At 69.8% G+C, this 57,039-nt stretch carries 48 protein-coding genes and 2 pseudogenes; 20 read left to right on the top strand and 30 right to left on the bottom strand.

Annotation, left to right across the window (positions count from 1 at the left end; genetic code table 11):
* Positions 1–22: 22 nt before the first annotated feature.
* The 3 genes from ACFE7K_RS02590 to ACFE7K_RS02580 all read right to left on the bottom strand — a co-directional run bounded on the left by ACFE7K_RS02590 (position 23) and on the right by ACFE7K_RS02580 (position 3,066).
* Positions 23–1,822 (bottom strand): flavin-containing monooxygenase, encoded by a 1,800-nt coding sequence (locus tag ACFE7K_RS02590; protein WP_375396597.1) that lies wholly within the window; start codon positions 1,820–1,822, stop codon positions 23–25.
* Positions 1,823–1,978: 156 nt separating this feature from the next.
* Entirely contained in the window at positions 1,979–2,725 is a 747-nt protein-coding gene (locus tag ACFE7K_RS02585; RefSeq protein WP_375396596.1) for an SDR family NAD(P)-dependent oxidoreductase, read from the bottom strand.
* A gap of 5 nt (positions 2,726–2,730) precedes the next feature.
* On the bottom strand, positions 2,731–3,066 hold the full coding sequence (locus ACFE7K_RS02580; protein WP_375396595.1) for a hypothetical protein: 336 nt from the start codon (positions 3,064–3,066) through the stop codon (positions 2,731–2,733).
* 58 nt (positions 3,067–3,124) lie between these two features.
* Between ACFE7K_RS02580 and ACFE7K_RS02575 the strand changes: the two genes are divergently transcribed.
* A complete protein-coding gene (locus ACFE7K_RS02575) occupies positions 3,125–4,078 on the top strand; it encodes an NAD(P)-dependent oxidoreductase (protein WP_375396594.1) in 954 nt (317 codons plus the stop codon).
* 23 nt (positions 4,079–4,101) lie between these two features.
* Here the strand turns inward: ACFE7K_RS02575 and ACFE7K_RS02570 are convergent, their stop codons facing one another.
* Positions 4,102–4,863 carry an SDR family NAD(P)-dependent oxidoreductase gene (locus tag ACFE7K_RS02570; RefSeq protein ID WP_375396593.1) on the bottom strand — a complete coding sequence of 254 codons (762 nt, stop codon included), beginning with the start codon at positions 4,861–4,863 and terminating at the stop codon, positions 4,102–4,104.
* A 273-nt stretch (positions 4,864–5,136) separates the two neighbouring features.
* Here ACFE7K_RS02570 and ACFE7K_RS02565 point away from each other — a divergent pair, with 273 nt between their 5' ends.
* The 3 genes from ACFE7K_RS02565 (at position 5,137) to ACFE7K_RS02555 (ending at position 7,591) form a co-directional block, all read left to right on the top strand.
* Entirely contained in the window at positions 5,137–5,325 is a 189-nt protein-coding gene (locus tag ACFE7K_RS02565) for a hypothetical protein (RefSeq protein WP_375396592.1), read from the top strand.
* A 100-nt stretch (positions 5,326–5,425) separates the two neighbouring features.
* Positions 5,426–6,745, top strand: coding sequence for a spinster family MFS transporter (locus tag ACFE7K_RS02560; protein ID WP_375396591.1), 1,320 nt, complete (start codon positions 5,426–5,428; stop codon positions 6,743–6,745).
* Between the two features lie 24 nt (positions 6,746–6,769).
* On the top strand, positions 6,770–7,591 hold the full coding sequence (locus tag ACFE7K_RS02555; RefSeq protein WP_375396590.1) for an enoyl-CoA hydratase/isomerase family protein: 822 nt from the start codon (positions 6,770–6,772) through the stop codon (positions 7,589–7,591).
* Positions 7,592–7,594: 3 nt separating this feature from the next.
* Here ACFE7K_RS02555 and ACFE7K_RS02550 read toward each other — a convergent pair whose 3' ends face one another.
* The 4 genes from ACFE7K_RS02550 to ACFE7K_RS02535 are packed head-to-tail and all read right to left on the bottom strand — an operon-like array spanning position 7,595 to position 12,457.
* On the bottom strand, positions 7,595–8,722 hold the full coding sequence (locus ACFE7K_RS02550) for an acyl-CoA dehydrogenase family protein (RefSeq protein WP_375396589.1): 1,128 nt from the start codon (positions 8,720–8,722) through the stop codon (positions 7,595–7,597).
* Positions 8,719–9,639, bottom strand: coding sequence for an acyl-CoA dehydrogenase family protein (locus ACFE7K_RS02545; protein WP_375396588.1), 921 nt, complete (start codon positions 9,637–9,639; stop codon positions 8,719–8,721). The genes ACFE7K_RS02550 and ACFE7K_RS02545 overlap by 4 nt, the downstream gene beginning before the upstream one ends.
* Positions 9,636–10,802, bottom strand: a complete 1,167-nt coding sequence (locus ACFE7K_RS02540) for an acyl-CoA dehydrogenase family protein (protein WP_375396587.1) — start codon at positions 10,800–10,802, stop codon at positions 9,636–9,638. Before ACFE7K_RS02540 ends, ACFE7K_RS02545 begins: the two co-directional genes overlap by 4 nt.
* Positions 10,802–12,457, bottom strand: coding sequence for an AMP-binding protein (locus ACFE7K_RS02535; RefSeq protein WP_375396586.1), 1,656 nt, complete (start codon positions 12,455–12,457; stop codon positions 10,802–10,804). Before ACFE7K_RS02535 ends, ACFE7K_RS02540 begins: the two co-directional genes overlap by 1 nt.
* Positions 12,458–12,660: 203 nt before the next feature.
* On the opposite strand from ACFE7K_RS02535, the gene ACFE7K_RS02530 reads away from it, so the two are divergent.
* The 6 genes and pseudogenes from ACFE7K_RS02530 to ACFE7K_RS02505 all read left to right on the top strand — a co-directional run.
* The gene (locus ACFE7K_RS02530; RefSeq protein WP_375396585.1) at positions 12,661–13,740 is read left to right on the top strand and encodes an AraC family transcriptional regulator ligand-binding domain-containing protein; all 1,080 of its coding nucleotides are present in this window, start codon (positions 12,661–12,663) and stop codon (positions 13,738–13,740) included.
* Between the two features lie 101 nt (positions 13,741–13,841).
* Positions 13,842–14,783, top strand: coding sequence for an acyl-CoA dehydrogenase family protein (locus ACFE7K_RS02525; protein WP_375396584.1), 942 nt, complete (start codon positions 13,842–13,844; stop codon positions 14,781–14,783).
* A gap of 4 nt (positions 14,784–14,787) precedes the next feature.
* Positions 14,788–15,570, top strand: a complete 783-nt coding sequence (locus ACFE7K_RS02520) for an SDR family NAD(P)-dependent oxidoreductase (protein ID WP_375396583.1) — start codon at positions 14,788–14,790, stop codon at positions 15,568–15,570.
* 87 nt (positions 15,571–15,657) lie between these two features.
* Positions 15,658–17,088, top strand: a complete 1,431-nt coding sequence (locus tag ACFE7K_RS02515; RefSeq protein ID WP_375396582.1) for an NAD-dependent succinate-semialdehyde dehydrogenase — start codon at positions 15,658–15,660, stop codon at positions 17,086–17,088.
* Between the two features lie 45 nt (positions 17,089–17,133).
* Complete coding sequence (locus ACFE7K_RS02510; RefSeq protein WP_375396581.1) at positions 17,134–17,409, top strand: transposase; 276 nt, start codon at positions 17,134–17,136, stop codon at positions 17,407–17,409.
* Positions 17,410–17,524: 115 nt separating this feature from the next.
* Positions 17,525–17,809: pseudogene (locus ACFE7K_RS02505) on the top strand (family 43 glycosylhydrolase); the annotation flags it as partial.
* Between the two features lie 64 nt (positions 17,810–17,873).
* On the opposite strand, the gene ACFE7K_RS02500 reads toward ACFE7K_RS02505, so the two are convergent.
* From ACFE7K_RS02500 to ACFE7K_RS02485, 4 genes are all read right to left on the bottom strand, one after another.
* Entirely contained in the window at positions 17,874–19,004 is a 1,131-nt protein-coding gene (locus ACFE7K_RS02500; RefSeq protein WP_375396580.1) for a helix-turn-helix transcriptional regulator, read from the bottom strand.
* Between the two features lie 271 nt (positions 19,005–19,275).
* Positions 19,276–19,527 (bottom strand): hypothetical protein, encoded by a 252-nt coding sequence (locus ACFE7K_RS02495; RefSeq protein ID WP_375396579.1) that lies wholly within the window; start codon positions 19,525–19,527, stop codon positions 19,276–19,278.
* A gap of 37 nt (positions 19,528–19,564) precedes the next feature.
* Positions 19,565–19,885, bottom strand: a complete 321-nt coding sequence (locus ACFE7K_RS02490) for a hypothetical protein (RefSeq protein WP_375396578.1) — start codon at positions 19,883–19,885, stop codon at positions 19,565–19,567.
* Between the two features lie 73 nt (positions 19,886–19,958).
* Entirely contained in the window at positions 19,959–25,373 is a 5,415-nt protein-coding gene (locus tag ACFE7K_RS02485) for a choice-of-anchor D domain-containing protein (RefSeq protein WP_375396577.1), read from the bottom strand.
* Positions 25,374–25,748: 375 nt separating this feature from the next.
* Between ACFE7K_RS02485 and ACFE7K_RS02480 the strand changes: the two genes are divergently transcribed.
* Entirely contained in the window at positions 25,749–26,708 is a 960-nt protein-coding gene (locus tag ACFE7K_RS02480; protein WP_375396576.1) for a rhodanese-related sulfurtransferase, read from the top strand.
* Between the two features lie 21 nt (positions 26,709–26,729).
* Here ACFE7K_RS02480 and ACFE7K_RS02475 read toward each other — a convergent pair whose 3' ends face one another.
* The 8 genes from ACFE7K_RS02475 to ACFE7K_RS02440 form a co-directional block, all read right to left on the bottom strand.
* Positions 26,730–27,836: a hypothetical protein gene (locus tag ACFE7K_RS02475; protein ID WP_375396575.1), complete on the bottom strand. Its 1,107-nt coding sequence runs from the start codon at positions 27,834–27,836 to the stop codon at positions 26,730–26,732.
* A gap of 25 nt (positions 27,837–27,861) precedes the next feature.
* Positions 27,862–29,592, bottom strand: coding sequence for an amidohydrolase family protein (locus ACFE7K_RS02470; protein WP_375396574.1), 1,731 nt, complete (start codon positions 29,590–29,592; stop codon positions 27,862–27,864).
* A gap of 8 nt (positions 29,593–29,600) precedes the next feature.
* Complete coding sequence (locus ACFE7K_RS02465; protein WP_375396573.1) at positions 29,601–31,160, bottom strand: serine hydrolase; 1,560 nt, start codon at positions 31,158–31,160, stop codon at positions 29,601–29,603.
* A gap of 61 nt (positions 31,161–31,221) precedes the next feature.
* Complete coding sequence (locus ACFE7K_RS02460) at positions 31,222–32,319, bottom strand: DUF1611 domain-containing protein (RefSeq protein ID WP_375396572.1); 1,098 nt, start codon at positions 32,317–32,319, stop codon at positions 31,222–31,224.
* Complete coding sequence (locus ACFE7K_RS02455) at positions 32,319–34,670, bottom strand: TonB-dependent receptor (RefSeq protein ID WP_375396571.1); 2,352 nt, start codon at positions 34,668–34,670, stop codon at positions 32,319–32,321. The genes ACFE7K_RS02460 and ACFE7K_RS02455 overlap by 1 nt, the downstream gene beginning before the upstream one ends.
* Before the next feature lie 87 nt (positions 34,671–34,757).
* On the bottom strand, positions 34,758–36,050 hold the full coding sequence (locus ACFE7K_RS02450) for a peptide MFS transporter (protein WP_375396570.1): 1,293 nt from the start codon (positions 36,048–36,050) through the stop codon (positions 34,758–34,760).
* Complete coding sequence (locus ACFE7K_RS02445; RefSeq protein WP_375396569.1) at positions 36,047–37,057, bottom strand: dipeptide epimerase; 1,011 nt, start codon at positions 37,055–37,057, stop codon at positions 36,047–36,049. The genes ACFE7K_RS02450 and ACFE7K_RS02445 overlap by 4 nt, the downstream gene beginning before the upstream one ends.
* Positions 37,057–39,057: a serine hydrolase gene (locus ACFE7K_RS02440; protein ID WP_375396568.1), complete on the bottom strand. Its 2,001-nt coding sequence runs from the start codon at positions 39,055–39,057 to the stop codon at positions 37,057–37,059. Before ACFE7K_RS02440 ends, ACFE7K_RS02445 begins: the two co-directional genes overlap by 1 nt.
* A 129-nt stretch (positions 39,058–39,186) precedes the next feature.
* On the opposite strand from ACFE7K_RS02440, the gene ACFE7K_RS02435 reads away from it, so the two are divergent.
* Positions 39,187–39,867, top strand: coding sequence for a helix-turn-helix domain-containing protein (locus tag ACFE7K_RS02435; RefSeq protein WP_375396567.1), 681 nt, complete (start codon positions 39,187–39,189; stop codon positions 39,865–39,867).
* On the opposite strand, the gene ACFE7K_RS02430 is transcribed toward ACFE7K_RS02435, so the two are convergent.
* From ACFE7K_RS02430 to ACFE7K_RS02405, 6 genes are all read right to left on the bottom strand, one after another.
* Positions 39,864–40,013, bottom strand: coding sequence for a hypothetical protein (locus tag ACFE7K_RS02430; RefSeq protein WP_375396566.1), 150 nt, complete (start codon positions 40,011–40,013; stop codon positions 39,864–39,866). The two genes, ACFE7K_RS02435 and ACFE7K_RS02430, sit on opposite strands and share 4 nt — an antisense overlap.
* Before the next feature lie 419 nt (positions 40,014–40,432).
* Positions 40,433–42,808, bottom strand: coding sequence for a TonB-dependent receptor domain-containing protein (locus ACFE7K_RS02425; protein ID WP_375396565.1), 2,376 nt, complete (start codon positions 42,806–42,808; stop codon positions 40,433–40,435).
* Entirely contained in the window at positions 42,759–43,709 is a 951-nt protein-coding gene (locus ACFE7K_RS02420) for a FecR domain-containing protein (RefSeq protein WP_375396564.1), read from the bottom strand. Before ACFE7K_RS02420 ends, ACFE7K_RS02425 begins: the two co-directional genes overlap by 50 nt.
* Positions 43,706–44,212, bottom strand: coding sequence for an RNA polymerase sigma factor (locus tag ACFE7K_RS02415; protein ID WP_375396652.1), 507 nt, complete (start codon positions 44,210–44,212; stop codon positions 43,706–43,708). The genes ACFE7K_RS02420 and ACFE7K_RS02415 overlap by 4 nt, the downstream gene beginning before the upstream one ends.
* Before the next feature lie 56 nt (positions 44,213–44,268).
* A complete protein-coding gene (locus ACFE7K_RS02410; RefSeq protein WP_375396563.1) occupies positions 44,269–45,072 on the bottom strand; it encodes a ChbG/HpnK family deacetylase in 804 nt (267 codons plus the stop codon).
* Positions 45,047–45,919, bottom strand: a complete 873-nt coding sequence (locus ACFE7K_RS02405; protein ID WP_375396562.1) for a glycosyltransferase family 2 protein — start codon at positions 45,917–45,919, stop codon at positions 45,047–45,049. The genes ACFE7K_RS02410 and ACFE7K_RS02405 overlap by 26 nt, the downstream gene beginning before the upstream one ends.
* A 157-nt stretch (positions 45,920–46,076) precedes the next feature.
* Here ACFE7K_RS02405 and ACFE7K_RS02400 point away from each other — a divergent pair, with 157 nt between their 5' ends.
* Positions 46,077–46,592, top strand: a complete 516-nt coding sequence (locus ACFE7K_RS02400) for a DUF2141 domain-containing protein (protein WP_375396561.1) — start codon at positions 46,077–46,079, stop codon at positions 46,590–46,592.
* A gap of 6 nt (positions 46,593–46,598) precedes the next feature.
* Here ACFE7K_RS02400 and ACFE7K_RS02395 read toward each other — a convergent pair whose 3' ends face one another.
* Genes ACFE7K_RS02395 through ACFE7K_RS02385 form a run of 3 tightly spaced genes read right to left on the bottom strand, consistent with a single transcriptional unit; the run spans position 46,599 to position 49,707 of the window.
* A complete protein-coding gene (locus ACFE7K_RS02395) occupies positions 46,599–47,963 on the bottom strand; it encodes an LptF/LptG family permease (RefSeq protein ID WP_375396560.1) in 1,365 nt (454 codons plus the stop codon).
* A complete protein-coding gene (locus ACFE7K_RS02390; RefSeq protein ID WP_375396559.1) occupies positions 47,960–48,874 on the bottom strand; it encodes a hypothetical protein in 915 nt (304 codons plus the stop codon). The genes ACFE7K_RS02395 and ACFE7K_RS02390 overlap by 4 nt, the downstream gene beginning before the upstream one ends.
* Positions 48,875–48,909: 35 nt before the next feature.
* Positions 48,910–49,707 carry a DUF2334 domain-containing protein gene (locus tag ACFE7K_RS02385; RefSeq protein WP_375396558.1) on the bottom strand — a complete coding sequence of 266 codons (798 nt, stop codon included), beginning with the start codon at positions 49,705–49,707 and terminating at the stop codon, positions 48,910–48,912.
* A gap of 228 nt (positions 49,708–49,935) precedes the next feature.
* Here ACFE7K_RS02385 and ACFE7K_RS02380 point away from each other — a divergent pair, with 228 nt between their 5' ends.
* From ACFE7K_RS02380 to ACFE7K_RS02365, 4 genes are read left to right on the top strand one after another with little or no spacing between them, the layout of a single operon-like run.
* Positions 49,936–51,093 carry a glycosyltransferase gene (locus tag ACFE7K_RS02380; protein ID WP_375396557.1) on the top strand — a complete coding sequence of 386 codons (1,158 nt, stop codon included), beginning with the start codon at positions 49,936–49,938 and terminating at the stop codon, positions 51,091–51,093.
* 39 nt (positions 51,094–51,132) lie between these two features.
* Positions 51,133–52,749 carry an NAD(P)/FAD-dependent oxidoreductase gene (locus tag ACFE7K_RS02375; protein WP_375396556.1) on the top strand — a complete coding sequence of 539 codons (1,617 nt, stop codon included), beginning with the start codon at positions 51,133–51,135 and terminating at the stop codon, positions 52,747–52,749.
* Positions 52,746–53,285 (top strand): pseudouridine synthase, encoded by a 540-nt coding sequence (locus ACFE7K_RS02370; RefSeq protein WP_375396555.1) that lies wholly within the window; start codon positions 52,746–52,748, stop codon positions 53,283–53,285. The genes ACFE7K_RS02375 and ACFE7K_RS02370 overlap by 4 nt, the downstream gene beginning before the upstream one ends.
* The gene (locus ACFE7K_RS02365) at positions 53,282–53,659 is read left to right on the top strand and encodes a reverse transcriptase-like protein (RefSeq protein WP_375396554.1); all 378 of its coding nucleotides are present in this window, start codon (positions 53,282–53,284) and stop codon (positions 53,657–53,659) included. The genes ACFE7K_RS02370 and ACFE7K_RS02365 overlap by 4 nt, the downstream gene beginning before the upstream one ends.
* Positions 53,660–53,751: 92 nt before the next feature.
* Here ACFE7K_RS02365 and ACFE7K_RS02360 read toward each other — a convergent pair whose 3' ends face one another.
* Entirely contained in the window at positions 53,752–54,447 is a 696-nt protein-coding gene (locus tag ACFE7K_RS02360) for a PEPxxWA-CTERM sorting domain-containing protein (RefSeq protein ID WP_375396553.1), read from the bottom strand.
* Positions 54,448–55,198: 751 nt separating this feature from the next.
* On the opposite strand from ACFE7K_RS02360, the gene ACFE7K_RS02355 reads away from it, so the two are divergent.
* The 3 genes and pseudogenes from ACFE7K_RS02355 to ACFE7K_RS02345 form a co-directional block, all read left to right on the top strand.
* Positions 55,199–56,446, top strand: a complete 1,248-nt coding sequence (locus ACFE7K_RS02355) for a hypothetical protein (RefSeq protein WP_375396552.1) — start codon at positions 55,199–55,201, stop codon at positions 56,444–56,446.
* 100 nt (positions 56,447–56,546) lie between these two features.
* The gene (locus tag ACFE7K_RS02350; protein WP_375396551.1) at positions 56,547–56,792 is read left to right on the top strand and encodes a glutaredoxin domain-containing protein; all 246 of its coding nucleotides are present in this window, start codon (positions 56,547–56,549) and stop codon (positions 56,790–56,792) included.
* Positions 56,789–57,039 (top strand): annotated as a pseudogene (locus tag ACFE7K_RS02345) (AarF/ABC1/UbiB kinase family protein); the annotation flags it as partial. The gene ACFE7K_RS02350 and the pseudogene ACFE7K_RS02345, both read left to right, overlap by 4 nt.

Below are 57,039 nucleotides of genomic sequence, written 5' to 3'. Positions count from 1 at the left end.
GCATCCGACGATAGACGGGCGGCTAGGCCAGCGTCAGGCCGCGCAGCGCTCCTTCCGCCCGCCAGTCCCGCAGCAGGTCGAAGAACGCGACGGGCCCGGCCCCGTATCCGCCGCTGCGCTTGGCCCCTTCGGCCTTCACCTTGCCCTCGGCGTTCATGTACCCGGGCGTGCAAGCCGCCAGGAAGTCGATGTTGACCTGCGACAGATCGATGATCGTCTGGACCCACGCGGCCTCAGCCTCGGCGCTCGCCTCGACGCGCGTCGCCCTCCGGTCCACCGCCTGACGCAGCAGCTGCGCAAAGTGCTTGGCCTGCTCGTCCAGCGCATGGGTGAAATTGGGGGTGTGTGCCGACTGATCGCGCATGAACACGAACAGATTGGGAAATCCGTGAACGTGCATGCCGTGCAACGACGACAGGCCGCCGGCCCACTTCTCCGAGAGCCGGATATCGTCGGCCCCGATCACGTCATAGCCGGACCGGCTGGTGTAGTTGGTGCCGAGCTCGAACCCCGTCGCGAAGACCAGGCAGTCGACCGGATATTCGAGTCCCGCCACCACGACGCCATGGGCGGTGATCCGCTCCACCCCGGCACCGCTGGTGTCGACGAGCGTGACGTTGGGTCGGTTGAAGGTGGGCAGATACTCGTCGTGAAAGCACGGCCGCTTGCAGAACTGGCGATAGAAGGGCTTCAGCGCGGCGGCGGTGTCGGCGTCCGCCACGATCGTATCGACGCGTGCGCGGATCGCTTCCATCTTGGCGAAGTCGGCGAGCTCGAACGCCTCGTCGCGCGACGCGTTCTCCCCCTCCGCCGAAGTCAGGCTCGAATTGCGCAGATACTTGGTGGTGATATCGGTCCAGCCGTCCTGGATCAAGTCGACCTCGGCATCGCCACCGGTGACGATGGTGGTGAAATTCTCCATCCGCTCGCGCTGCCAGCCCGGCTTCAGGCTGTTCCACCACGCCACGTCGGTTGGCTTGTCGTTGCGCACGTCAATCGACGACGGCGTGCGTTGGAAGACATAGAGGTGCTTTGCCGCCGCGCCGAGATGCGGGACGCACTGGACGGCGGTGGCACCCGTGCCGATCACGCCGACCCGCTTGTCGCCCAGCCGGTCCAGCCCGCCATCCGGTCCGCCGCCGGTATAGTCATAGTCCCACCGCGTCGTGTGGAACGAATGACCCTCGAAATCCTCGATGCCGGGAATGCCCGGCAGTTTGGGCTTGTGCGCCGGCCCGTTCGCCATCGCGACGAAGCGCGCGCGCATCCGGTCGCCGCGGTTGGTGGACACCGACCACAGGCGGTCGCCTTCGTCCCAGCGCAGCTCGGTAACGATCGTCTGGAAGCAGACGTCGCGATAGAGATCGAATCTTTCGGCGATCCGGTGGCAGTAATCGAGGATCTCGGCCGCGGGCGTGTACTTGCGCCGCGGCATGAAGCCCATCTCTTCGAGCAGCGGCAGGTAGATGTACGATTCCACGTCGCACGCCGCGCCGGGATAGCGGTTCCAGTACCAGGTGCCGCCGAAATTGCCGCCCTTCTCGATCAGGCGGATATCCTCGAACCCCGCTTCGCGCAGCCGCGCGCCGGCGAGCAGCCCGCCGAACCCGCCGCCGATCAGGATGATCTCGCGCTCGTCGAACAGGGCATCGCGCTCGTGGCGTTCAGTGTACGGGTCTTCCAGGTAGGAGGCGAAGCGCCCCCCCATCTCGATATACTGGTCGTTGCCGTCGGCGCGCAGACGCTTGTCGCGCTCGTGCGCATAGCGACGGCGCAGCGCGTCCGCATCGAAGCCATGCTGGTTCGCGTCCGGCGACTCCATCGTCATGCTCCATCGTCCCTGCCGTGATTTGGCGATAGGCCGGTCACCGTCCAGGAGCCACGACAGAGGATTGATGCTGCACGACAGGGCGTGTTCGGCTCGACCGTCGCACCGTTCCGCGGCCGGCCAGCGATGGTGCTCGGTGCGCGGCGGTGCTCAGGCGATCGTGACGCCGCCGTCCACCATCTGCACCGATCCCGTGACAAAGCTCGCCTCGTCGCTGAGCAGCCAGGCGACCGCCGCGGCGATCTCCGCCGGCGCCGCCGCCCGCCCCATCGGATGACCCGCCACCACGGCACCGAGGCGGTCGCCGACCGAGTCAGCCAGCATCGCGGTATCGGTGAAGCCCGGGCACACGGCATTCACCCGGATGCCGTGACGCGCGTTTTCGAGCGCGGCGAGGCGCGAGAGGTGGACGACGGCGGCCTTTGACGCGCCGTACGCGCCCGACCCGGCATAGGCCCTGACCGCGCCGACGGAGCCGATCGTGACGATCGCCCCTCCCTCGCCGGCCGCGATCATCGCCCGGATGACGGATCGCAGGCCCAGAAAGACGCCCCGCAGATTGACCGCGACGACGCGATCGAACTCGGCGACCGACGCATCCGCCAGCGGCTGTCGCATACCCAGCACGCCGGCGTTGGCGACGAACAGGTCGATCCGGCCGAAGCGCGCGATCGCGCGCGCGACGCAATCGTCGGCATCGCGCTCGGCCGAGACGTCGGCGGCGATCGCCAGCATCCGCTCGTCCGCCGGACAGGCGCGATCGACCGTGGCGGCATCCAGATCGACCGCCGCCACCCGGCACCCTTCCGCGAGCAGACGCACGACGACGGCGCTGCCAATCCCGCCCGCAGCCCCGGTGACCAGCGCCGTCTTGCCGGCGAGGCCGCGCAACGCCATCGCCGCTACGGCCGGGCGCCGGCGGCGACCGCCAACGCGCGCAGTGTGGCGGAGCGGTCGAACGCCTCGCTCAGCGGCATCGCCTCGCTGCCGGCGATCTCGCCGATGCGGCGGACGACCGCGGCCGGATCGTCGCTCTCGATCTCGTACAGCGCCAGCGAGTCGAACGGCACCGTTCCCGCCGGCGCATCGGCCTCGCGGTCGATCCGGAACCGCCGCGCCGATCGCACCCCCGGAAGACGCAGACAGTCGTCGAGGTGCTGTTCGTCATACCAGCGGTGGAACGCCTCCTCCTGCCCGGGCACGGCGCGGGTCAGCACGACGAAATAATGGGTGGCCATTGATCCTTCTCCTTGCGGTTGACTATGATCCGCCAATCGCGGCGACGGGCGGAGGCACATGAGGGCGGAGGACCGGCCACTGGCGCTCGTCACGGTCCCGGACGCGATCGGCGCCGGCACAGCGGCGGCGCGGGTGTGCGACGTGGTCGTCTGGCCGGACCTCGCCGATCCGGCCGCCTTCCTCGCGGAGCGCGCCGCCTCGGTGCGCGCGATCGTGACGGTGAGCACGCTGCCCTTGCCTGCGGACCTCGATCGCTTCCCCGCGCTGGAACTGCTCGCCTTTTTCGGCGCGGGATACGCGATGGCCGAAACCGAACGCTGCCTGCAACGCGGCATCGCGGTGACCCACGGCCCCGGAATCAACCATCTCGACGTCGCCGACGTCGCGGTCGGCCTGGTGATCGCGGCGGTGCGCGGCCTTGCCGCCGGCGACCGCCTGATCCGCGCGGGCGGCTGGCGGGGGCTGGTGCCGCTGCCGATGACGCCGTCGCTGCGCGACCTGCGCTACGGCATCGTCGGGCTCGGCGCGATCGGCACCGCCGTCGCCGAGCGGCTCGCGCCATTCGGCGGTGCGATCGCCTGGTGGGGGCCGACCGTCAGGTCCGACGCGCGCTGGCCGCGCGCCGCCAGCCTGATCGAGCTCGCCCGAACCAGCGACGTGCTCGTCGTCGCGGCGCGCGGCGACGAGGGGACGCGGGGGCTGATCGACGCCGCGGTGCTCGCCGCGCTCGGGCCGGCAGGCTATCTGGTCAACGTGTCTCGCGGTTTCGTGGTCGACGAGCCGGCCCTGGTCTCGGCACTGCGCGAGGGGCGCCTCGCCGGCGTCGGGCTCGACGTGTTCGATCCCGAGCCGACCGATCCCGCGCGATGGGCGGGGATCGAAACGGCCGTCCTGTCGCCGCACCTCGGCGGCGCCGCAAGCGCGAGCACCGCCGGGGCGCAGGCCCTGCTGACGGAAAATCTGCGCCGCCATTTCGCCGGCGAGGCGCTGCTCACGCCGGTGCCCCGCTGAGCGAACGCCGGCGGGCACCCGCATCAGCGCGGCGCCATGCGGATCGCGCCGTCCAGGCGGATCACCTCGCCGTTCAGCATGGGGTTGGCGACGATCGCCTCGACCAACCGGGCATATTCCTCCGGCCGGCCGAGCCGGCTGGGATGCGGCACCTGCTGGCCGAGCGAGTCCTGCGCTGCCTGCGGCAACCCCATCAGCATCGGCGTGAGAAAGATGCCCGGAGCGATCGTGACCACGCGGATGCGATGCTGTGACAGGTCGCGCGCCGCCGGCAGCGTCAGCCCGACGACACCGCCCTTCGACGACGCATAGGCGGCCTGCCCGACCTGCCCGTCATAGGCCGCGACCGAGGCGGTGTTGACCACCACCCCTGCCTCCTCGCCATCGACGCCCGCGGCGATCAGCCGCGACGCGAACTGCGCGATCATGTTGAACGTGCCGATCAGATTCACCTCGATCGTCTTGCGATAGATCGCCAGCGGATGCGCCGCGCCATGCTTGTCGACGATCCGGATCGCGGGCGCGATTCCGGCGCAGTTGACGAGGATCCGCGCCGGCCCGTGCACCGCCGCCGCGTCGTCGAGCGCCGCCAGGACGCTCGCCTCGTCGGCGACGTCGACGCGGTGATACGTGCCGCCGAACGACGCGGCGGTCGCCCGCCCGATCTCCTCGTTGAGGTCGAAGATCGCGACCTTGGAGCCCGACTTCGCCAGCGCCGTTGCGGTCGCCGCCCCCAGACCCGACGCGCCGCCCGTCACGATCGCCGCCCGATCCTTGCTGTCCATGCGCTCTCCGTTATGCCCACACGGTCCGGCAGTTTGCGTACCGGCCGGAATATACCTACCTTTCGGTAAGTCTCGCCATGGACGAGTGTCAAGGCTGGCAGATGACCATCGCCACGCTACCGCGCCCACACGCCTCACCGTTCCGATCCGTGCGCTCGACATCCGCGGATCGGGCCGAGAAGCGCGATGCGCTGCTCCACGCGGCGGTGCGCCTGTCCAACGAGCGCGGCTTTTCACGCGACCTCGCTGGAGGATGTCGCGGCCAGTCTCGGCGTGACCAGGCCGGTCATTTATCACCATCTCGGCAACAAAGCTCAGGTGCTGCTCGAAAGCGTGCGGCGCCAGGCTGCACCGGACATGGCACGCGCGCTGGTGGATGCGCTGATGGCGGGCGTCGCGCCGCCAGTGACCTCGCGTCGTGGATCGACGGGCAGACCAACGCCGCGCGGGCAAGTCGCCTAGCGTCAACCATGTGTCGTGGCCTGCCTCCGCCTGGCGGCCTAGCGTCCGGCCGACGCACGAGGCGCTGAAGCGGCGGCGAGGCGGGGAGGAGATGCGACCGATGGACGTGCCGGCCACAGGCGCAACGCCCGTACTCGCGCGCATCGACATCGCCGACGATCCGCCTGCAGCCTATCCGCTGGCGGGCCGGGGCGGGCTGATGGTCGGCATGTTGCTGCTCGTCAACATCGTCAACTTCGTCGATCGGCAGCTGCCCTTTATCCTGATCGGGTCGATCAAGAAGGACCTCCTGCTGTCCGATGCGCAGATCGGGCTGATGGCGGGGCTGACGTTCGCGATTGTCTATTCGGTCGCGGCGCTGCCGCTGGCGCACGCCGCCGATCGCTGGAGCCCGCGCTGGGTGCTGGTGCTGTCGCTGGCGACGTGGAGCGGGATGACCGCGCTCTCCGGGCTCGCGCAGACCTTCACGCAGCTGGTGTTCGGCCGGATCGGCGTGGCTGCGAGCGAGGCCGGCTGCACCCCGAGCGCGCACGCGCTGATCGTGCGCATCATCGCCCCCCGGCGCCGGGCATTGGCGCTTGCGCTGTTCTCCATCGGCGTGCCGATCGGCAGTACGTTGGGGCTCATTCTCGGCGGATGGATCAACGATGTCGCGGACTGGCGTACCGCCTTTTTCGTCGTTGGCCTGCCCGGCCTGGGGCTCGCGCTCCTCGCGTGGCTGATCCTGCCGAAACTTCCCGGAACCGAAGTCGCCGGCAGCGTCGCGCCACCCGGGTTCGGCGCAACCCTGCACCGGCTCTTCGCACTCCGGTCGTTCCGGTACATGGCCGCGGGCAGCGCGTTCTATTCCAGTGGCAGCTACGCCATCAACGTTTTCGCGCCCGCCTTTCTGATGCGCGTCCACGGCCTTACCGCCTCGCAGGCCGGATTGCGGATGGGAATCGTATTCGGCGTCGGCGGGCTGATCGGTACATTTGTCGGCGGCGTGCTCGCCGATCGGCTGGCCCGCCGCGACGAGGCGTGGCGCCAGTACCTGCCGGCGATCGGCCAGTGGGTGTCGCTGCCGCTCGGCGTCGGCGCGTGGCTGGCACCCGATCTCAACGTCGCGACCGCGCTGCTCGCCACGAGCTACATGATGGGGCTGCTCTATTTCGCTCCGACCTTCGCGGCGGTGCAGTCGCTCGTCCCCGATCGCATCCGCGCGACGGCGTCGGCGGTGCTGCTGTTCTGCCTGACGATCGTCGGTTCGTCCGTCGGTCCATTGGTCGTCGGCTGGCTCAGCGACCTGCTGACGCCGCGGTTCGGCGCGCTATCGCTGCGCTATGCGCTGTGCTCGATGGCGGTCACGATGGCGTTGTCGGGCATCTCGTTCCAGCTCGCCGGCCGCTCGCTGGCGGGCGATATCCGCCGTTCGATCTGAAGGGAGATGACCATGCCCTCCTCAATGTCTGGCTCCGCCGAGGCCGCGCCGCTACGGTTCGAGACGGACGGCCCCGTCGCCGTGCTCACGCTCGATCGGCCGAAACGCGGCAATTCGCTCAGCCCCGACCTGCTGCTCGCGCTGGAAGCAGCGTGGGAGCGGGTCGAGCATGACGGCGCGATCCGGGTCGCGATCGTTACCGGCGCGGGGACCCGGCATTTCTGCACCGGCGCGGAGGTCCAGGCGCTGCGGCTGGGCATGGGCGGCCTCCAGAACCAGCCCTATGAACAGGCGAACCGCTTCTCCCCGCGCATGGCGCGGGTGAGCAAGCCGGTGATCTGCGCGGTCAACGGGCTGGTCAACGCCGGCGGCCTGCACTTCGTCGCGGACAGCGATGTCGTCATCGCTTGTCGCGACGCCGCGTTCATGGACAGCCATGTTTCCGTCGGTCAGGTCTCGGCGCTGGAATCGCAAGGGATCGCGCGGCGTGCCGGGGTCGGCGCCGCGCTGTTGATGGGATTGGCGGGCCGCGACTATCGCCTGTCGGCCGAGCGCGCCTGGATGCTGGGGATCGTCGATCTGCTGGAGGATAGCGCCGCCGACGTGCTGACGAGAGCGATGGCGCTGGCGCGCACCATGGCGGCGAACTCGCCACAGGCGATGGCGCTGACCAAGCGGGCGATCTGGGCGACGACCGAGCTGCCCGATCCGGCCGCGCCGGTCTACGGCTGGGAGCTGCTCAAGTCGCAATGGGCGCACCCCGACTTCGTCGAGGGGCCGCGCGCATTCGAGGAGGAACGCGCCCCGGTCTGGACCGTGGATCCCAACGCCCGCATCGCCCCCTGAGCGTCAGCGCGGCCCCTTGGGGAGGCCGAGCACGCGCTCGCCGATGATGTTGCGCTGGATCTCGGCGGTGCCGCCGGCGATCGTCTCCGAAAACGCGTCGAGATAGTCGTGACCGCGCCCGTGCGGCCCCAGCACCTGTGGCGACGCGACGCCGTAGAGGTCGACGGCCGCCGCCTGGACCTTCTTCCCGAACTCCGCGAAGGCGAGCCTGACCAGCGACGCGCCGGCGTCGGGGACCGCCTGTTCGGCGTCGAGCGCGACCCGATAGGCCATCGCCCGGATCGCGGCGCCTTCAGCGCTCAAACGCGCCAGCCTTGCCGTCATCACCGGGCGCGTCGCGGAACAGTCCGCCATCATCGCGTCCACCTGCAGCGTCAGGGCGATGAGGATACCCAGGCTGGCGGTGCCGCGCTCGAACGCCAGCGTCGACATCGCCGTGGCCCAGCCATTGCCGACGCCGCCGACGACGTTGTCGAGGGGCACGCGGACATTATCGTAGAACACCTCGCAGAACTTGTTCACCCCCGCCATCGTCCTGATCGGCCGCACGGTGATGCCGGGCAGGTCCATCGGACAGATCACCCAGGTCAGCGCCGCCGCCGTGCGCGCGTCGGGATCGGTGCGGACCAGCAGCTCCTGCCAGTCGGCGGTGTCGGCGAAGCTCGACCAGATCTTCTGCCCGTCGACGACCAGCACGTCGCCATCGATCCGGCCGCGGGTGCGGATCGCCGCGAGGTCGGACCCGGCACCGGGTTCAGAGAAGCCCTGGCACCAGATCGACTTGCCTGCCAGGATGCGCGGTAGGTGAAACGCCTGCTGCGCGGGCGTCCCGCAGGCGATCAGCGTCGGGCCGGCATGATGCAGCGCCACGAACAGCGAGTTCAGCGACGACGGCGCGCCCGCGCGCGCATATTCCTCATACCAGACGATCTGTTCGAGCACCGACAGCCCTTGCCCGCCGACGCGCTGCGGCCAGGCGAGCCCCGCCCAGCCGCCCTCCGCCTGCCGCTGCTGCCACGCCAAGGCGAAGGCACGCGACGCCGGCCCGTCGGGCGGCGGCAGGTCGTCGGGGACGTTCGCCGCGAGCCAGGCTCGGGCGCGGGCGCGGAAGCCGTCGATATCCTCGCTCACGCCGCCTCGCCCCAGCGCAGTCGCGCAAGCTCCGCCGCCTGTCCGCTCGCCCCGCCCAGCTCGCTCGCCAGCGCCCGCAGGCGATAGGTCCAAAGGTGCAGCGGGAATTCGAGCGTCAGCCCCATCGCGCCCGAGAATTGGTGGAGATCGTAGGTGAAAGGCGCGATCCGCATCTGCGCGAACCCTGCGGCCAGCGCCGCGTCCGCGGCATTGTCCGACCAGGCGGCGCGCAATGCCAGCCAGCGGGTGGACTCGGCCGTTTCCGCCGCCTGGGCGAGCCGGTGATGGATCGCCTGGAACGACCCCAGCGGCCGGCCGAACGCGAAGCGCGTGGTGACGTGGTCGATCACCGCCGCCAGCGCCGCCGCCATGCACCCCGCCGCCTCGGCCGCAAGCGCGATCCGCCAGCGCCGGCGGATGGCGGCGACGTCCTCGAACCGCGTTCCGCAATCCGTATCGACGTGGGCCAGCCGGCCATAGGGGTAGGCGAGGAGCGTCTCGACGGGCTCGACCTGCCCCGCATCGATCGGGAGCAGCATTATGTGATCGCCATGATCAACGATCAGCAGCCGGGCGACCGGCAGGAAGCGCGCCGCGCCGGTCAGCGGGCCGCGCAGCATCGCGATTGGGCGTGTCCCTGCGTCGATGGGCAGCAGGGGTGCGACCAGCGCGGAGGCGCCGGCCTCGACTAGCTGCGCCTGGCGTGCCACCCGCTCCACGACGAGCGCGGCGTCGAGCGCGTTGAAACCTGCCTCGCGCGCGATGTCGAGATAGCCCGCCGCGGCCAGCGTCTCGTCCAGTGCGGCCGAATATATATGCGTCACCGCGTGCTGGAGCCCGGGCTGAGCGGTCTGGGCCAAGAGTTGATCGAGCCCCGTGAGGATGCTTGACTGATCGTCGTTGAGGTCAAAGTTCATAACCGTGCCGGCTCCCCTGGCAATCCCAACCAGCGTCGCGCGATCAGGTTGAGCTGGATCTCGGCGGCGCCGGACGCGATACCGGCCGCGATCGCACGTTGATGATGCGCCTGCTGCACCGGATCGGCGCCGAGCAGTCCGTCGGGCAGGAATTCGGTCATGAAGTCGTTCACGCCATTGTCCGCCTGGACTACCGCCCAGCGCGCGACGCTGGCGAAGGCGTCCGGCGGCAGGTCGCGCGCTTTCCCGTCGACAACGCGATAGACGAGCATCCGCGCCGCCTCGCACAGCATCAGCGCGCGCGCGGCACGATCGCGGATCACTGGGTCGTCCCAACGTTTCTCTGCTTTCAGCCGCGCCACCGCGCGGTCGAGCGTGCGGGCGGAGAACTCGTAGCGGGCGATGCCGACGCGCTCGTTCTGGAGCGCGAAATTGATGATCTCCCACGCCTGGCCCTCCGCGCCCAGCCGATCGGCGGCCGGCACGAAGACTTCGTCGAAGAACACCTCGTGGATGTCGCCCTCGCCGATCAGCGAAGGGATCGGCTTCACCTGGATGCCCTCCGAGCGCATGTCGGTCAGCAGGATGACGATCGCCGCCTTGCCGCTCGCGCCGCCCGCCCCGGCAGGGATGCGCGCGAGCAGGAAGCAGGTATCGGCCTTGCCCGCATAGGACGTCCAGATCTTCGCGCCAGATACCCGATACCCGCCCTCGACGGGGGTTGCCGTCGTGCGCAGCGCCGCCAGGTCCGATCCCGCCGAGGGTTCGGAGAAGCCCTGGCACCAGATAGACTCGCCGCGGCGCACAGGCGGCAGGTGCTTCTCGAGCTGCGCCGGCGAGCCGAAGCGCATCAGCACGGGGCCGACCCAGTTGACGTTCATATATTGCGCGCCGCGCGGCTCGCCCGCCGCCCACATCTCCTCGCCAAGGATGAATTGGTGCCAGACGGGGGCATCCTCGCCGCCATGCGCCGCCGGCCAATGCGGGATCAGTAGGCCGCGTTCGGCGAGCAGCGCGCAGAATTGCTTCGAATAGGCGGTCTGCGCGTCGCTGCCAGGGCCATGTACCGAGACTTCCTCCCAGTTGGGGGGCAGCGTCTCGGCGAGTAGCGCGCGGATGCTAGTGCGGTGCGCCTGCTCCTCTGGATTCCAGCCGAACTCCATCAATCCCCCCCCATCGTCAGCGTCGCCCGGATTTCGTGTTTCAGCACCTTGCCCGCGGCGTTGCGCGGCAGTGAGTCCCAGACGACGACCTGCTCGGGCAGCTTGAAGCCCGCCACACCCAGGCCCTTTAGGAACACGACGACCGACGCCGGGTCGAAGTCGCGCGCCGATGCGACCACCACCGCGCAGGCGCGCTCGCCGGTGCGCGGATCGGGCACGCCGACGACCGCGATCTCGGCCACGCCGGGGTGACCGGCGAGCAGGTCTTCGATCTCCTTAGGCGAGATGTTCTCGCCGTTGCGGATGATGATGTCCTTGGCACGGCCCGTAATGACCAGGAAGTCGTCGTCGATCCAGCGGCCGAGATCACCGGTGCGATAGAAGCCGTCCGCGTCGAAAACGGACGCTTCGTCTTCCGCGTGAACATAGCCGACCAGCATCTGGGGACCGCGCGCATGCACTTCACCGGCGTTCGCCTCGACCGCAGCGTGGTGGCTCGTCAGCCGCACCTCGGCGATACCCCGGCGGCCGTCGGTCTCGGCGGCATGTTCGGGGTCGGTACGGTCGATCGTCCCGACGGTGATGACCGGCACCTCGGTCGAGCCGTAGACGCGCGTGACCACGGCGCGCGCGAACCAGCCCGTCGCCGCTTGGACCAGCGTCGGCGGCACCGCTGCCCCGCCGCAGATAAACAGCTTGAGCGAGGCGAGCCGGTCGCCCGCCGCCTGCGCCGCCGCGAGCAGTTGCTCCAGGAAGGGGGTGGCGCCCGCCATGTGCGTGCAGCGGTGCTCGCCGATCAGCGCCACCGCCGCGTCGGGGTCCCAGCGGTCCATCAGCACCGCTGCGGTGCCGCACAGCAGCGGCAGCTCGAAAGCGTAGATCGACCCACCGATGTGGCTGATCGGCGACGGCACCAGGAAGGTGTCGCCCGGCTCGATCAGCCAGTGCTCGCCGAGCTGCCGGGCCAGCGCGTGCAGCGAATTGTGGCTGTGCATCACGCCCTTGGGAACGCCAGTCGTGCCCGACGTGTAGAGGATCATCCGCACCGCGTCGGCCTCGAGCGCGGGCGGCGCCGACGGATTTGTCGCCGCGACGAGCGCCTCATAGGCGAGCCCCACCCCTCCCTCGCCGCGCACGGCGACTAGCAGCGGCGGATCGGCGACGCCGGCGCAGGCCCGCTCGACCATCGCGGGGAAATCGCGGCCGCGAAACGTGGCAGGCACGAAGATCATCCGGCTGCGCACGTCAGGCAGCATGAACGCGAGGTCGGTCTCGCGCAGCACCGGCAGGATGGGATGCGCGACCATCCCGGCCAGCGTCGCAGCGAGATAGATCGTCGCCGCCTCGTGCCAGTTGGGCAGCATGAAGGACACAACGCTGCCCGGCTCGATCCGCGCCAGCATCGCCGCCGCCAGCGCGGCCGCATCGCGATGCAGCGTGCGGCAGTCGATCCGCACCGCGCCGTCGATCAGGACGATGCGCTCGGGCGTGTCGCGCGTCGCCCGGTCGAGCGCGTCGGCTAGCGTCTCGCTGGTCCACCAGCCGTCGGCATAGGCGGCACACGCGCGTGCATCGTCCCAGCGGACGTGCCTGCCTGCAATTAGACGCCGGCCCGCGGCCGACGGACCGGTCATCACCACTGTGTCACCGCCCATCGTCACTGTCCGCGCGCCCTCTCCCATGACGCTGTCCTACGCCACCGCGGCGATGCGGTCTTGATTGCGCGCGACAACCGCGCCGCAGAGGGCGACCGGCACCGGCTACCGCCGGTAGGATCGCTTGCACAGCCCGCGGCAGGGGTTTACCCTTCGTTCGCCGACCGAGGCTGGCAAGCGCGGCGCGCGAGGAGAGAATGGACGTGACCCAGGCGCTTATGGCGGCAGTACTCGACCGGCCCGGCGGCGAGGACGTCAGCTTCGACATCGTTCATGCCGATGCGCTTCGCTTCTATCCCGATCTGGTCGCCGACCTCGGCTTCTCCGCCGACGACCTGTTGCGCGAGTCAAAGATCGACCCGGCGATGGCGGGCCGTCCCGACTCGGCGCTGGAATACCGCGCCTTTGTTGCATTGCTGGCACGCACGGCTGCGCGGACCGACGTCGCCGATTTCGGCCTCCGCCTTGCCGAGCGCCAGCGCGGCGGCAGGGTGATCGGGCCGATCGGCGTCGTGATGAAGAACTCCAAGACGGTCGGTCAGGCGATCGGCTACTGCGCCAGGCATATTCACGCCTACAGCCTCGCGACCAAGGTGCGCTTCCGTCCCGACCGGCTCAACCATACCCTGTTCATCGCGTTGGAGCTGTTGCTCGACCAGGTCGCCGATACCACGCAGGTCGCCGAACACGCGCTCTCGCTCGCCAACCACAACATATCGGGCATCACCGGCGGCCGGGCCCGGGCGCGCCAGGTCTCGTTCCGCCACGACCCGCTGCTGCCGTTGCGGGTCTATCGCGAGCATTTCGGGTGCGAGGTGCTGTTCGGCCAGCCGGCGGACGGCATCACGCTGACCGAGACGGATCTGCTGTGCGAGATCGCCGATCCGGACGAGCAGGTATACGAAATGGCCACCAGCTTCATCGACCAGCGCTTTCCGCGCGAGGCGCCGCCCGTCCATACTCGCGTGCGCGGAATGATCCTGCGTCACCTGGGCAGTACGGAATGCACCAACGAGCGCGTCGCGTCGCAGCTCTGCATGCACCCGCGCACGCTCCAGCGCCGCCTGCGGTCCGAGGGGCTGTCGTTCGAACAGATCAAGGACGAGGTTCGCCGCGAAGTCGCGCTGCGCTGTCTGATGCAGGGCGAGATGCCGTTGACGCGCGTTGCGGAGAAGCTCGGCTACGCCGAGACGTCGGTCCTGTCGCGCAGCTGCTACCGGTGGTTTGAGGCGTCGCCGCTCCAGCTTCGCCGCCGCTATGCCGAGCAGCGCCAGGCGAAGTAGCGCGCGCCGTCCTGTCGCGCGGAGCCGTTCGTCCGTCTCGCGGGGTCAATACGCCCCCGCCCCCCACGCCTAGCGGTTGACGGGTTTAGGGAAGGGCCGCGATGAGGGCAGCGTTGCAATATCAACCGCGCGAGGAGCAGCGCTCGCTGGGTGCCGAGATCGAAGCGCCGTTGCGCGCGCTGCTGCCGATCGCCCGCCTTCATGGCGGCGAGCCGGGTGAGACGGCGGCGGTCTGGCACGAACTGGAGGCGCTGGGCATCCTCGCCGCGGCGCGAGACGAGGCGGCGGGCGGGAGCGGGCTCGGCGCCGTGGAGACCGCGTTGATCGCGATCGAGCTCGGCCGCCGGCTCGCATCGCCTGCGGTGTTCGCGACGATGGCCGGCGCGACGGTGCTCCGGGGCACGCCAACGCCGGTCGCCGCCGCCTTCGATCGCGAGGTCTGGATCGACGAGCCCGGCGCGACGCTGCGGCTGGTCCGCGGCGAGGATGGCGCGGCACTGTCGCCGCTGTCCGAAACGGCAAGCGTGATCGACGATCAGGTTTGGGGCGTGCGGCTGATGCGCGGCGCGATCGCGACACCGATCCAGGCGCTCGATGTCGCGGCGCTGCGCCTGCTGCGTCTGCTGGACGCCGCTGCGCTGACCGGCATCGCCGCGGCGACGCTCGACATGGCGGTCGACTATGCGAAGACCCGCGAGCAGTTCGGCCGCCCGATCGGCAGCTTTCAGGCGATCAAGCATCATTGCGCGAACATGGCCATCGCCGCGCGCGCCGCGCTTGACCTCACCACCTTTGCCGCGGTGGCGATCGACGGCGGTCGCGCCGGCGTCGCGCATCAGACCGAAAGCGCGTTTCTGGTCGCCGCCGACGCCGCGATCGGCAATGCCGGCCTCAACATCCAGATTCACGGCGGCATCGGCTTCAGCGCCGAGGCGGATCCGCATCTGTTCCTCAAGCGTGCGCAGTTGATCGCGGCGCTCGGCGGCGGGGTGGAGGCGGCGACGCTGCGGGTTGCGGCGTCACGACCGGACGAAGGAGACTGACGGGATGCAGGTAGCGATCATTACTGGCGCCGGCAGCGGCATCGGCCTAGGCACCGCGGCGAAGTTCGCCGCCGCCGGCATGGCGATCCTCGGCGTCGGTCGCGACGAGGCCAAGCTGGCGACGCTCGCCGCATCGCTGCCCGACTCCGAGCGGCTCGCGACGCTAGCCGTCGACCTGACCGAAGACGATGCGCCGCGCCGCATCGTCGCGGCCGCGGTAGAGCGCTGGGGTCGCGTCGACGTCCTCGTCAACAATGCCGGCATCGGCAAGCCCAAGCCGGTGCACGAGACCGACGACGCCACGCTTGATTATGTCCTTGGCCTCATGCTGCGCGCGCCCTTTCGCCTGATCCGCGAGGCGCTGCCGCACATGCGGCCGGGCTCGGCGGTCATCAATATCAGCTCCACCTATGCGGTGGTCGGCGGCATCCGCGGCGGCGCCTATTCGGCCGCTAAGGCAGGGCTGCTGGGTCTGACCACCCACATGGCGGTACAATACGGCCCGCAGGGCATCCGCTGCAACGCCGTCGCGCCCGGGGTCGTCAATACGCCGATGACGGAGGACAGGTTCGAGGACGAGGTGTTCAAGCGGATGAACAACCACATGACACCCTATCCCCGCCTGGCCACGGTGGAGGACGTCGCCAGCACGATCGCCTTTCTTTGCTCGCCTGGCGCCGAGCTCATCAACGGGCAGACGATCGTCGTCGACGGCGGCTGGTCGTCGACGCGCTATCTGTCCGAGGCCGCGCGCACCGCGAAATGGTCTGCCGACGCCGCCGCGTGACCGGCCCGCAGGTCGCCTGTTTTTGCGAACGCCCCCGTCTCGCCTAAGGAGCGGCCCTTGTCGCGGCCGTCGCGAAGGATCTTTGCCATGACTGATGACCATGCCGACCTCCAGCTCTTCGTCGACGGCGCCTGGACGTCGGGCGAAGGCCGCGACACGGGGCCTGTGTTCAACCCCGCGACCGGCGAGACGATCGCGGAAGTGCCGTTCGCGACCCCCGCCGATCTCGACGCCGCGCTCGCCGCCGCGGATCGTGGCTTCATACTGTGGCGCGCCACCGACGTGCAGCAGCGCGCCGCCATCCTCCATGCCGCCGCCGCGCTGATGCGCGAGCGCGCCGACGCGATCGGCCGGCTGCTGACACGCGAGCAGGGCAAGATCCTGGCCGAGGCGAAGGCGGAGGTGTTCGGCGCGGCGCAGATGTTCGACTGGTACGCCGAGGAAGCGCAGCGCGCCTATGGCCGCGTGCTGGTGCGCCCGACCGGGCAGCGCTCGATCGTCATCCGGCAACCGGTCGGACCGGTGGCGGCGCTCTCACCCTGGAACTTCCCCGTCTATCTCCTTGCCAAGAAGCTCGCGCCCGCGCTCGCGGCGGGATGCTCGGTGATCGCCAAGCCGCCGGAAGAAACGCCCGCCTGCACCAGCGCCTTCTTCCGCTGCCTGCTCGACGCCGGCCTCCCCGCCGATGTTGCGCAGCTCGTGTTCGGCGTGCCCGATCAGGTCAGCCGCCATCTCATTGCCTCGTCCGTCATCCGCAAGGTCAGCTTCACCGGCTCGGTTCCGGTCGGCAAGCACCTGCTCAAGCTCGCCGCCGAGGGCGTCAAGCGCACGACGATGGAGTTGGGCGGCCACGCGCCGGTGCTGATCTTCGCCGACTGCGACCTCGACAAGACGCTCGACATGGTGGTGCCGCAGAAGTTCAGGAACGCGGGCCAGGTCTGCGTGGCGCCGACGCGCTTCTATGTCGAAGCGCCGATTTACGACGCGTTCCTCAAGGGGTTCGCCGAGCGTACGGCGAAGCTGCCGATCGGCGACGGCATGGACGAGGCCACGCGGATGGGCCCGCTCGCCAACCGCCGCCGTCCCGACGCGATCGCGGCGCTGGTCAACGATGCGACCGCGAAGGGCGCCCGCGCGCTGGCCGGCGGCGAGCGCGGTGACCATGGCTATTTCTTCCAGCCGACGCTGCTCGCCGACGTGCCGCTCGACGCCGACATCATGTCCAACGAGCCGTTCGGGCCGGTGGCGGTGACGCGGTCGTTCGAGACGATGGAAGAGGCGATCGAACAGGCGAACCGCCTGCCCTACGGCCTCGCCGCCTTCGCCTTTACCGAGAACGGCCGCCGCGCCAACCGGCTCGGCGACGCCATCGAGGCGGGAATGGTGGGCATCAACACCTTCGCGATCTCGGTCGCCGACGCGCCATTCGGCGGGGTCAAGCAGTCGGGGTTCGGTTCGGAGGGCGGCACTGAGGGTTTCGACAGTTACTGCGTAACTAAAGCAATACATCAGGCGTGAGCGACCGGCCTCAAGAGCTGTCAGACCACATGCACCAATTGGTAAGTGGGCTTGCTTGCAACCATCTTCGTAATCAGGAACGGTCTGCGGTGGCGGGAAGCGCCGGCGGAGTACGGTACGCCCAAGACGATCTACAACCGCTTCATCCGCTGGAGCCGGCTTGGCGTGTTGCCCTCCGCTCGGCGGCAGAGGGGCTGTTCCCCGACGTATCGGATGCACCAGAGGCGGCCTGAACTCATCTCGAACGGTCGGCCCCCGCCGTCGCACACGCATGAAGCTTCGAAGGTCATGCTCGGCAACAGGGGCCATGACGCCGACTGATTCCGCGCCGCCCTGGCAGATCGCAAGATCACCGCCTGCATCCCCTCACGCAACAACCGCAAGGTAGCGACCCGCACGACGCCGCGCCAGCTACGACTATTGCTGCAAGAAGGAACAGAGCAACTATTACGTGGCGGTCGGGCGAGCGCGATCGATCACCGGCTCCTATGTCGGTCGCGACGGCAAGCCGATGATGGAGGGCTATGGCACCGCCGTCATCGCCGAGCGGCCGTGGGGATCGACCAACTGGCGCGGCCCCGGCCATTGCGGCCTGTTTCAGGATGGGCAGCGGACACTCGTGGTTTATCACGCCTATGATGTCGCCCATGCCGCGCGACCGACACTCCGCCTCGCCGAACTGAGTTGGGATAGCGCCGGCTGGCCGGGGGCGGTTGTCTGACAGTCGGCAGCCCCTTCCTGCGCGGCTGAACCCCTGGCCTCAACCGCCGAGCACCGTGGTATGGCTAGATCTTGTCTTGATCGAAAGCCAGCAACGTTCGAATCAGATCGGCCTGGCGGCGGCAGCCCGTCTTGGCGAAGATCGTGCCGAGCTGCGCGCGCACGGTATGGATCGAGATTGCAGCACCGTCGGCGACCTCGCGCAGGGTGCCGCCCTGCGCGATCGCCAGCGCCACGCGCGTCTCGGCCGGAGTCAGCCCGAAGCGCCGCCGGAGTCTCAACTCGGTCGGCAACGCGGGCGCGGGGCCGGACGCGACGGTGATCAGAATGATCGGCTCGGTCGACCAGGTCGCGCTGCTGCGCGGCCCCAGGGGAGCGACGTCGAGTCCGTAGGACGCTCCGCCGGTACCCCGCAATCGCATCGCACCGCCCGCGGCCGTGGCCGGGTCGCGGCTGCCCGCCTGCGCGATCAGGCGCCGCAACGCCGCGTCCTCGTCCGGGAGGGTCGCGGTGAGAACGCCGTTCACGCTGCGGAGCGCCGCGCCGGCGCCCAGCATGGCTTCGGCGAGCGGGCTCATTCGCTGGATGCGGCCGTGGACGTCGGTGAAAAACAGCCGGTGCGGCGTGGTCGCGACCAGCTGGTCCACCGCGTCCAATGCGGCCTGGCTGATCTGTACCTGCCGCCCGAGCCGCACCGAGCGCCCGAGATGCGTTTGCCAGCGACGGGCGTGCGCGATTTCATGGTCGTTGAAGATGTCGCGATGGAGAGGCCGCGCGAAATTCATTGTCGTGGTGGTCGTGCCGATCAGCGTCAGGCCCATCATGATGCCGTTTTCCGAGGCGATCGATCGAAGGAACTCGTTGAAATAGGCGGTGCGGTGCAATGTCTCGCGCTGGACCCAGTCTTCGTACCGGATCGTCGCGGGCTGCCAGGCGGCAACATACAGGAGCGGGTCACCCACATCGTGAAGCGGATTGTTCTGGGCCCATCGCGACGTGTAGATGGCCATCGTGTCGTCGGGGACGAGTGCCGTGTATCCCCCGCCCTCGCCCGTGAAGATGTCCAGCGTCGTCATGCAGGCGGCCTCGGCCGACAGCTCGCGCGCGAGCATCTCCATGACCCGCACCCACAGATCCGGGTCGAAGGCCGCGTCGTAGATCTGGCCGATCAGGCTCGTCAGATGATCTTCGCTCATCGCGGCGGGCGGTTCACGACCGCGACGGCGCGACGATTACCTTTGCCCGTACGGTCGCAAGCGCAATGTACAAAGGTTCCGCCCCCCGGCTGCCGATATAGTGCAAATAGATGATATTTATCAAGTAGGGAATGGTATCGATGGCGTGTCGCGCGAGCAGGCAGGTGCCGGTTCGCGCAAGATCGGCTCTCGCCCTCACGCTATCGCGTCATTAAACAAAACAGTCCGCCGGGTGCCGAATAGCTTCGTCGAGCGGCCGTGGACGTGCCTGCTAGTGCGACGACTTCACCTGAATCCCGTTTTCCGCGAGCGCGGTGATGATCTTGGCGGCATTGGCGTTGCCGCCCGCCGCGAGGCGCTGCGTACCGCTAGCCAGCGCGTCCAGCTGCGCGTCGACCTTCGCGATCGTGGGCTCGCCCTCCTTCTGCCGCTGTATCACCTGCTCGAGGCTGCTGTGCGTCGCGAACACCTGAGTGAGATTGGCGCCGAGCAGGATGCAGAGGGCGACCAGCCCGAGCAGCACGCCAAGGCCTGGAGTCCGAATGCTCATTCCATCTACCTCAATTCGTCTTGGCCGGGGCGGGAGATGCGGGCGGCGTCGCGCCCGGCGTTTCCTTGAACGTGATCCCGTTCTGCGCCAGCAACGCCTTTATCGCGGCATCGTTGTTCTCGGCCGCGCTCTTGGCGAGCATCCGGATCAGCGACGCATTGACGTTGGCGGCGGTCTGGGCGCTCGCGGCCTTGGCCTGACCGGCGGCGGCCGCTTGCTGCAGCGACGTATTGGCGATCGCGAACCCGACGGTGACGATCGACAACACGAGGGCCAGTGCGCCCGCGATCAACTGCGCCCGGTTCAACGGCGGCTCGATGTGTGCGGTCATGACCGAACGGCCCCTCTCGTTGCTGATGGTCCAGCGATCCTGCGCCCAGCGACGCGAGCGGACATGTTATCACTCAGCGCGCGAAAGCCAATCCACCCTTTTGCCGCTTCGCCCGCCGGATGCCGAAGCCGACCAGGCCGAAGCCGAGCACCATCATCGACCATGTCGCCGGCTCCGGCACGGAGGGGGTGGGGGGGGTGACCGCGCCGGTGACCTGGGCGCGGATGTTGATCGTGATCGGTGCCAGGGTCAGATCGCTCAGCCCGGCGTAATGGCTGTAGCCGTTGAACGTCAGCGTATCGACATACGTGCCATCGCCGAGCCCGGAATAGTTGAAGTTGAGGAAGTTGCCGGTGTCGCTGCTGCCGCCGCTCAGGTTGGCGAAGCTCATGCCCGTGAATGTATAGCCGGTGCCCCCGCTGTTCGAGAACATCCCGCCGAGCGTCTCGTCGAAGCTCATGTTGGCGATATTGTTGAGGATGCCGAAATCCGTCGTGGTCGACCCCACGCCGCTCATGATCGTGCCGAGATCGAGCAGGTAGCTTGTCCCACTGCCGGTCAACGTGCCGGCGCCGCTTGCCTTGAACAGATTGGCGATCGCGATCTGGGTGACCGTCCCGCTGAAGGCGATCTGCTGCGAGGCGAGCGTCAGCGGCGCCAGATCGGGATCGGTCGAGGTGAAGCCGATCGTGCCGTTGCCCGAATAGACGCCGGCGGTGGCCGTATTCTCGGCGAACGTTAGGTTGCCCGACTGGCCGCTGCCGAGCGCGCCGGGCGCGGAACCCGTCACATTGGCCGGCAGCGAGGCGATGCTGGTGTTCAGCGAGTCGGTCAGTGCGCCGGTCGCCGCATTGGTGACGGCGACGCTGGCCGTCGGCGCCGCCGATCCCGCGCGCACCGCGCCAAAATTGACGTTGGTCGTGGCGAGTTGCGCCACGGCGACGGCATAGACCTTGCCGTTGACCGTGACCGTCTGGCTGGCGAGCGCCGCCTGCGCGAGGCCGCTAGTGCCCGTGCCGTCGGTCGCCAGACCATAGGTCACCGTCCCGCTGAGCGTTCCCGCCGTGGCGGTGCTGAGCGCCACGCCGGCCGTCGCGCTGGCGCCCGGATTGATGAGGCCGGGCGTCGACGTCGAGCTCGCGCCATCCGCGCCCGTCGCGCTCGTGACCGCCAGCTTTTCGGAATAGGCGCTCACCGGGGCGGTGTTCGTGATCGTGACGTTGCCCGCCAGGGTGCCGCCGACGCGCGTCGCACCGAGATTGACCGGGTTCGGCGCGATGCTGGCCGATGCCGCATTGTAGGCCGCGCCCGACAGGTTGAGCGTCTGGTCGGCGACGTTGTCGAAATTGTTCGCGACGACGATACTCTGGCCCGCCAGCGACCCGGCGGTGGTGCCGGTATAGGACAAGGTCACGTTCGTGCTGCCGCCATTCGCGGCAACGACGAAGTTCGAGCTAGACACGCTGACGGTGTTGGTCGGCGCGCTTTCGACCGCCCCGCGCAGTGTCGTGGCGGTGCCGTTGTTGGTGATGGTCAGCGTGGTGGAGCTGGTCCCGCCGAGCCGGACGTTGCCGACGTTGAGCGTGTTGCCGCTGAGCCCCGCGCCTGACAGCGTCTGCGTCGCGCTCACCGCCAGGATCAGGCCGCTGCCGGTCACGTCGGCATGGGCGTTGAAGGCGTTGCCCGAGCCGAAGTTGGCGTTCTGGTAATCGGTGGTGACCAGCACGTTGTTGGCGCCCAGCGCCAGATTGCCGTTGTTGGTGAGGAAAGCCGCGGTCGAGCCGCCCGCCGCGCCGGCCAGGTTCAGCGTGCCGCCGGCGTTGGACTGGATCGTGCCCAGCGCCCCCTGGGGACCGGCGACGCCGGTGATCGCCTGCGAGTTCAACGTCCCGCCATCGGCGACGATCGTGCCGGAATTGGTGATCGGCGTCCCGACCGTGCCGTGCCCGTCGATGAGACCGCTGTTGGTCAGGCCCGCCGGTGCGCTGAACGTGCCGTCCTGGAGGCGGATCTCGCCGGCATTGGAGAAGGCGCCGTTGCTGGCGGTAAAGGTCCGGCCGTTCGCCAGTACCAGCACGCCCGACTGGGCCACCTGCTGCAGCGAACTGTCGATGGTCGTGGGCGTGCCGCCGCTGAGCGGCGTGACCTCGAGCACTGAATTGGCGCCCGACAGGAACACGGTCGTGTCGCTTCCGGCGTGATTGGTGCCGATCGTCACGATCGAATTGGTCGCGTTCGACCGCAGATCGAGCGTGCTCGCGGCGCCGGTCGTGAACGAGCCGTAGAAGCCCTTGTCGAGCACACCGCCACTCTCGAGATTCACGAGGCTGGCGTCGTTCGCCATCTCGAACGTGCTGCCGGTCCCCGCCGAGAATGCACCGAGCGCGGTATTCTCGTAAGAACCCTGCGCGAGGGTCAGCGTCGCGCCGCCGTTGTTCGCCTGAACCTGGCCGTTGTTCAGGAAGGCGACGTTGCCCCCCGTGCCGAGGCCGTTGCCCGCGCCGATACCGCCGGAGCCGCCCTGCGCATCGATCGTGATAGCGCCATCGGCCAGGATGTTGCCGTCATTCTCGATCACCCCCTGGTTCGCGCCGATGCTGCCCGTGCCGCGCACGATCTGGCCGCTGCCGATCGTCATCGTCGTGCCGTTGTAATTGTAGAAGGTCGCCCCGGCATCGGCCAGGACCACGGTCCCGTTGCCGCCGAGCGTGCTCGTCGTGGTCTCGCCGAGTAGCGTGGCGTTGGCGCCGAGGGTGATCGTGCCGTTGTTGGTCAGCATGTTGTCGATGCGCAGATTGTCGTTGGTCACGTTGAACGTGGTGCCGTTGGTCAGCGTCACGTTCTGGAGATACTGGTTGCCGCTGTTCGCCTCGAACTTCGAGCCCGCGTCCGACGTCAGCGGCCCGTTGAGGATGCGGACGTCGTTGTCGAGGTGGATGGTCGAGCCGCCGAGCGCCTGGATCGAGCCCGCGCCGCTGTTCTCGTACAGCCCCTGCGCGAAGGTCAGCGTCGCGCCGCCGGTCGCCTCGATCAGCCCCGTGTTGAGGAAGGCGGTGTTGGTATTGGTGCCGACGCCGTTGCCCGTGCCGATGCCGCCATTGCCGCCCTGCGCGTCGAGCGTCAGCAGGCCGGTGCCCGATCCGTTGGCGTTGATCGTGCCGTTGTTGGTGACCACGCCCTGGTTGATGCCGACATTACCCGATCCGACCACCGTCTGGCCGCTGCCGATCGTCATCGCCGTGCCGTTGTAATTGTAGAGCGTGGCGGTGCCTGCGGCGGTGGATGCCAGCGCGATCGTGCCGGTGCCGGCGATCGCGCTGGTCGTGGTCTCGCCCAGCAGCGTGCCGCCGGCGCCGAGCGTGACCGTGCCGTTGTTGGTCAGGGTGCCATCGATGTGCAGCGTGTCGTTGGTCACGTTGAACGTCGTGCCGTTGGTCAGCGCCACGTCCTGGAGATACTGGTTGCCGCTGTTCGCCTCGAACATGCTGCCCGCACTCGCGGTCAGCGGCCCGTTGAGGATGCGAACGTCGTCGTTGAGGTGGATGGTCGAGCCGCCGAGCGCCTGGATCGAGCCCGCGCCGCTGTTCTCGTACAGCCCCTGCGCGAAGGTCAGCGTCGCGCCGCCGGTCGCCTCGATCAGCCCCGTGTTGAGGAAGGCGGTGTTGGTATTGGTGCCGACGCCGTTGCCCGTGCCGATGCCGCCATTGCCGCCCTGCGCGTCGAGCGTCAGCAGGCCGGTGCCCGATCCGTTGGCGTTGATCGTGCCGTTGTTGGTGACCACGCCCTGGTTGATGCCGACATTACCCGATCCGACCACCGTCTGGCCGCTGCCGATCGTCATCGCCGTGCCGTTGTAATTGTAGAGCGTGGCGGTGCCTGCGGCGGTGGATGCCAGCGCGATCGTGCCGGTGCCGGCGATCGCGCTGGTCGTGGTCTCGCCCAGCAGCGTGCCGCCGGCGCCGAGCGTGACCGTGCCGTTGTTGGTCAGGGTGCCATCGATGTGCAGCGTGTCGTTGGTCACGTTGAACGTCGTGCCGTTGGTCAGCGCCACGTCCTGGAGATACTGGTTGCCGCTGTTCGCCTCGAACATGCTGCCCGCACTCGCGGTCAGCGGCCCGTTGAGGATGCGAACGTCGTCGTTGAGGTGGATGGTCGAGCCGCCGAGCGCCTGGATCGAGCCCGCGCCGCTGTTCTCGTACAGCCCCTGCGCGAAGGTCAGCGTCGCGCCGCCGGTCGCCTCGATCAGCCCGGTGTTGAGAAAGGCGCTGCTGGTGTTGGTGCCGACGCCGTTAGCCGAGCCGATGCCGCCATTGCCGCCCTGCGCGTCGAGCGTCAGCAGGCCGGTGGCGTTGATCGTGCCGTTGTTGGTGAGGACGCCCTGATTGGCACCGATGTTGCCCGTGCCGACCACCGTCTGGCCGCTGCCGATCGTCATCGCCGTGCCGTTGCTGTTGTAGAGCGTCGCGCTGCCGTCGGCGAGGCGGATCGTGCCGGCGCCACCGATGGCGACGGACGATGCTTCGCCCTGTACGATGCCGCCGGTCCCGATCGTGATCGTGCCGTTGTTGGTCAGCGCGCCGTCAAGATGAACCGTATCGTTGGTGATGTTGAGGGCGGAGCCGCCGGTGAGTGTCACGCCCTGGAGATATTGGTTGCCGCTCGTCGCCTCGATCTTGCCGCCGCCGCTGGAGCTCAGGCTGCCATTGGCGATGCGGACGTCGTCGTTGAGGTGCACGGTCGAGCCGCCGCCGCTCGCCTGGATCGATCCGCTGGCGCTATTCTCGTAGAAGCCCTGGGCGAACGTCAGGATCGCGCCGCCGATCGCCTGGAGCAGCCCCGTGTTGTAAAAGGCCGCGTTGGTGTTGCCGCCGACGCCATTGCCGGCACCGATGCCGCCGTTGCCGCCCTGCGCGTCGAGCGTCAGCAGGCCGGTGCCCGTGCCGTTCGCGGTGATCGTGCCGTTGTTGGTGATGACCCCCTGATTGGCGCCGATATTGCCGGCACCGACGACGCTCTGGCCGCCGCCGATCGTCATCTGCACACCGTTCTGGGAATAGAAGGTCGCGCCGCCGCCGGTATCAGTCAGCGTGATCGTCCCCGTGCCGGTGATCGCCAGGGCCGTGGACTGGACGAGCAGGGTCGAGCCGTTGCCGATCGTCACCGCACCATTGTTCGTGAACGAGCCGCCGCCGATGCGAAGCGTGCCCCCGGCGATGTTGATCCTGTCGCCGCTGTCGAGCACGATCGTGCTGATCGTGCGATCGTCGGTGACGCTGACGACCGAGCTGATCCCCTTGCCGCCGTCGATCCGGGCGTCGTCGCCCGCGCCCGGCACGCCGCAATCCCAGCCGCCCGCGCTGCCCCAGTCCCCCGCGCCGCCGTTCCAGGTGCAGACCGCGGCGGCGGCGGGCGTCGCGACGGTGGCCGCGATCAGCGAGAAGGCGGTGCTGGCAAGCGCGAGGCTGCGAACGCTGGAAAGGTAACGCATGACGAAAGTCCCCTATGACCCACGGGCGCCCCGCGTCGCGGACCCCGGAGGAGTCGCGAACCCGTGCCGCCTTAACCTTTTGTTTACGGTTGGCCGGGATCGCTCCGCATCAGCCGTTTGTACTATGCCGCGCTGGCGATCGGCGGATTCGAGCTCCTTTTTTCCCGACTTGGGACAGAAAAGGAGGGTTGATGAAGCACCGGCTCCGGCCACCTCCCCGGCGCGCGACTCACCCGGTCGCGCGTCAGCCAACGAGGGCCGCGGCGATGTCAGCCCATCTCCGGTTGGAAGCACCATGGCCCATCAATCGACAGCCGATTGGACGTCGACTACAAGATAGCCTTGCCGCGAGACATCGAACCCACCGATGCTGACGTGACCGTCACCGATCCTCCGATCCGGGTCGTCGCCCTTTATCGCTTCACGACGTTCGCGAACTGCGACGCGTTGCGTGCCCCGCTGGCGGCCGCTTGCCGCGCCGGCGGAGTGTGCGGCACGTTGCTGCTCGCGCGCGAGGGGATCAACGGCACGATCGCGGGCACCGACGCCGCGATCGACCACATCCTCGCGCATATCCGCGCGCTGCCCGGTTGCGCCACGCTGGACATCAGCGAGAGCCGCGCCGAGACGATGCCGTTCCACCGCATGAAGGTGCGCATCAAGCGCGAGATCGTTACGATGGGGCAACCCGGCATCGATCCGGCGACCCATGCCGGCCAGTATGTCGAGCCGAAGGACTGGAATGCGCTGATCGACCGGCGCGATACGATCCTGATCGATACGCGCAACGATTATGAGGTAGCGATCGGCAGCTTCGCCGGCGCCATCGATCCCGGCACCCGGAGCTTCCGCGACTTCCCGGCCTGGTTTCTCGCGCGCAAGGACGACCTCCTCGCGGGCGATCGGCGGCCGCGGATCGCGATGTTCTGCACCGGCGGCATCCGCTGCGAAAAGGCGACCGCCTTCCTGAAGGCGCAGGGGCTGGACGAGGTCTACCACCTCAAGGGCGGCATCCTGGGCTATCTCGAAGCGATCCCGGTCGAGCAGAGCCGCTGGCAGGGCGAGTGCTTCGTATTCGATCAGCGCGTGGCCGTGGGCCATGCGCTCGCGCCCGGCAGCCACGATCTCTGCCACGCCTGCCGGATGCCCGTCGGCGCACGCGATCGCGCGTCGCCGCTGTACCGCGAGGGGGTCAGCTGCCCGGCCTGCCACGCCGACCGCAGCGAGGAGCAGCGGACCAGATACGCCGAGCGTCATCGCCAGACCCGTCTCGCCGACGTGCGAGGGCACGCCCATGTCGGGGCGATCTTTCCGTCCGGCGACGTTTCAGACTGAAAAGCTGGAGGCGTTCATCCTTCAGGCGGCGGTCGCCCCGGCCCCGCCGCGTGCCAGCCGCAGGATGCCGATCGTGAACAGCGGCACGATGAACACCAGCAGCGTCGCATAGGCCATCAGGCGATAGCCCTGGGCGATCAGCGTCACCAGGCCGATGCCGGTGGCGATGAACACCGAGCCGACGGTGATCGCCGCGGGTACGAGAAGGCGAACCGTCCGCGACGTCGCCCGCCCGCGCTTGGCGTTGGCCGCGTCGATCCGCGCGTTGAACGCCTGGACGAATCCCACGCTGCATTCGAGCAGCGCGAAGAACACCATCCCTTGGAAGACGAGATGGAGGACCGGACTGCCCAGCGCGCTCAGGACATGGTCGGACGGCAGGGCCTGCGCCATGATGCCTGGATAGAAGGGCACCAGGCAGACGAAGAAGACGATCGCCGGCGCCATCGCCAGCGGCCCGGCCAGCAGGCCCGCGATGACGGCGTCGCGGCCGGAGCGCAGATGCCGCAGCACGGGCAGGATCAGCACCGCGCCGATCACGTTGTACGACGCATAGGTCACGCCGCCGACGAACCATCCCGCGGTCGATGCCGGCTGCGCGAAGCCGGCGGCGATGCGCGGGCCGAACGACCACAGGCTCGCCGCCAGGAAGATCGCGTAGACCGTATAGAGCAGCACCGAGACATATTTGAACACCGCCTCCGCCGCGCCCTGCCCCGCCGCGCAGACGATCAGTACCGCAACGACCAGCGCCAGCGTGCCGGCGATCCCCGGCAGTCCCAGCACCGCCGTCCCGATCGCGCCCGCCGCCGATCCGAACACCGACAGGACGAGGATCAGGAACGCGAAATAGATGATCTCGAACGCGACATCGAACCGCCCGAGCAGCACGCGAAAGAAACGGTGGTAATCGGTCGCCCCGATCCGGAAGGCGAGGCGGAAGGTCAGCGCGCAGATGACGCTCCACATCGCCATCGCCAGCACCATGCCGTACAGCCCGCCGACCGGCCCGGCCGGCATGAAGAACTCGACGAGCTCGCGCCCCGTCGCATAGCCGCCGCCGATGACGACCGCCTTGAAGGCAAGGCCGGGCAGCAGGTAGCGGTTGACCGAGGACAGGACGCTCATCGCGCTACCTCCGGGCGGTCGATGCTTATGATGTCCAGCGCCACGCGGCGGCGGTCGGCCGACAGCCGCCACCCGGCGCGCCCGTCCACGCCCGGCCGCGGACGACCCGCCCCGTCGCGGCGCCCGTCGGCTTGCCGTCACGCCGCGCGAATCGGCCGTTGACGAGGACATTGTCGACGCCGGTCGCGAGCTGGGCGGGGTTGTCGTAGGTGGCGTGGTCGGCGACGCGGGCGGGATCGAAGACGACGATATCGGCGAATGCTCCGACCCGCAGCCGCCCACGGTCGGGCAGCGACAGATTGTCGGCCGGCAGGCTGGTCAGCCGGCGGATCGCGTCGGGCAGCGTCACGTCGCCGGTCTCGCGCGCATAATGGCCGAGCACGCGGACGAAATTGCCGTAGGCGCGCGGATGGTTCTTGCTGAGCAGGAACACGCCCTCGGGCGCGGGCGCCTCCTCGTCCGAGCCGAAGCTCATCCAGGGCAGCTTGACCGCGCGCCGCACATTGGCCTCGTCCATCAGGAAATAGGCGACGCCGACGCGGCTGCCGTCCTCGATCACCAGGTCCATCGCGGTGTCTTCCGGGCTCGTGCCGCGCTCGCGCGCGACCTGCGCCAGCGTCCTGCCCGTCAGCGGCTTCAGCTTAGGGTTCTTGAACGCCAGCAACAGCAGCCCGTCGGGACCGGCGCCGGCATAGAGGTTTTCCCACGTCGCCGGATGCGGCGTCAGCATCTCCGCCTTGACCCGCGCCCGTGTCGCCGGGTCTTTCAGCCGCGCGATCCACGCCTCCAGCCCGCCGTCCTGCACCCAGGCGGGCATCGACGCGTCGAGCCCGGTCGCGCCGGCGGTATAGACGTACATGTCCGACGTGATCCGCGTGCCCGCCGCGCGCGCCGCGTCGATCATCGCGATGACGCGGTCGATCTTGCCCCAATTCGCCCGGCCGGCCTGCTTGAAGTGATAGATTTCCGCGGGCGCGCCCGAGGCGCGGGCGATGTCAATCGTCTCCTGCACCGCCTCTTCCAGCCGGTCGCCCTCGCTGCGGATATGCGCGGTATAGATGCCGCCGCACGCCGCCGAGACCTTCGCCAGCGCGATCAGTTCGGGCGTCTTCGCATAGGTGTTGGGCGCATAGATCAGCGCGGTCGTGACGCCGAGCGCACCCTCCTCCATCGCCTGCCTGACCAGCCCCTGCATCGCCGCGAGCTGCGCCGGGGTCGGCTGGACGTCCGCCTCCCCGAGCAGGTTCTCGCGCACCGTCCCCGCACCGACGAAGGAAGCGATGTTGGGCGCGATGCCGCGCTTCTCGAGCATCGCCAGATACCCGCCGAGCGTCGTCCAGTTCACCGGGTATCTGACGTCGCCCTGCCGCTTCGCCGCCAGCGCCTTCATCGCCGGCGACAGCGGCCCCATCGACCCTTCGCCCATCACCTCCAGCGTCACGCCCTGCGCGACGTCGGACACCGCGCGGCCGTCGGCGATCAGGCTGACCTCGGGATGGGCGAGCATGTTGATGAAGCCGGGCGACACCGCCCTGCCGCGCGCATCGACCTCGGTGCGCCCCCGCCCCGCCAGATGCGGCCCGATCGCCGCGATCCGGTCGCCCGTCACCGCGACATCGGCGACGAAGGGCGCGCCGCCGCTGCCGTCATACACCGTGCCGTTGCGGATCACGACGTCGTAGCGCGGCGGCGCGGGCGGCCCCGCACCCAGCACGAGGGCGACCAGCGGCAACAGCAGCATACGGGCGGGCGTCATGGCGACTCCTACTTCAACGGGGTCAGCAGCAGATCCTGATAGTCGAAACTGAAATCGGCGGTCGGCGACACCGGCTTCATCGTCACCCGCTCGACCTTGCCGTCGGCGTCGAGCGCGAAGCTGACATAAGCGGGCTCGATGCCCCTGTCGTCGAACCGCGCGACGAAGGTGTCGTACTGATAATGCTCCAGCCGCCCCGTCATCCGCGGCGTCGTCGTGAAGTCGATCGTCAGCCCCTTCGCGTCTGCGCCGACCACGACCTTGCCGTACCACGGATCGGCATAGGCCCCGGCATAGCGGGCGGGCGCCAGCGACGGGCCGACCTGCGCCGGCGTCGCTGCGCGCGCTTGCACCGTCGCGGCGGCGGCGTTGAGGCGGCGATCGAGATAGGCGGCATAGCGCGACGGCCAATCCTGCGGCGGGGCGCCGAGATAATGGTCGAGCAACTCGTACATCAGCCCCATGCGGATGATGCTGTCCTCGCAATTGAGCGTGATCGCGAAGCCGACGTTCCTGTCCGGGATCAGCGCCACGATCGTGGTAAAACCGAACACGCCGCCCGCGTGCCAGACGATGCGCGCGCCGCGATAGTCGCGGACCTCCCAGCCCAAAGCGTAATTCTGGAAGGTCGGCTGCGTACCCGCGAGTTCGGGCGGGGCGGGGGAGATCGGCTCGATCGTCACCGGCTTCCACATCTCGGTCGCCGCGGCTTCGCTGAACAGGCGGCCGCCGCCGGGCAGCTTGCCGTGCGCGAGCTGGAGCTGGATCCACTTCGCCAGATCGTTGGCGCTGACCGCGAGCAGCCCCGCCGGCGCGGACGACTGGCCGAGCTGATCGCGCTCGTCGAGCACCTGCTGCGGCGCCAGCCCGCGCACCACGCCGCCGATCCGCGCGTGCGGGGTGGCGCGGTCGGTGGTGGCCAACCGCACGGCCGGGTCGCCGGTCGCCGTCGCCATGCCCGCCGGCTTGAACACGTGGTCGCGCAGGTAATCCTCGTAGCGCTGACCGCTCACCGTCTCGATCAGCGCGCCCGCGACGGTGTAGAGGATGTTGTCGTAGGCATAGGCGTTGCGGAAGCTCGTCGCCGGCTTGATGAAGCGCAGCCGCCGGACGATCTCCGCGCGCGACAGATTGCCGCGCGGCACGAACAGCAGGTCGCCCGCGCCGAGCCCCAGCCCGCTGCGATGGACCAGCAGGTCGCGGATCGTCATCTCGCGCGTCACCCAGGCATCGTACATCTGGAAGCCGGGCAGCCGGTCGACCACCTTGTCGTCCCAGCCGAGCTTGCCGGCATCGACCAGCGTCGCGAGCGCGGCGACCGTCATCGCCTTGCCGGTCGACCCGTTCATGAACAGCGTGTCGGCATCGACCCTGGCCGCGCTGCCGAGCTTGCGGATGCCATAGCCCCTCGCGAGCACGACCTTGCCGTTCTCGACGATCGCGATGGCGAGGCCCGGCACGCCGGCCTTGGCGCGCAATGCCTCGACCCGAGCGTCGAAACCGCCCGGCGGATCGGCCAGCGCCGGAGCGGCCATGACGAGCAGGGCGGTGGCGAGGAGCTTCTTCATACGGCCTCCGGGACGGGAATGGGTCGGTGCGCGAACCGCCGGACGCTGGGCGTGGCGAAGGTCATGAGCTGGAAAACGTAGCGGAGTCAGGCGTGGCCGATCCGGCGTGCAGGCAGGAATCCGCCAACCGGTCGAAGGCGGGGCCGCCGCGCAGCGGGTCGGCGGCGGGCAACCCGAGTCGCGCGGCGGTCGCCGCGATGATGGCCGTCGCCGCCGCCGCGTCGAGCGCGCCGGTATTGAGGCTGACGCCGGCGCAGCGGATCGCCGGGTTGGTCAGCCGCCCCATCGCCACCGTCTGGTCGATCACCTGCTCGATCGACGGCAGGGCCAGCGTCTCGCGGCCCAGGACGTGCGTCCGCGTCGGATCGTGGCAGACGACGAAGCAATCCGGCTGGCTGCCGTGCAGCAGCGCCAGCGACACGGCCGCATAGGCGGGATGGAAGAGCGACCCCTGCCCTTCGATCACATCCCAATGGTCGGGCGGGGCGGCGGGGCTCAGCAATTCGGCCGCGCCGGCCGCGAAGTCGGCCACCACCGCGTCGATCGGAATGCCCGCCGCCGCGATCATGATCCCGGTCTGCCCCGTCGCGCGAAAGGTCGCGTCGAGGCCGCGCGCGGTGAGGGTGCGGGCGAGCGCCAGCGCGGTATATTTCTTGCCCAGCGAGCAATCGGTGCCGACCGTGAGCAGCCGCTGGCCCGATCGCCTGATGCCGGTGCCGACGGTCAGACCGGCGGGCGGGACGCGCACGTCGATCAGCCGCCGGCCGTGCCGCACCGCGGCCTCCGGCAGACCGGGCAGGTCGGCCAGCCGGCTGTGCATTCCCGAAACGAGGTCGAGCCCCGCCGCCAGCGCCTCGTGCAGCGCGTCCAGCCAGGTCGGCGGGATGGCGCCGCCCGGGCTGGCGACCCCGATCACCATCGCCCGCGCCCCCCGCGCCGCCGCCGCCGCCGGATCGAGCGAGGGCAGGCCGGTGGTCACGGTCGCGCCCGCCAGCGCGAGCTCGCCGACGCACCGCTCACCCGCCCAGTCGCGTAAGCCGAAGGCGGTCTTGGCATAGCCCGGCTCGGTCACGTCGCCGAGGAACAGCAGATAGGGCGCGGGCAGCGCGCCCGTGATGGCGGGCGACGCGTCCGGCCGTGACAGCGTCGCCGCGTGCATCAGAACTTGACGCCGATCGTCGCCCCCAGCGTGCGCGGCCGGATCGAGGTCGCGGTGATGAGGTTCAACCCGGTGCCGCCGATCGCGGCCGGGACCGCGAAGGGATAACCGCTGGCGTTGAGCAGGCCCTGGCTGTCGAACAGGTTGCGGGCGTAGACCTGGATGGTGAAGACGCCGATGTCGGCGCCCGCGCGCAGGTTGACCGTCTCATAGCCGTCCAGCGTGATCTGCTTGCCATAAGCGGCGCGATAGGCGGCGCTGAAGCCCGCCTTCTGATCGTCCTGAACGTGCACGTCGCCGCCGACGAAGACGGCCGTGCCGCCCATCGTCCAGCGATAGTCGGCCGACAGATTGGCGGAGAGGCGCGGCACGAAGGGCAGCTCGTCGCCCTTCAATCCGCCGGTCAGGTTGAGCCCGCCGGTCGACACCGTGTCGTCCTGCAGGTTGGCGCGGGTATAGGCGCCGTTGACCGACACCTCGAAGCCGCGCACCGGCCGCATCGTCGCGGTCGCCTCCGCGCCATAGGTCCGGGCGCGCTTGCCGTTGCCGTTGATGCCGACCGGCGTCCCGTTGACGACGGTGCTGGTCAGGATGAGGATGTTCTTCCAGTCGACATAGAAGCCCGACAGGTCGAGGCTGAACGTGCGGTCGGCGGTCTCCGCCTTCAGGCCGCCCTCGTAGCTGATAAGCGAGTCCGAGCGGAACTCGGCGGGGAAGCCGGCGGGCGCGCCGGCCGGAATGAAGTTGGGGCCGCCCGGCCGATAGCCCTTGGCGACGCGCGCGTAGAGCGCGGCATGATCGTTGATCTCGAAGCGCGGGGCGACGGACCAGGTGAACACCCCCTCCTGCGACCGGCCGGAGACCGGCGTGCCGTTGCCGAGCTGGACGACCTGCTGCCGGCTGTCCTGCTTGTTGTCACTGTACCGGCCGCCCAGCGTCACGTCGAAGCGCGGGCCGAAATGGACCGTGCCGTTCGCATAGCCGGCAAGCTCGCGATAATGCGCGTCGATATTGGCATAGACGAAGCGCGAGAAGGTGAAGGGCCCGAACGTCGTCGCGGTCGGGATGAACGCGCGGGTCGAGAGGATGAAGGGCAGATATTCCTGGTCGAGCGCGGTCGTCTCGTGCGTGTAATAGGCGCCCAGCACGAAGTCGAAGACGGTCGATTTGGGCGACACCAGCCGCACTTCCTGCGTGAACTTCTTCAGCCCGGCGTTGTTGGTGAAGCCGAGCCCCACATTGGCCCCGCCGCCGACGCCGGTGGCCGCGCCATAGACCGCGCCCGCGGTCCCCCGCGCGCCGTTGGTGCTGATGTCGCTGATCTGGTTCTGCTTCTGCGTCGCATAGCTGGAGATGGAGCTGAGCGTCGCGAAGCCCGCGTCGTAATCCAGCGTGCCGCTGTACATGCGATAGGCGATGTTGTGATATTCGGGGTAGCGCTCGTAGCGATATTGCGTCTTGCCGGTCGGCGCGCCGGTAATCGGATTGACCGGCTTCAGCGTCACCGGATCGGCCTCGAACGCCGAGGGCGAATCGACGTCGATATTCTGGATCACCGCCATCAGCCGCGCGGAGAAGCGCTCGCTCGGCTTGAACAGCAGCGACGCGCGGCCGCCGTAGCTGTCGGCGCGATCGATGTCGCTTCCCGCCAGCCCGGCACGCTCGATATAGCCCGGCGTGCGGTGATAGAAGCCGCTCGCGCGCACCGCGAGCATGTCGCCGAGCGGCAGATTGACGAGCGCGTTGCCGACATAGCCGGTCTCGCCGCGCCGCACGTCCTCGACGCCCGCCTGTGCGCGGACCTCGATCCGCTCGGTCGAGGGCGCGTTGGTGACGTATTTCAGGACGCCGCCGAGCGAGTTGGAGCCGTACAGCGTCCCCTGCGGCCCGCGCAGCACCTCGATGCGCGAGACGTCGAACGTGTCGAAGTCGCCCGCGAGCACCGCGCCGTTGGCGAGGCTGCCGCTCTGCCCGAACGGGACGTCGTCGACATAGACCGCGACGGTCGAGCCCACGGAGCCGGTGTTGATGCCGCGCAGGACGAGGCGCGACTGGCCGGGGAAATCCTGGGTGACGTTGAAGCCGGGGATGAGCGAGGCATAGTCGACGAAGCTCTTCGCCTGCTGCCGCTCCAGGGTGTCGCCGCCGATCACCGAGATCGACTGCGGCACCTCGATCAGCGTCTGCTCGCGGCGCTGCGCGGTGACGATGACGTCTTCGGGCTGGCCGGAGACCGTCTGCGACGCCGGATCGGACGGGGTCGTCGCCTGCTGCGCGCTGGCAGGCTGCGCGAGGACGAGCACGCCCAGGGCGCTCGACAGCAGGGTGGCGGTGCGGATGGTGCGCATCATTGTGTCTCCCTTTCAACAGGCCGGGTGATGCCCGGTCAAGCCGTCTTCATTTCTGATAGGGATGTTGATGTCCCAATCGGAGAATTGTCAAGCGGCTTCGGCGTCGCGCTCGCGGTCGTGCTGGACCTGTTGCTCCAGGGTGTCACTCAACCGCAGCATCGCCGCCGCGACGACCGCGAGCAGCGCCAGCAGCGCGAAATAGGCAGGGTGGCTCATCGCGCTCCACAAGGTGCCGATGACGCCCCCGAACAGGCTGCCCGAGAAGGTCGCGAGGAACCAGGCGGCGACCGTCGTCGCCCCCAGCCCGCGCGGCGCGAGCCGGGCGAACAGGCCAAGCCCGGTGGGCAGGATGAACAGCTCGCCGAAGGTGATGATCGCGAAGAACAGCACGAACCACGGCCACGCCGTCCGGGCCGCGCCCGACATGGCCGACAGCGCGACAAGCAGCAGATAGGCGCCGGCGACGATCAGCGCCCCCGTCGCCATCCGCCGCGCCGGCGCCTCGGGCCGCCCCGCCTCGGCCCGACCCCGCCAGTAGCGCAGCAGCGGCGGCGTCATCAGCATCACGAACAGGGGGTTGAGCGCGATGAACCAGCTCATCGGGATCGCCCAGCCGCCCGCCTGCTTGTCGACGCCGCTGTCGGCCCACAGCGCGACGGTATTGCCGAGCTGCTCGTACGCGCCGCGAAACACCGTGACCGACGCGGCGATCGCCACCAGCAACAGCACCGTGCGCCGGTCGAAGCGCCCGCGCGGTGATATACCTTCGACGCGCGCCGGCCGTGCCTGCGCCGGCAGGTAACGCTGGCCCCACAGATAGAACCCCAGCCCCAGGCACATCCCGACCCCCGCCAGCCCGAACCCCCAGTGCCAGCCGTACATCTCCCCCACTGTCCCACAGGCGAGCGGGGCGAGGAAGCCGCCGATGTTCACCCCGACATAATAGACGTTGTACGCCCAGCCGACGCGTTGGTCGCCCGGCTCGTAGAGGTCATCGATCTGGCTCGGCAGACTCGGCAGGAACAGCCCGTTGCCGAGCGCGATGGTGGCGAGCGCGGGATAGAAGAGCGGCGGGAAGGTCATCATGAAATGACCCGCCGCCATCACCGACCCGCCGATGACGATCGCGCGCCGCTTGCCCAGATAACGGTCGGCGATCGCGCCGCCGAGGATCGGCGTGAAATACGCGCCGGCGGTATAGATGCCATAGATCAGCGACGCCTGCTGCTGGCCGAACAGCAGCTCCTTGGTCATGTAATAGACCAGGAGCGCGCGCATCCCGTAATAGGAGAATTGCTCCCACATGTTGGTGAGGAACAGCACCGTCAGCCCGCGCGGCTGACCGAACCAGGCCGGCTGGGCGGGAAGGGGGGACGTCATGCGGGGACGGTTTCGGGCGCTCCCCACACCTCCGGCCCGGCCCACAGCTCGCCGTCGGCATAGATGACGCCGGGCACCCGATCCTGCGCGAGGAAGGTCGGGCCGTCGAGGTCGACGAGATCGCAGACCTGCCCGAGCACGAAGCCCGGCGCGGTGGCGAGGCTGGTGCCGACCATCGTCCCGACCATCACGCCCAACCCCAGCCGGCGCGCCTCGGCCGCCATCAGCAGCCCCTCGGTGAGGCCGCCGCACTTGTCGAGCTTGATGTTGACGACATCGAAACGCCTCGGCGCGGTCGCGACATCGGCGAGCGACACCAGGCTTTCGTCGCCGGCGATCGGGACGGGTGACGCCAGGCCCTCGAGCTCCGCTTCCCGCCCGCGCGGCAGCGGCTGTTCCAGCAGCGACACGCCCTCGACGACCAGCGCCTCGATCAGACCGGGCAGATCGGCCCTGACGAAGCCCTGATTGCCGTCGACCCCCAGCCATACGTCCGGCCGTGCGGCGCGCACCGCCCGTACCCGCTCGATGTCGAGGGCGAGTTCGCCGGTCAGCTTCATCTTGATCGACTTCGCCCCGGCATAGCGGCGCGCGACCGCCGCCATGGCGGACGGATCGTTGGCGCTGACGGTGAAGGTGGTGCGGATGGGCCTCGGTTCGCCCACCCCCGCCAGCCGCCAGACCGGCTGGCCCGTGCGCTTCGCCTCCAGATCCCACAGCGCCGCGTCGACCGCATTGCGGGCACCACCCGGCGGCAGGATGTGGCGCAGCTCCTCCCGGCTCGGCCCCGCCTCGATCGTGGCGCGGGCATCGGCGAGCTGGCCCAGCATGTGCGCGAGGTCGTCGCCCAGATAATAGACGCCCGCCCCCTCGCCCATGCCGCGGTGCTCGCCGTCAGCCAGCGTCACCGTCAGCACGTCCGCGGTCTCGAACACATAGCCCGAGATGCGGAAGGGCTCGGCGAGCCGCAGCGTCTGTGTCGCCGCGTCGAGCCGCAACGCCGCCATCAATAATTGGCCGTCATCGACGTGAGGCCGAACACCACGGCGACGTAGAGCACCACCAGCGTCGCGAGCAGGATCACCACGCTCCACAGCTTGCGCGTCCAGCGGCGGCCATCACGCCACGTCAGCCACGCGTTCCATCCGGCGATGCCGACCGCGCCGACGAAGACGATCGCGCTCGCGATCTGGAGCAGCCAGAGCAGCACGTCGGTGCCGGCCGACAGCTTTTCGAGGCTGGCGAACAGCGTCGTCACGAACACCATCCACCCGGCGAGCAAGGCGAGGTCGAGACCGGCCATGACCCGCGTCGCGCGATACGCCCTGCGCGCCGACCCGGCGACCACCAGCGGCTGGCGATAGCGACGGCGCAGGAACCAGGTCGCGGGCCAGTAGAGGAAGGTCAGCAGCAGCACGGCGAGGCTGGCGTACAGCGCCGGCTTCAGCCACCCGGCCGATCGCGACGCCGGCACCCGGTCCCAGACCGTGAACGGCGCGGGCAGGTCATAGCTCCAGCGCACGACCTTGCCGTCGACGACCTTGGCCGCCAGCCGGTCATGCCCGCCGAGCCGATCGCGCCACACGAAGGGCGCGATCTCGTCCCACACGATGACCCCGCCGCCCGCACCCTTCAGCGACGGGATCACCAGCGCGCCCTTGCCGTCGACCGACACCGGGGTCTGGCCGAACAGGTTGAGGATATCGAGGAAGTTGGAGCTCGGGCGCCGGCTGCCCTGCCACAGGCCCGCCATCATCGTCGCGTGGTCCCTGGCGGTCTTCGCGTCGACCCGCCCGTCATGCTCGGTCGACGGGAAATAGCGGTCGGCGAAATCCTGGAAGACCTGACCGCGCACGATATGCACCGAGCCTTCCTTGCCGGCGCTGTTGAACGACACGTAGAAACCGACATGCTCGGGCATGAACAGGTGCAGCGAGGTGTGGAAGTTCTGCGTGTCGCCCAGATGCGCGATCACCTCATGGCCGTTGGTGTTGGTCTCGAAAAAACCCAGCTCCATCCGGTTGAGGGGCGGGATCAGCGACAGCGGATTGACCTTGTCGAGCGGGCTGTCGTGCATCGTCGCGGCGGTCTGGGGGCTGAGGATGCCACGGCCGTTTTCGAGGTGGGCGATCATGAACTTAGCCATGTCGAGGCCCGAGGCGGACAGCGCGCCGGCGGGGGCGGGCACGACGATCTCGAAGCCCTTGCCCGGCTCCGACGCGCGCGGATAGCCCGTCGCCGACAGCGACGCGAGCGCGGCGGGCAGCGGCTGGCGGAAGCTCGCGGTCTGCATGTTCAGCGGGCGGAAGATGCGCTGTTCGACATAATCGTCGAACGGCATCCCCGACGTGCGCTCGACGATATAGCCGGCGAGCGACGTCGCCCAGTTGGAATAGGCCGGCGTCGTCCCGGCGTCGAAGATGCGGTGCGGCGTCCAGCGCTTCAGATACGCGCCGAGCGGCTGCGCGCCCTTGGGATCGTAGGTGATCAGATCCTTGATCGCCTCCTCGAACCCGGCGGTGTGCGTCATGATCTGGCGCAGCGTGATCGGCTGGCCCTTGCGCGGCGGGATCGTGAAATCGAGGTAGCGGTTGACGTCGGCGTCGAGGTCGAGCTTGCCCGCCTCGACCAGTTGCATGACCGCCGTCCAGGTGATCAGCTTCGATACCGACCCCGGCCGGAACAGCGTGCGCGCGGGATCGACCGGCTTGCGCTTGGCGATGTCGGCCCAGCCATAGCCGCGCGCGGCGATCACCTGGCCGTCCTTGACCACCGTCACCACCGCGCCGGCGATGTCGGCGCTGTGCAGCGCATAGGGCATGTAGCCGTCCAGCCACGCGTCGACATCCTCGGCGGTCAGCGCATGGGCGCCGGCGGGGGCGGGCAGTGTCGCCGGCGGCGTCTGGGACGGCGATGACGCGGGAGCGAGGGGATTGGGCTGTTGCGCGGGCGCGACGGCGCCCGCGAGCGCCAACAGACCGATCGCGAACGGGCGCCAGAATCGCATCGTCGTTTCTCCACCTGTCGGGGGATTGTTGCCCCCGCCGCGCGCCACCGATAGAGTGTCGCTCGATTGCCGATCAGGCCATTGTTATCCTAATCGGAAACAAGGTCAACGGCCAGGAGAGTGGCTTTCGTGTCTTCCGCCCCCACCCCTACCCTCGGCTCGCTGCTCAGCGGGCTGCGGGCGCGCAACGGCTGGACGCTCAAGCAGATGAGCGACCAGTGCGGCATCCCGGTCTCGACGCTGTCGAAGGTCGAGCATGACCGGCTGACGCTGACCTACGACAAGCTGCAACAGCTCAGCCGGCGGCTGGGGATGCGGATGAGCGAGCTGTTCGCGGAGGAGGAGGACGAGGGGCCACAGCCCGTCACCGCGCGGCGCAGCATCGGCGACCACGCGCACGCGGTGAGGGTGCAGACCCCCAATTACGACTATTACTACCTCCACACCGAGCTGCGGCGGAAGCGGATGATCCCGGTGAGCGCGGTGGTGAGCGCCAAGTCGGTCGCCGAGTTCGGCCCCCTCGTGCGCCACGCCGGCGAGGAGTTCTTCTACGTCGTGCGCGGTCGCATCGCCGTCCACACCGACTTCTACGATCCCGTCGTGCTCGACGTTGGCCAGTCAATGTACATCGATTCGACGATGGGCCACGCCTATCTGGTCGCCGACGGCTGCGACGAGGCCGAGGTGATCGGGGTGATGTCGAGCGGCGACGACGAGCTGATGCAGTCGTTGCTCGATCTGCACGAGGAACAGCGCGGCCGCTCCGCCGCGACGACGCCGAAGGCCGTGCGCGACCGCGCGCCGCGCTAGTCCAGCCGCACGGCGCTCGATGCCTTCAGCGCCAGACGGCGGAAGCCGGGCCGGGCGAGCAACAGGAACAGGATGGTCACGGGTCCGGCGATGCCCGATCTGAAGTCATGGACGACCAGCGTCACGCGGATCGCCAACGGCAGCATCGACTATCGCGATGAGCCGATCGCGGGCTGATCGACAATGCCGGGCTGGCCGATGCCTGGTGGCTGGTGCGGTTCGGCCGCCAGTCGACGCCGGGCGGCGTGGACGCGCTCCAGTTTGACCAGTCGACGTCGCCCTCCACCACCCCGCCGGTAGTGGCGCACGCTTTGTCGAGGTTGCGCGCGGCCCCACCACCGCCGCCCCGTGCACCGTCAGCGCGCGAGCGGTTTCCACGCCCAGACCCGCCGAGATGCCGGTGACCAGCACTCGCCTACCCGACAGATCAACGCCCGCAAGCACCTCGCCGTGGTCGTTTCCGCGCCGAACCGCTCCGCCATCCTCGCCTGCTCCCATCGGTAGAGACGGGTGTAGCAGAACCAATGTCAGTCTTCAGCGCGCGGTCCCGCATCGACGCGCCCCCTCACCAGACCGACGACAGGCCCAGCCTGAACGTCCTCGGCTGTAACGGCGTCGTCTGGTCGCGGGCGGCGAGGCCGAAGGGGTTGCCGAAGGCGAAGCGGTTCGCGGTCCGGTCGAACAGATTGTCGACGTTGATCGTCAGCGCGACCGAGCGCCGCCGGACCCCCGCGGAGGCACCGACGGTCGCATAGGCGCCCTGGCTGACATCGAGCAGGTCGCCCGTGCCCAACACCGAGCGGCCGACATAGGTCATCGTCGCAGCCAGCAACGGCGTGAACGGCCGGTCACCGGAGGGTGCATAGTCGATGCTGAGATACCCGCCGAGCGACGGCGTGTCGGCCAGACGCCGGTTGCTGCGCTGCGACTGGTCGGCGATCGGGCCGGTCACCTCGTTGGCGGTGTAGAGAGTCGATCCGCTCAGCGTCAGGCCGGGCCGAACGACCCAGTCGACCGTGCCCTCGATCCCCAGGATCGTGGCGTTGCCCAGGTTGGTGGTGAAGGGTTGCCCCCGGCGGCTGTACAGATCCGCCTGGATTCCCCGCCAGCGCGCCCGCGACACGCTGACCGACAGGTTGATGCCGGTCGGGCCGCGCCGCAGCCGCCGCACGCCGGCCTCGTTCAGGTCGATCGAGTCCGCATCGTAGTTCGCCACCCGCCCCACCCCACGCGCGACCGCGAGCCCGCCGGTGCGAAAGCCCGTCTGATGACGCGCGAACAGCGCCAGGTCGGGCGCGAGACGATAGGACAGCGCGATCGTCGGATCGAGGCGGCGGGTCACCTGGCCCTTCACATACGGCACCGCGCGCGCGAGCTGCGACGGCTCGCTGTCGACCCGCGCCACCGTGTAGCGGCCGCCCAGCGTGACCGACAGGTCGCGCAGCAGCGTCACCGTGCCTTCGCCGAACGCCGACGCCGCGCGCGTGACGTTGCGGACGCCGACGATGTCCGTCTCGTTGCCCGGGCTGCCGGCGGACCGGGCCAACACCGTCCGATCGCTGATCAGCGTCACGCCGGCCAGCCACGATCGCCCCCCCGCCCCCGATCCGGACAGCCGCATCTCGTGCGAGACGAGCAGCTTGTCGGTCTCCAGCCGCAGCGTGGCCGGAACGGTGCTCATGGAAGCGTCGAACGTCTCCGCCATGTCGTAGACGGCGATGCCGGTCGCGGACACGAAGCTGATGCCATCGGCCCAATCCTTCGTGACGACCAGCCGGCCGAAGCCAAAATCGCCGGCGAACGGCTGCGCCAGCGTCGTGCGCCGCGCCAGCGGGCCCTCGTCGGCGAGCGCATACTGGCCGTCGCGCGAGCGCACGTCGTGCATCGCGCCGCTGGCGTCGACGCGCCAGCCGCCGCCCGGCGTCAGCCGCAACGCCAGCCGCCCGCCGGCGATGTCGGAACGATTGACGTCGCGCGCGCCCCGCCCGTGATCGTCGATATAGCCGCCCGCGCTGGCGACATAGCCCACGCCGCGCAGCGCCAGCCGGCCGGGGATGAGCGGCATGTTGATCATCGCCGCCAGATCCTCCCCCGGCGACCCGCCCTGAACGGCGCTGACCCCGACATCGACCGCCGCCGCGACGCGATCGGCCTCGGGCGGATTGGTGGTCAGCCGTACCACGCCGCCGATGCTGCCCGCGCCGTACAGCGTGCCTTGCGGTCCTTCCATCACCTCAATGCCGCGCATGTCGTACAGGCGCAGCCCCGGGTCGGGCGCGGAGGCGCTGAGCTGGACGTCGTCGAGATAGACGCTGACGGTCGACAGCGTGGTGCCGTTAAAGCTGCTGTCGGCGACGCCGCGGATGAAGACCTTGTTGCGGCCCGGGCCGAGCTGGGTGCTCTGAAGCACGGGCAGGATGCGCGTCAGGTCGGTGGTGTCGCCGCTGACCCCGAGCGGGAGGCGGGGCGTGCCGGCGATCAGCGTCAGCGTGCCGGGATAACGGATCAGCGGTACCCGCTGCTTGCTGGCGGTGACCACGACATCGGCGGGCGCGGGCGGCGCGGGTGGCGGCGCGGCTCGGTGCGCCGGGCTGACGACGCGCACCGGGATCGCAACGATTCGATAGCCTCGTCGAGGAATGCCGACGGCCCGGAAGCCGGTGTCGGCCAGAAGACGATCCAGCGCCACGCGCACCGTCATGCGGCCGTTCAGCGCGGGGGTGCGGACAGCGCGAAGCCCAGGCTCGACACTGACGATGTCGACCCCGCCGGCCCGCGCCAGCGTCACCAGCGCGACGTCCAGCGTCGATGGCGAGATCGCGACGACGATCCGCGGCGAGGCATTCGCCGTCAGCGGCAACGCTGCGGCGATCAGCGCCAGCGCAATCGCGCTAGCGCGTCGCCCCCGAACGTGCCGCCAAGACCCACCGATTGCCGTCACGCCGCCACGTCGCCCCGATCAGGTCGGCCAGATGCGGTACATCGCGATCGGCAGCCCCCGTGGGGCGGACTATGCCGGTAAAGGGCTGGCGGGACAAGTCGCCCTCCAGCGCGAGATTGAGTCCGTCGCGTCGCCGCAGCGCGGCGGCGACGTCCGCCAGCGGCGCGCCGTCGAAGCTCAACAGACCTGCCTGCCAGCCGCCGACGCTGTCGGGCGGCACGGCGTCGCGCGTCACGGCCCCCGTCCGCAGGTCGACCGCCGCCGCCTCCCCTTGTTGCAGCCGCACCGCCGTCCCCGAGCGCCGCAGCGCCACCACGCCTTCGGCGACCGCGACCGACAGCATATGCGGCAGGCGCACGACGTCGAAGCGCGTCCCCACATCCTCGATCTCGACATCGCCCGCGTGCAACCGGAACGGCGCGCGCGGGTCGTGGACGACGCGCAGCATCACTTCGCCGCGATCCAGCCGGACCGCCCGGCCCCCGCCCTCGACCCGCAAGGTGGTGCCCCCGTTCATCGCCACCTGCGTGCCGTCAGCCAGCGTCATCGACCGCCGTTCGCCGTCCCGGGTCGCGAACACCTGCGCCGGGCCGGGTCCGAAGGACGACGGCACGACCCAGAGCGCGACGGCGGCGGCGAGGCCGGCACCCCCCGTCGCCGCCAGCCACCGTCGGCGCGGCGGCCAGCGATCGTTGGCCGCCGCCGGCATCGCGAGCGGCCGCGGAAAGGCGACCGCCGCCACCAGGCGATCCTGGCGCGCGACCGCATCGTAGGCGCGCGCGTGGTCGGGATGCTCCTCCAGCCAGGCGACGAAGGTCGGCCACGCCGCCGCCGGCATGGTGTCCTGACGAAGGTGCCAGACGATGGCCTGGTCGATGATGTCGGGTGCGTCGTCGGTCACGGCTGCTCACCCCTTTCAGTTCCAAGACGATGCCCCGCCGGCATATCCTCACCAGGTAGCGCCGCGCGCGCGTGAATCAGGCGCAAGGCCCGCTGCAACAGCTTCTCGACGCCGCTGACGCTGATGCCGAGTTGCTCCGCGATTGCCCGTTGCGGGCGTTGCTCGATACGGAACAGGCGCAGCGCGGTCGCCATGCGCTCGGGCATGTCGTCGATCGCCGCCTGCACCGCGCGCAGTTCGTCGCGCGCGATCAGCGTCCGTTCCGCGTCGGGCAGCTCCGCCGCGCCCGGCTGCGCCTCCAGCCAGCCGGCCTCCCGCGCGCCGCGACGGCCGGCGGCAATGCGCCGGTCGGTGGCGAGGTTGGCGGCGGCGCGGTAGAGAAAGGCGGCGGGCTGGCCGATCGGCTGCTCGGCCAGGCGATCGATCTTCAGCCACAGTTCCTGATAGGCGTCCTCGGCGTCGTCCCGGCTGCCGAGCCGGGCCGTGAGCAGCCGCAGCAGCATCGGCCGCTCGGCGAGGAACACGGCGCGCAGCCCGCCCTCCGCCTCGGCACGATCGCTCAAGCGGGAAAGGCCAGGCCGGCGGCGGCGGCCAGCGCCGCGACGGGCAGAGCGTGCAGCGCCGCCGCCTCGCCCCGCCGCGCCGCCGCGATGCCGTCGCCCTCCCGCTCCCCGGCGCCCGGGTGGCACATCACGACGTGCAACGCGCCGGGTCGCCGCAGGAAGCGCGGGAACAGCGCGCCATAGTCGCCGGCGAAACCGTAATGGCCGGCGAAGCCGTCGTTGCAGCGCAGGCCGTGCCGCGCCGCCGCCCGCCCCAGGCCGCGCGCGTGGAAGGCGCTGCCGATCGCCTTGCCCAGGAACGGCCGCGCCGCCATCGCCCGGAGCGAGTCGCTGCAGACGCGCACCCAGGCGTCCGGCGCGCGGCTGGCCGTCTCGGCGAGCACGATCTCACGAATCCCGGGCAGCGTGTGGGCGTGCTGATGCGCGTCGACGAAGTCGGGGGGGCGACCCATCGCCGCGACGAAGGCGTCGAACTGCGCGGCGACCTCGCCCGCGATCTCGGCCAGCGGCACGCGGCGCAGCATCGCGCGGACCGTCAGCGGGTCGATGTCGGGCAAGGTTCCCGCCGGCGCCAGCCCCGGTATGACGGTCAAGGGCTGTTCCTGCGTCAGCGTCAGGTGCAGCCCGACCTGCACCGTCGGCGGCAGGTCTGCGAGCAGCGCCGCGTCGCGGGGCCAGCCGGGCATCAGCGTCATGCACCCCGTCGCGTTGAGCTTGCCCGCTCGTGCCAGCGCGGCGATCGTCTCGCTGACCTCGCGGGAAAAGGCGAAGTCGTCAGCGCACAGGATGAGCCGTGGCAAGCGCCTGTCCTCCACCATCCTGACCTACACGCTCCCGCATTCCGACACTCGCCAGCCGGCGGCGCGTCAGCCGGCCTGCGAGGAAGCGATAGAAGAACCAGTCGCCCGCCCGGCCGGCCGCGAAACCGTAGAGCAGTCGTTCCAGCAACGTCCAGCGAATCGACGGCCGGTCGCGCTCGCGCGGCGACGGCACGCACCACAGGTCGCGCGCATAGCGCATCGCCCCGAACCGGCGCAGGCGGTGGAATATCTCGTGATCCTCCAGCACGAACCGCCACAATCGCGGATCGAAGCCGCCGGCCGCGCGCAGGGCGTCGGTGCGGAAGCACTGGCCCGCCCCGCCGGCGTGGCACAGCCGCGGCATCAACGCGCCCGCCGCGACGATCTTCGCGGCCTCAACCCCCGCCGCCAAGCCGCCGGCGTCGGGCGCGACGAAGAACGCGCCGGCGGCGACGCAATTGTCCCGCTCCAGCAGGCGCTCGGCCGCGCGGAGATAATGCGGCGGATAGAGGGTGTCGGCATCGCAGGTCGCGACATACGGCGTGTGCACCGCGGCGAGCCCGGTGCGCAACGCGGCGATCTTGCCCGGCTCCCGCTCAGTGACGAGACGCGCCGCGAGGTCGTGCGCGCGCGCCGCCTGGCGCGCGACGTCGGCGCTGTCGTCGGTCGACCCGTTGTCGACCAGGAGCAGGTCGAAGGGCACGCCCTGCCGGGCAAGGCTGGCGATGGTCGCGGGTAGATAGTCGCGCTCGTTGAAGAAGGGAATCAGCACGGTCCAGCGCACCGCCGCGGCGGGCGACGCGTCGGCGCTTTCGGCCAGGCGGTGCCGCTCGAGATCAAGATACATGCCGGTCGCGACGCCCCTTCCTGCCGATAGACGACGCCGGCGGCACCGATCCGCACCTGGCGCCCGCTTTTTTCCTCGGTCGTCTTTCCTGGCAGGTCAGTGCGGATCGGCCGTCGCGGCGGCGTCAATACGGCGAGACCCAGAAGAGGACCTGACCATGTCGATGCGCCTGGCGCTTGCCCTGCCCCTGCTCGTTCTTGCCGCCGCCGCCGCGTCCGCCGAGGTGACGCGGGACGAGGACGCCGGCTGGTGCCGCGCCGGCCGCGGGCCCGCGATCCAGGTCAACGTGTCGGGGCTGAAGGACCGCAGCGGCGAGGTGTGGCTGGAGCTCTATCCCGACAATGAAGCCGACTTCCTGCGCGACGACACCGCGCTGATCGCCGAGGGCAAGGTATTCCGCCGCACCCGCACGCGCCCCCTGCCGGCCGGGGAGACGACGATCTGCGTGCGGGTGCCGCATCCCGGCCGCTACGCGCTGCTGTTGCGCCACAACCGCAACGGCAAGGACAAGTTCTCCTTTTGGAGCGATGGCGTCGGCTTTCCGGGCAACCAGACCATCGGCCGGTCGCGGCCGAAGTTCGCGCAGGCGTGGATCGACGCCGGGGCGGGCGTCACGGTAAAGACCATTCAGCTACAATATCTCCACGGCCTGCGCGGCTTCGCGCCGAGCTGATCGCGGTCAGCGGTTGCGGAAGCCGACGGGCTGGAGGGCGGGAACGGGCGTCCCGCCCATACCGCGTGCCGTGAAGCGGCGCGCGAGGCGCCCGATCGGCGCGCCGATCAAGAACAACCTTGGCAGCACCGCGATCGTCCGTTCGATGAAGAGGTCGATCGCGCCATCGCCGTGACGACGCACCAGCCGGCTCAGCCCCCATGCCGCCGCGGTCCACGCCGCCAGATGCAGCGCATTCGCCAACAGCGCGTGCGCCGCCCAGCGGTCCTCGACCAGCGCCGCCGTCTGCAGATGGAGCACGATCAGCCCGACACCGACCAGCAGCGCCGGGCCGCCGGGGCGGCGACGCGGCGGCACCCCGACCGCGATGGCGATCCAGGGCAGTAACAGACAGAATATCGCCCCCTCGACCCGCCCGAGCAGCGCCGCCCCGGCCGCGTCCCGGACGGCCGCCGGCCCCGCCCCCGACGTCAGTCGCCACAATGCCGCTCCGTCCAGCCGATCGAGCCGGTGGCGCAGATTGCCGGCGACGAGCTTGAGACCGGGCGGGCGACCGTGCAGCGTCAGCGCGCCGAAACTCATCTGCCGGACGGAGCCATCCGCCCGGGTCTCGATGCTCGTCCCTTCCGTCAGCCGCAACGCGATGCCGCCCTGCCCGTCCGACGCCACGTTCGCCCGCGCCGCGGTGATGACCGTCGCATCGCGCCGGATCACGATGCCGGTCAGTTCGCCCGGCGCGTCGGCCGCGATCCCGTCCGCGACCAGCGTCGTCTCGGCGTCGAGCCGCACCGGCTCGCGGAGCGGCAGCACCACGCCATGCGCGCCGGTGGCGATGTCCTTGTAGAGCGCGTCCAGCCGCTGCTCGCCGCGCGGACGCAGCTCCAGGCCGTTCCACAGCAGCGCCACGGCGGCGAGCAGCGCCAGCGCGAGCGGGGCGGCCATGATCCGGGCCGGCGCCAGGCCGGCCGTCGCGAAGACCTGCCATTCGCCACGCAGCGCCAGGCTCCGCGCGGTCAGCGCGACCGCGAGCAGGGTTGCAACCGGCAGGGCGATCGCGAGATGCTCCGGGACGAGGTCGGCACTGAGGTTCCACAGCAATGCCCAAGGCGTATCGGTATGGCTGAGGTCGGCGGCCAGGCGCGGCCCGTTTTCCAGCGTCATGATGACGACCACGATCGCGATCACCGCCGCGAAGCGCAGCGCGGCCTGACGAAAGAGATAGCGGTCGATCGTGGCGATCCGCCAGATATGGCGCGCCTGCGATCGCGGCCGCGACACCACCCGGGCGCGTGGCAGACGCAGCAGGATGCCCCAGCGCTCCGCCGGCGCGGGAGCCGCCTTGGCGGTGGACCAGAGGGCGAGCGCGCTCACGACCGCACCGCGCGGGGTGCGAACTGCGCCGCATAGACGAGCGCGCCGACGATCAGATGGGCCGCGACGATCAGGCCCGACACCGTCGCGACCACCGCCGTCACGCCGCCGGCCTCGCCGAGCAGCAGCAACGCCATGCCCGCGAACATCAGATCCTTGTTGGCGACCAGCGGCAGGCGCGACATCATCAGCCGCAACGTGGCGAGCAGCATCCAGCTACCCAGCGGCACCGACGGCAGCAACAGATGCCACATCAGCGCGGTCAGCCCGACATGGAGAACGATCCGCACCCCATGCACCGCGAACACCGTCCGCAGCGCGGGCGCCGACAGCGAGAATACCGCGCGGCGGAACAGGAACAGCGCCAGCGAGATGGCGATGACGATCGCCACCGACCCGCCAAACGCCTTCGCGCCCGGCAGCAGGGCGAGCTTGGCCAGCGTCGGCGCGGTCGCTGCCATCATCGCCAGCGTGGCGATATTGCCCGCCAGCGCCGACAGCACGGCCACGTCCTTGACCGCGCCGAACGGCGAGCCGGTCATCGCGACGTGGCGACGCGCCCACAGATAGAACTGCGCCTCGCCCGAATAGCTAAACAGCAGCTCGTTCGAGACCTCCTTGCGGAGCAGCGCCAGCGCCCCGGACGGGGGCAGCCGCCACAACTGGTGGAAGATCACCCATTCGCACGCCGGGCTCGCCAGATAGGCGAGCACGAAGACCGCCCAGAAAGCCGGCGAGCCGGAAGCATGCGCGCTGAGTCCGTCGAACCCGCCATGCCCGAGCCCGTGCGCGACCAATGCCAATATCGCCACCGAGAAGGCGGCGCCCGCCCAGCTCGCTGCCCGTTCGCGCCAGTCAGGCGCCAGGCCGGCGGCGGGCGGGCCGACGATCGCGACGGCGTCCAAGGGCACGGAGTCGAACGGTGCGGCAAGGGCGATCGCGTTGCTCAATGGTCGGCTCTCAACGATGGGGAGAAGGATGGCGTAACGGGCGCGGGGGGCGCCGGGGCGAAGTCGTGGACCAGGTCGGCGTAGCGCGAGCCGACCCGCTGTCGCGCGAGCGCGGCGACGGTCGCGGTGATACTTCGGCGCACCGGGTCGGAGCCGCAATCGCCGGGATGGACGGCGACGCGCATCACGCGCGGCCCGGGCAGGCGTCGCGCCAGCGCCGCGACGGCCAGCGACGATCGTTCGCGCGCCGGGGTGCGCGTCGCCCAGGTGATGACGGGCGACCGCGCCAGCACGGCGTCGTCGGTCGGCCGCCACACCTTCCAATGGTCCTCGGCGATCGCGATGCCCTGCGCCGCCATCGCCCGGTGCGTGCCGGGGCCGTAGAGCCACGCCGGGGCGACGAAGCCGGCGATCGACCGCCCGCAGACCTCCTCGATCAGCGCCCGCCCCGCCGCGATCCGCGCCGCCGCCGCCGTCGCGTCGAGCCCCAGGAACTCGCCCTCGCCCGCCGTCAGATGCCGCGCCTTGAACCGGGCGAAAGCCGAGCGATGGGGGGTCTCGTCGCGGTGGACCGAGCCGTGCAGGAACATCTCGACCCCGGCCTCGGCCCAGTCGCGCAGGCGTGTGGCGAAGCGCGACCCAGGCCGAATCGGTGCCTCCCGCCAGAAGTCGGGCACCACCAGCATCGCGATCCGCTGCCCCCCCGCTGCGGTCAGCAGATCGTGCAGCCGGTCGATCGCCGTCTCGAAGCGGGGCGACACGTCGTGGATCGACAGCAGCAGACGCGGGGACACCGCGCTGCCGGAAACCCTTGTCTGTTCACGCTCGGTCATCACCAGGATGACGACCCCGACCGGACCGACCCTCAGCTAGCAACGAAAAAAATTGCGAAATGGCCGGAACCAAACGCGATCTGGTGTGGAAACGCATTGCCGGCGGCGTCTTTCAGCCAGACGCCAAGGAACCCCGATGCCCGCCGCCCACCGCTATTCGACCTCGCCCGGCACGATCGGTCGTCCCGCATGAGGATCGTCGACGTTTGCGCCTTCTACACCCCGCATGGCGGGGGCGTGAAAACCTATATCGACCGCAAGCTCGCCGCCGGGACCGCGGCGGGGCATGAGATCGTCGTGATCGCGCCCGGCGAGCGCGATGCGGTGGAGGAACGGTTCCCCGGCGCCCGGATCGTCTGGCTCGCCTCGCCGCCGCTGCCCTTCGATCGGCGCTATCGCTATTTCCATGACGAGGCGGCGCTGCACGGCGCGCTCGACCGGGTACGCCCGGCGATGATCGAAGCCTCGTCGCCCTGGTCGAGCGCGGCGATGGTCGGTCGCTGGCAGGGCAGCGCGCCGCGCGCGCTGGTGATGCACGCCGACCCGCTGTCGGCCTATGCCTATCGCTGGTTCGGCGGCCTTGCGAGCATCAACATGATCGATCGCGGCTTTGCCCGATACTGGAACCATCTGCGCCGGCTCGACGCGGCCTACGACCTGATCGTGAGCGCCAGCGGCAACCTGACCGACCGGCTGCGGGCGGGCGGCGTGACGCGGGCGACCACGGTGCCGATGGGGGTCGAGCCGGGGCTCTTTTCGCCTGGATTTCGGGATGCCGACCTGCGCGCGGGGCTGCTGCGGCGCTGCGGTCTCGGGCCGGACGCCACCCTGCTGGTCGGCGTCGGCCGCTATTCGGCGGAGAAGCGCTGGGGCATGGTCATCGACGCCGTCCATGCCGCCGGTACGCAACGGTCGATCGGCCTGGTGCTGATCGGCGACGGCCGTGGTCGCCGGGGGTTGGTGGCCAGGGCGGCCGGATCGCCCCATGTGGTGGTCGGCGAGGCGATCCGCGACCGGACGACGCTGGCGCGCACGATGGCGAGCGCCGACGCGCTCGTCCATGGCTGCGAGGCGGAAACCTTCTGCATGGTCGCGGCGGAGGCCCGCGCGAGCGCCCTGCCGCTGATCGTGCCCGACCGGGGCGGTGCCGCCGACCACGCCCGGGGGGCTGACGATCGCCGTTACCGCGCAGCCGACGGCGCGTCGCTGCGCGACACCATCGTCGCGTTCGCAGGCAGGCAGGTGGCAACGAGGGTGCCGGACGCCCCGCGCACGATGGACGACCATTTCGACGAGCTCTTCGCCGCCTATGCCGATTTGCGAGCGCCGGCGGTTTTAGCCGCCTGACACAATGACGATCGCCGGCCTTCCCTGTAAGGAGGGTCGATGATACGCCTGAGTGAGTTGAAACTGCCGCTGCATCATGCGGATGAGGCGTTGGCGGCGGCGATCTGCAAGCGGCTCCGCGTCACGCCCCGCGACCTGATTCGTTACGCGGTCGCGCGCCGGGGCCACGACGCGCGCGACAAGACCAATATCGCGCTGGTGTATTCGGTCGACGTCTCGCTAAAGAACGAAGCGACCGTGCTCGCCCGCTTCCGGCGCGACCGTGACGTCCAGCTTACGCCGGACACCCGCTACCACCATGCGATCACCGCCCCCGCCGGCGCCCGCCGGCCGGTGGTAATCGGCGCCGGCCCCTGCGGTCTGTTCGCCGCGCTGATCCTGGCACAGGCGGGGTTCCGCCCGATCGTGCTGGAACGCGGCAAGGTGGTGCGGGAGCGGACCAGGGACACCTGGGGCCTGTGGCGGCGCGGTGTCCTCGACCCGGAATCGAACGTCCAGTTCGGCGAGGGCGGCGCGGGCACCTTTTCCGACGGCAAGCTGTACAGCCGCATCAAGGATCCCCGGCACCTCAATCGCAAGGTGATGACCGAGTTCGTCAAGGCCGGCGCGCCGCCCGAGATCCTGACCGAGGCGCACCCGCATATCGGCACCTTCCGCCTCGTCACCATGGTCGAGAGCCTGCGCGCGTCGATCGAGGCGCTGGGCGGCGAATATCGCTTCGCCACGCGCGTCGACGGACTGGACATCGAACCGGGCCCGGACGGAGAGCGTCGGCTGCGCGGCCTGCACCTGCACGATGGCGAGTATCTCGCGGCCGATCATGTCGTCCTCGCCGTCGGCCACAGCGCGCGGGACAGCTTCGCGATGCTCCAGGCGGCGGGCGTACAGGTCGAGGCCAAGCCCTTCTCGATCGGCGTCCGCATCGAACATCCGCAATCGTGGATCGACCGGTCGCGCTTCGGCCACGAGGCGGGCAACCCCATCCTCGGCGCCGCGGAATACCATATCGCGCACCACTGCGCCGACGGGCGCACCGTCTACAGCTTCTGCATGTGCCCCGGCGGCACCGTCGTCGCGGCCACGTCGGAGGAGGGCCGGGTCGCCACCAATGGCATGAGCCAATATTCGCGCAACGAGCGCAACGCCAACTCGGGCTTCGTCGTCGCGATCGACCCGGCGCGCGACTTTCCGGGCGACCCGCTCGCCGGCATCGCGCTGCAACGGCATTGGGAGGAGCGCGCCTTCGTCGCGGGCGGATCCAACTACAAGGCGCCCGCGCAGCGGGTCGGCGACTTTCTCGCCGGCCGGCCCTCGACGACGCTGGGGTCGGTGGTGCCCTCCTACAAGCCGGGCGTGCAGCCGACCGACCTGTCGCTCTGCCTGCCCTACTTCGCGGTCGCGGCGATGCGCGAGGCGCTGCCGGTGTTCGGCCGCCAGATCAGGGATTACGACCATCCCGACGTGGTGATGACCGGCGTCGAGACGCGCACCTCCTCGCCCGTCCGCTTCACGCGCGGCGAGGACGGGCAGAGCCTCAACACCGCCGGGCTGTTCCCCGCCGGCGAGGGTGCTGGCTATGCCGGGGGCATCCTCTCCGCCGCGGTGGACGGCATCAGGGCGGCGGAGGCGGTCGCGCGCAGCCTCGCGGCGGCATGACGCTGGTGCTGTTCAACAAGCCGTTCGGTGTGCTCAGCCAGTTCACCGACCGGGGCACGCCGACCACCCGCCCGACATTGTCCGATTACATCGACCTGCCCGGCATCTATCCCGCCGGCCGGCTCGACCGCGACAGCGAAGGGCTGCTGCTGCTCACCGACGACGGGCGGTTGCAGGCGCGGATCGCCGACCCTCGGTTCAAGCTGCCCAAGACCTATCTCGTCCAGGTCGAAGGCGAGCCCGACGCGGCCGTGCTGGCGCTGTTGCGGGCAGGCATCGACCTGAACGACGGGCCGACCCGTCCAGCCGAGGTGGAGCGCATCGACGCGCCCGCGCTCTGGCCGCGCGACCCGCCCGTCCGCTTCCGTCTGCGCGTGCCCGATTGCTGGCTGCGGCTCACCATTCGCGAAGGCCGCAACCGGCAGGTGCGCCGGATAACGGCGGCGGTCGGCCATCCGACCTTGCGGTTGGTGCGCTGGAGCATCGGCACGTGGACGCTGGCCGACCTGCCGCCGGGCACGCACCGCACGGCATGAAGATATTCTTCGACGGGGGCTTCCGCCCCGCGACCGGCATGGAGCTAGCGGTGGTTGCCGGCGGCCGCGGCCATATCGAGCGCGAGCTCGGACCCGGCAGCAGCATGGCGGCGGAATGGCTGGCGCTGATCGCGGCGATACGGCTCGCCTTGACGCTGGAATTGACCGACGTGTTGCTGCTCGGCGATGCGGCCGCGGTCATCGCGCAGGCGAATGGCCTGGTCCGCGTGCCGCCCGCCTGCCGCGATCACTTCGACGTCTGGACCCGCATTCCACGTCCGCCCGGCCGCGTGCGCTTGCGGTACGTCAAGAGGACACAAAATCTCGCGGGCATCGCCTTGCCGAGGCTGCGTGACGGACGGACGTCGGAATAACGGCCATCCCGCAGATGCGCCAAGCTGGACACATGGCCTACCATCAAGCTCCGCCGAAGTCGGGAGCGGGTCGGGCGATCGCGGAGCGGCGTTCAGGCGAACCTGCCAAGGGACGAGGCCTTCGGCCGCCGCCGCATGGCGTAGCCCATGCCGCCGAACCCCAGCAGCATCATGCCCCAGGTGGCCGGCTCCGGCACCGCGCCGCCGACCTGCGCACGAAGCGATAGACGGTATAGCTGGTTTGCGTCGGTCGCGGCGCTGGCGGCGGGATCGACCAGCTCCAGCGTCCAGTCCGAGCCGTTCAGGCTCGTTCCGTCGCTGAAGGTGACGTCGATCCGGAGCAGATCGCCGACGAGCCAAGGCCGGATGTCAACGACAGCGTTGGCGCAGCCCGGCCCCTCCGGGTCGATCGAGTAACGGAAGCTGTCGCCCGGATCGAAACTGGTCAGCGTATAGCCCACGCCGGCGGTGCAGCCGTCGTTCGGGTTGAAGGACGCCTCCTGTCCCTCGGTCAGCGTGCGCGCGCCACCGGCCGGATTGAGGATCTCATAGGGCGTTCCGGTTGGCCCGACATAGACATAGTCGATCGGCGGGCCGTTCGACAGGCGCAGCGCGCTGATCTGGAACCCGGGGTCAGACAGGTTTGTGAAGGTGAAGATGGGGGCGGAGAAAGCGACCCCCGCCTCACTGCGCGCGGTCACGTCCAGCGCCACCGTCGCGGCATCGGCCGCGCCTGCCATCACGAGTGCGGCCAGTCCCACGACCCAACGAACGTTTCCGATGCCCATGTCTTTTCCCCCGAATGTCCCGGACAGGTCGTCCGTGCCATGGCAGCTATGGCGGCGTCGCCGGGCCGATCACCCCCATTTGGGGTATGACCGTCCAGACAATTGCGGCATCGGTGCGTGCCGAAATGGGAAGCCCGGGCGACACATGGCTGGACCGGCTGCGCCGTCGCGATCGCGCGATCTCGCCCGTCGCCCTGTTGCTCGACGATCCGCAGGCGCTGGAACAGGCACTGGAGCAGCAGCCGGACGACCTCCTGGTTGCGATCGAGGCCGCTGTCGCGCAGGCGTCGGGCAGCCATGTCGCTCTGGTCGGCGAATCCTTCGCGTCCGCCGCCTGTGACAGCGCGGGGCGGCTGGTGGCGGTCGACGCACGGTTTCGCGACTGGCTGGGCGAGGCCGGGCTGCTGGAAAGCGTCGTGCGCGATGTCACCGGCGAGCAGGCGCGCCTCACCGTCGTGGCGGAGGACGGCCGGGGCCGGCCCGTCGCGCTCGCCGCCGCGCGCTGGTCGCCGGCCCGCCGCTGGCCGCTGTCGCACGCGGTCGCGGCGGCGCTGCGCGCCGGCACGGCCTCGTACGCCGTGGTCGCGTTCCGCCCCGGCGCCGACGGCTGGCTGCGTGCGGGCCGGGCGTTCGGCCTGACCCGGGCCGAGCTTCGCATCGCGGAGGCGCTGGCGCGGCATGGCGAGCTGAAACGCACCTGCACGGCGCTCGGCATCGCCTACGAAACGGCCGCAAGCTGCTCGCCGCGATCATGCGCAAGGTCGGCGCGAAGCGGCAGGCGGACGCGCTGGGGGCGCTGCTGGCGGTGGTGGCGGGCGACGCCGGGACGCGGCGCGACATGCCGCGTCTGCTCGCCGACCTGTTCATGCTGACCGATCGGCAGGCGAAGCTGGCGCTGGCGATCGCTAACGGCGCGACGCGCGAGGAGGCTGCGGGCCGGCTCGGCATCTCCCTCCACGCCGGGAAGGACGCGCTGCGCGTCGTCTTCGACGCCTGCGGGGTCGGCAATGCCGCCGATCTCGGGCGCCTGCTAGCGGAAATCCACGCCTTGGCCGGACTGGCGAGCGCGTGCGACGTCGAGGTCGACGCGCGGCTCGCGCGCGAACCGTTGCGGCTGGTGCGGCGGCGCTGGGCGGATGGCCATGTCGCGGTCAGCGACCATGGCCCGGCGGACGGCCGGGCGGTGCTTTATTGTCATGCACAGATGCAGGGGCGGCACCTGCCACGCGTCACGGTAAGGGCGCTGCAGGCGGCGGGGCTGCGGCCGATCGCGGTCGAGCGCGCCGGCTTCGGCCTCAGCGACTGGGTGGAGGGCGACTTCGCCGTGACCGCGATGCGCGACCTGATCGACGTGCTCGACGCGCTAGAGGTCGATGCGCCGCACGTGCTGGCGCGCGGCGGCATCACGCCGCTGCTGCGGCTGTTCGCGGAGCAGCCGGGCCGTATCGCCGGCGGGCTGCTGCTCGGCGCCGGGATGCCGCTGTCGCACGACCGGCCGCGCGCCGGGCCGGCCGGGCTGTCGAAGCGGCTGGTATTCGACCATCCGCGCTTCATGGCGCCAGTCGTGCGCGCGCTGACCGACCGCACCAGCAACGAAGACGCGGTGCGGCTACATCGCCAGATCGTGCGCGGCTCGGTCGCCGATATGCGCGTGCTCGACGATGCCGAGCTGTGCGCCGACATCATCCGCGCCGCCCGGCAGGCCGCGATCGGCTGCGAGGGCTTGCTGCGCGAGAGTATCGCGCATGTGCGCGGAGTGCAGCCGCAGCCGCTGAAATGCGGCGCCGGGTGGCGGGTCATGGTCGGCGCGTGCGACCCGATGTTCGACGCCGATCTGACCGGCGCTTATTGGACGGGCGTCCTGCCCGGCGCGACCGTCACGCTGGTGCCCGACGGCGGCCGCTGGCTCCATGCGAGCCATCCCGAGCTGGTGGCGGCGGCGATGCGCACCCTGATCGAGCAGGGTCCCAAGCCGACAGCATCCGATTGCTCCCCTTGACACAATCAAGAGCGGAGCTGGTCATCGTGGCAAGGTGGAACGTCGGCGGCGTTGCTTCGCTATGCCCGCAACGGACATTGGCGTCCGACGGAGTGCCGCGATGAGCGAGACGAAGACCGCGACGCTGTACCGCATGGTGCTGCCCGACCACATTTGCCCGTTCGGCGTGCGTGCCAAGGCGATGCTCGAAGAGGCCGGGTTCGCGGTCGACGAGCATATCCTTGCGTCGCGCGACGAGGTGGACGCGTTCGAGGCGAAGCACGGCGTCGACACCACGCCGCAGATCTTCATCCATGGCGAGCGGATCGGCGGCAGCGACGACCTTGAGCGCTACCTCGCGGGGTGACCGACGACGACGAGACGGCGTCCGCCATCGATCCCGGGCGCGCCGTCCCGAGCGGTCGCCTGGCGCGACTCGGCGCGTTCGGGCGGCTGGCGGGCGGGGTCGCCGGCGGCATGGTGGCGGAGGGCGCGCGGCGGCTGGCGGCGGGCGAGCGGCCACGGCTGGGCGACCTGATCCTCACCCCGGCGAACGCCGCGCGGGTCGCCGATCGACTCTCGCACCTGCGCGGCGCGGCGATGAAGCTGGGGCA

It is taken from the genome of uncultured Sphingomonas sp. (genome assembly GCF_964244265.1).
Classification (GTDB): Bacteria; Pseudomonadota; Alphaproteobacteria; order Sphingomonadales; family Sphingomonadaceae; genus Sphingomonas.
The sequence above is the reverse complement of the archived record's forward strand: the minus strand, read 5'-3'. Positions and strand labels throughout refer to the sequence as shown.

What these genes read in the sequence shown, in the direction of transcription:
- ACFE7K_RS02520 (WP_375396583.1), top strand. Translation starts at nt 14,788, where the DNA reads ATGCAGGTAGCGATCATTACTGGCGCCGGCAGCGGCATCGGCCTAGGC.
- ACFE7K_RS02465 (WP_375396573.1), bottom strand. Translation starts at nt 31,160, where the DNA reads ATGAAGAAGCTCCTCGCCACCGCCCTGCTCGTCATGGCCGCTCCGGCG.
- ACFE7K_RS02585 (WP_375396596.1), bottom strand. Translation starts at nt 2,725, where the DNA reads ATGGCGTTGCGCGGCCTCGCCGGCAAGACGGCGCTGGTCACCGGGGCT.
- ACFE7K_RS02430 (WP_375396566.1), bottom strand. Translation starts at nt 40,013, where the DNA reads ATGCTGCCGTTGGCGATCCGCGTGACGCTGGTCGTCCATGACTTCAGA.
- ACFE7K_RS02380 (WP_375396557.1), top strand. Translation starts at nt 49,936, where the DNA reads ATGAGGATCGTCGACGTTTGCGCCTTCTACACCCCGCATGGCGGGGGC.
- ACFE7K_RS02445 (WP_375396569.1), bottom strand. Translation starts at nt 37,057, where the DNA reads ATGGCGGCGTTGCGGCTCGACGCGGCGACACAGACGCTGCGGCTCGCC.
- ACFE7K_RS02590 (WP_375396597.1), bottom strand. Translation starts at nt 1,822, where the DNA reads ATGGAGTCGCCGGACGCGAACCAGCATGGCTTCGATGCGGACGCGCTG.
- ACFE7K_RS02545 (WP_375396588.1), bottom strand. Translation starts at nt 9,639, where the DNA reads ATGAACTTTGACCTCAACGACGATCAGTCAAGCATCCTCACGGGGCTC.
- ACFE7K_RS02350 (WP_375396551.1), top strand. Translation starts at nt 56,547, where the DNA reads ATGAGCGAGACGAAGACCGCGACGCTGTACCGCATGGTGCTGCCCGAC.
- ACFE7K_RS02375 (WP_375396556.1), top strand. Translation starts at nt 51,133, where the DNA reads ATGATACGCCTGAGTGAGTTGAAACTGCCGCTGCATCATGCGGATGAG.
- ACFE7K_RS02460 (WP_375396572.1), bottom strand. Translation starts at nt 32,319, where the DNA reads ATGCACGCGGCGACGCTGTCACGGCCGGACGCGTCGCCCGCCATCACG.
- ACFE7K_RS02405 (WP_375396562.1), bottom strand. Translation starts at nt 45,919, where the DNA reads ATGTATCTTGATCTCGAGCGGCACCGCCTGGCCGAAAGCGCCGACGCG.
- ACFE7K_RS02440 (WP_375396568.1), bottom strand. Translation starts at nt 39,057, where the DNA reads ATGCGATTCTGGCGCCCGTTCGCGATCGGTCTGTTGGCGCTCGCGGGC.
- ACFE7K_RS02525 (WP_375396584.1), top strand. Translation starts at nt 13,842, where the DNA reads ATGAGGGCAGCGTTGCAATATCAACCGCGCGAGGAGCAGCGCTCGCTG.
- ACFE7K_RS02535 (WP_375396586.1), bottom strand. Translation starts at nt 12,457, where the DNA reads ATGGGCGGTGACACAGTGGTGATGACCGGTCCGTCGGCCGCGGGCCGG.
- ACFE7K_RS02515 (WP_375396582.1), top strand. Translation starts at nt 15,658, where the DNA reads ATGACTGATGACCATGCCGACCTCCAGCTCTTCGTCGACGGCGCCTGG.
- ACFE7K_RS02555 (WP_375396590.1), top strand. Translation starts at nt 6,770, where the DNA reads ATGTCTGGCTCCGCCGAGGCCGCGCCGCTACGGTTCGAGACGGACGGC.
- ACFE7K_RS02570 (WP_375396593.1), bottom strand. Translation starts at nt 4,863, where the DNA reads ATGGACAGCAAGGATCGGGCGGCGATCGTGACGGGCGGCGCGTCGGGT.
- ACFE7K_RS02500 (WP_375396580.1), bottom strand. Translation starts at nt 19,004, where the DNA reads ATGAGCGAAGATCATCTGACGAGCCTGATCGGCCAGATCTACGACGCG.
- ACFE7K_RS02540 (WP_375396587.1), bottom strand. Translation starts at nt 10,802, where the DNA reads ATGGAGTTCGGCTGGAATCCAGAGGAGCAGGCGCACCGCACTAGCATC.
- ACFE7K_RS02400 (WP_375396561.1), top strand. Translation starts at nt 46,077, where the DNA reads ATGTCGATGCGCCTGGCGCTTGCCCTGCCCCTGCTCGTTCTTGCCGCC.
- ACFE7K_RS02360 (WP_375396553.1), bottom strand. Translation starts at nt 54,447, where the DNA reads ATGGGCATCGGAAACGTTCGTTGGGTCGTGGGACTGGCCGCACTCGTG.
- ACFE7K_RS02580 (WP_375396595.1), bottom strand. Translation starts at nt 3,066, where the DNA reads ATGGCCACCCATTATTTCGTCGTGCTGACCCGCGCCGTGCCCGGGCAG.
- ACFE7K_RS02450 (WP_375396570.1), bottom strand. Translation starts at nt 36,050, where the DNA reads ATGACGTCCCCCCTTCCCGCCCAGCCGGCCTGGTTCGGTCAGCCGCGC.
- ACFE7K_RS02365 (WP_375396554.1), top strand. Translation starts at nt 53,282, where the DNA reads ATGAAGATATTCTTCGACGGGGGCTTCCGCCCCGCGACCGGCATGGAG.
- ACFE7K_RS02415 (WP_375396652.1), bottom strand. Translation starts at nt 44,212, where the DNA reads ATGCTGCTGCGGCTGCTCACGGCCCGGCTCGGCAGCCGGGACGACGCC.
- ACFE7K_RS02560 (WP_375396591.1), top strand. Translation starts at nt 5,426, where the DNA reads ATGGACGTGCCGGCCACAGGCGCAACGCCCGTACTCGCGCGCATCGAC.
- ACFE7K_RS02575 (WP_375396594.1), top strand. Translation starts at nt 3,125, where the DNA reads ATGAGGGCGGAGGACCGGCCACTGGCGCTCGTCACGGTCCCGGACGCG.
- ACFE7K_RS02455 (WP_375396571.1), bottom strand. Translation starts at nt 34,670, where the DNA reads ATGATGCGCACCATCCGCACCGCCACCCTGCTGTCGAGCGCCCTGGGC.
- ACFE7K_RS02485 (WP_375396577.1), bottom strand. Translation starts at nt 25,373, where the DNA reads ATGCGTTACCTTTCCAGCGTTCGCAGCCTCGCGCTTGCCAGCACCGCC.
- ACFE7K_RS02355 (WP_375396552.1), top strand. Translation starts at nt 55,199, where the DNA reads ATGCGCAAGGTCGGCGCGAAGCGGCAGGCGGACGCGCTGGGGGCGCTG.
- ACFE7K_RS02475 (WP_375396575.1), bottom strand. Translation starts at nt 27,836, where the DNA reads ATGAGCGTCCTGTCCTCGGTCAACCGCTACCTGCTGCCCGGCCTTGCC.
- ACFE7K_RS02490 (WP_375396578.1), bottom strand. Translation starts at nt 19,885, where the DNA reads ATGACCGCACACATCGAGCCGCCGTTGAACCGGGCGCAGTTGATCGCG.
- ACFE7K_RS02370 (WP_375396555.1), top strand. Translation starts at nt 52,746, where the DNA reads ATGACGCTGGTGCTGTTCAACAAGCCGTTCGGTGTGCTCAGCCAGTTC.
- ACFE7K_RS02470 (WP_375396574.1), bottom strand. Translation starts at nt 29,592, where the DNA reads ATGACGCCCGCCCGTATGCTGCTGTTGCCGCTGGTCGCCCTCGTGCTG.